Here is a 57671-nt window from a genome sequence, read left to right as displayed (position 1 = left end):
ATTGCTTATTTGTCTCAGTCATATACCCTGTTACATCAAAATTTAGGAAGCAAATATACAATAATTATGACTGCTTTACAAAGCAAAGTGATAGACTATTGTATCTCAAGTCATTACGGGAATCTTTCTTTCCAAATAGCAGGCTTATATTTGTGCTGATAATTATCGACACTTGTGCTGATAATTATCGGCACTTGTGCTGATAATTATCGGCACAAGTGTCGACAGCTATCAGCACTTTCAAAATCCGGCATTTTGCTATGCATTTTATTGCACTCTATTCTTGCATCGCTCCGATTTTGCTTTATATTTGCGTTCTGAAAAACGACAGAAACTATATATGGAGAAATACACGGTTTTATTTTTCTGTATCCTTATACTTTTACTGGTCATTGCTCTATGTAATATTGTGTCCCGCTACCGCTATTATCGCCTTCGTTGTGAAAAGGATATGCAGGAGAAAGAATTGATCCGTCTGAAGTTGCAGAAACAGGAAGAGTTATTGCGTAATCTGATTGCTTCACGAAAAGAACTCTCACAAAGGAATGAAGAATTACGCCGGCAGTTGAAAGAGATCCAGGATCGTCCGGAGAAAGTGACGGACCTGGGGAAAGTGATGGAGATGTTGCATCCCCGTTTGTTGACCCATGACGAAGAAGACCAGTTCCGCCAGAGCTTCAGCGCGCTGCACCCGATGTTCCTGCACCGCCTGCGGCAGGAATGCCCGTCGATCACCAAAGGTGAAGAATTATTCTGTATGCTGTTGGTACTGAACCAGACTAACGAAGAAATCGCGTATACATTGGGCATCAACCGGCCGAGTGTGATCAAAACCCGCTACCGCCTGCGCCGGAAGATCGATTGTCCATCCGAAAAAACGATTGAAACCTGGGTACGCGCATTGGCTTTTGATGAAAAAGAATAAAAGAAACTGTAAATGACTTTGTTATTCCCAAAATTAAGTCCTAAATTTGCTCCGGTTTTTGAAAGAGGTTCATGACAAGGAAGAAATACATAGGCAATCTGGCACTTTTCTCCGGCTTTATGTCGGATCACATGGACTCTTTTCCCTTTTTGTCGGCAGTTTTCTACTGAATGCGTTATTCTTCATTGATTAACGTATTTTTTTTGTCTTGCGGAAAGGACTGAGGAACGTAACATATATATAAAATCTAAAATAGTATCAAAAATTATGTCGAAAAGTGGTATCAAGAAAGTGATAGTCCTCGGCTCCGGCGCACTGAAGATCGGTCAGGCGGGCGAGTTCGACTATTCCGGTTCACAAGCGTTAAAGGCCTTACGTGAAGAAGGCATCAGTACCGTACTCTTAAACCCGAACATCGCCACCATCCAAACATCGGAGGGGGTAGCGGATAAGGTTTATTTCCTGCCGATCACTCCTTACTTCGTGGAAGAGGTGATCAAAAAAGAACAACCCGACGGTATCCTGCTCGCTTTTGGCGGGCAAACGGCTTTGAACTGTGGTACCCAACTCTACACCGACGGCACGCTGGCGAAATACGGGGTGAAGGTATTAGGCACCTCGGTCGAGGCGATCATGAATACGGAAGACCGCGACCTCTTTGTCAAGAAGCTGGATGAGGTAGCGATCAAAACGCCGATCAGCCAGGCGGTAGAGACGATGGACGACGCGCTGGCGGCTGCCCATCGCATTGGCTTCCCGGTGATGATCCGCTCGGCTTACGCCCTGGGTGGCCTGGGCAGTGGCATCTGTGCCGACGAGAAAGAATTGCGCACGCTGGCCGAAAGCGCTTTCGCCTACTCTTCCCAGATCCTGGTCGAAGAGTCGCTGAAAGGCTGGAAAGAGATTGAGTTTGAAGTGATACGCGATAAGAACGACCATTGCTTTACGGTGGTCAGCATGGAGAATGTCGACCCGCTGGGTGTGCATACGGGCGAAAGTATCGTGGTGGCTCCCACCTGCTCCTTGACCGATGAAGAGGTGAAGACCCTGCAGGAGATCTCCACCAAGGCGATCCGCCACCTGGGCATTGTCGGCGAATGTAATATTCAATATGCCTACAACTCGGAAACGGGCGACTACCGCGTGATCGAGGTCAATGCCCGCCTGAGCCGTTCTTCGGCCCTGGCATCGAAAGCGAGCGGTTATCCGTTAGCATTCGTGGCCGCCAAGCTGGCACTGGGCTACGGCCTGGACGAGATCGGCGAGATGGGTACACCCTACTCGGCATACAAAGCACCGGAAGTGGATTATATGATCGTGAAGATCCCGCGCTGGGACCTGACGAAGTTTGTCGGTGTCAGCCGCCAGATCGGCTCGAGCATGAAGTCGGTTGGCGAGATCATGTCGATCGGTAAGAGCTTCGAAGAGATCATCCAGAAAGGCTTGCGTATGATCGGACAGGGGATGCACGGTTTCGTGGGCAATAACGACATCACATTCGACGACCTCGACGAAGAACTGGCGAACCCGACCGACCTGCGCATCTTTGCTATCGCCCGCGCACTGGAAGCCGGTTACTCGATCGACCGCATCTACGAACTGTCGAAGATCAACCATTGGTTCCTGCACAAGCTGAAAAATATTGTCGACTATACCCATGTATTGGCCGGATATACGAAAGTGGAAGACCTGCCCGAAGATATCCTGCGCGAAGCGAAACGCCTTGGGTTCTCCGACTTCCAGATCGCCCGCTACGTGGAAAGTCCCGACGGCAATATGGAAAAAGAAAATATCCGCGTGCGCAACCACCGGAAGAAGCTGGGCGTACTGCCGAGCGTGAAACGGATCAATACGATCGCTTCCGAATTTCCGGAACTGACCAACTACCTCTACCTCACGTACGACGGCAGCGAACACGATATACCTTATTATAAGAACGAAAAGAGCGTGATCATCCTCGGTTCGGGCGCGTACCGTATCGGTTCGTCGGTCGAGTTCGACTGGTGCTCGGTGAATGCCGCGCAGACCGCCCGCAAGCTGGGATACAAATCGATCATGATCAACTATAACCCCGAGACGGTATCGACCGACTACGATATGTGCGACCGCCTCTATTTTGATGAACTCTCATTGGAACGCGTACTGGATGTGATCGACCTGGAAACCCCCAAAGGTGTGGTGGTCTCTATGGGCGGACAGATCCCGAACAACCTGGCGATGAAGCTTTACCGTCAGCAGGTACCTATCCTGGGGACCTCGCCCCTGTCGATCGACCGGGCGGAAAACCGGCACAAATTCTCTGCCATGCTCGATACCTTAAAGATCGACCAACCCCGTTGGGCAGAATTGACCAGCATGGAAGAGATCGATGCGTTCATTGAGAATGTGGGATTCCCGATCCTGATCCGTCCGTCGTACGTATTGTCCGGCGCGGCGATGAATGTGTGTTACACGAAAGATCAGATGATCGAATTCCTCGGACTGGCTGCGAAAGTGTCGAAAGAATACCCGGTGGTCGTTTCCGAGTTCCTTCAGGGAGCGAAAGAGATTGAGTTCGACGCGGTAGCCATGAACGGCGAGATCGTGGAATACGCCATCTCCGAACATATCGAGTTTGCCGGCGTACACTCCGGCGACGCCACCCTGGTGTTCCCTGCACAGAAGATCTACTTCGAGACTGCCCGCCGCATCAAGAAGGTGAGCAAGATGATCGCCAAAGAACTCAACATCAGCGGACCGGTGAATATCCAGTTCCTGGCAAAGAACAACGAAGTGAAGGTGATCGAATGTAACCTGCGTGCTTCGCGCAGCTTCCCGTTTGTCTCCAAAGTGCTTCGCCGCAACTTTATCGAAACGGCAACGCGCATCATGCTCGACGCTCCCTACTCCCAACCGGATAAGAGCGCGTTCGATATCGACTGGATCGGTGTGAAAGCTTCCCAGTTCTCCTTTGCCCGCCTGCATAAGGCCGACCCGATCCTGGGTGTCGACATGAGCTCGACCGGCGAGGTAGGCTGTCTGGGTGATGATTTCGATGAAGCATTGCTCTCTGCCATGATCGCCGTAGGCAATACGATCCCCGAACAAAACGTACTGGTCTCTTCAGGAGAAGCCAAAAGCAAGGTCGACCTGTTGGAACCCAGCCGCCTGCTGGCAGAAAAAGGGTATACGATCTTCGGCACCCAAGGCACAGCCAAGTTCTTGAACGAAAACGGTGTACCGGCAAAAACGGTGAACTGGCCGGACGAACCGGGCGATTGCAACGTCATGGATATGTTCTCGAACCATACGTTCGACCTGGTGGTGAACATCCCCAAAGACCACACCACCCGCGAACTGACCAACGGCTACAAGATCCGCCGGGCCGCCATCGACCACAACGTGCCCCTGATCACCAACGCCCGCCTGGCCAGCGCCTTCATCCAGGCCTTCTGCAACATGAAAGAAACAGAAATCCAAATCAAAAGCTGGCAGGAGTATAAGTAATAAACGGATAGTATCCGATGAATTTAAAAGGATGTACACTTATTTGTGGGCATCCTTTTTTAGTAATATGACGCTTACAATCTGAAAAATCCGGTAGGTGATTTACAACCACCTACCGCATAAATAGAATAACAAAAGTTGTTCAGTTGAATAACTTTTGTTATTTTTGTGTCATGATAAGAGAGGTAATTACTTTTGGTCCTTATTTTGAAGATTTTCTAGAAACAGGCACAGCCCCCCCCACAAAAAGAGATCAACAAGGCATTAAAAATTATGGAGGAGTATTATGAGAGCAAAAAACAATGAAATAAGAAGTTATAGCGCCATACTTGATAAAAAATACGGTGTGCAGGGTTCTCCTTCCCGCTTGGAAGCAGAGCAAAAAGCCTATTCTTTTTATACGGGTCTTTTAATTGAAGAAGCCCGTAAAGAAGCTAAAATGACTCAGGAGGAATTGGCAAAAAAAATAGGGAGTAATAAGTCATATATTTCTAAAGTAGAAAATGGGAAGACAGAACCCAAAGTATCTACTTTCTACCGGATCGCTGCAGCTTTGGGCTTAGCTGTTGATTTAAGGCCGCTACATCCATAAACTTTCTGTATTCTTTTTTCTTCTTTCTATAACTTTCCCTATATTTGCCGGACCAATGTAAAGTTAGACCTAATTTCATGAGTAAGACACTGTTTACGGTACTTCTGGTATGGAGTACTTCTTTTTCGCTTTTTGCGGCCTCCGGTATTAAAGGTAAAGTGATCGACGCTTCTTCGCAGGCGCCGGTCGAGTATGCGCATGTAATCCTCTATTCGGGCGACAAGGTGGTTGCCGAAGTGATGACCGATCTGGAGGGTGGTTTCCAAATGACGCCGCTTACCGTCGGCGAATATACCCTGATGGTGCGTATGCTGGGGTATGATCTGTTCACCCAATCGGTTCTGGTAGAGAATGAACGCGTCAAAGATGCGGGTATCATGCGGCTCCGCCAGCTCGAAGTGGGGCTGGGTGAGGTCGAAGTGGTGGCCAATAAGAAACAGGTGATCTACAAACTGGATAAACGGGTGATCGAGGCCTCTTCGAATATGATGGCCAGCGGTGGCTCGGCAGTGGATATCCTGGAGAATACGCCGTCGATCCGGGTCGATGCCGAGGGGGAGGTGACCTTCCGCGGCAGCAGTGGCTTTGCCGTTTATGTGGATGGCAAGCCCAGTATCTTCTCCGGCACGCAGGCGTTGGAACAAATCCCTTCCGCCCATATCGACAATATCGAGATCATCACCAATCCTTCGGCACGCCATGATACGGAAGGCGCCGTGGGCATCATCAATATCATCACCAAGAAGGATATGCAACAAGGCGTCAGCGGCATGGTAAACCTCAGCGGAAGTACGGCATTGACCCGCACGGTCGATTTCCTGTTGACCAATCAGCAGAAAGCCTCCCGCTGGTTTGTTGGTGGAAGTTATAGCGAACGGCTGCGCGAGAGTGATTTCAACCAGCAAAAGACAACCATCGTAGGTGATGCCTCGACCATATCCCATTCCGACGGACCACGAAAAAGTAATAATTTCAACTACGCATTGAAAGCCGGCTGGCAATATGCCTTGCCGCAAACGACATTCGATGTGGATTTCGAAGGCGGATACGGCGGACGGACGCGCGATGGCGACCTCGACTATTCGGAAGTGCGCCAAGTCGACGGAGAAGCAACGGAGCGGGGCGACTATTTCAGTCGTGATTATTACGATATCCACGAGACTTTCTTTCAGGGGAATGTCGGTATGTTGCATAAATTCAACGACAAAGGCCACCAACTCTCCGCCCGTTTCTATGCCAAGTACGGGGGCGACGCGTTGGAATACTTCCAGAGCGACCTCTTCGATAAGAACAATCAACGCCAACAGGGACACCGGGCCTACGAAGACGAACACCGCTGGACCACCCGGGGTAATCTGGATTATATCTACCCGTATAGTGCAACCGGTAAACTCGAAGCCGGCTACCAATACTTCTCTTACCTGGAAGATGGTGATTACAGCATGGAATTCTGGGATCCGGTGAAGAAAGAGTTCTACTGGAGCGATGAGATCTATAATACGTTTTACTTTATGCACGGCATCAACTCGATCTATGCGATCTGGGGCGATAGTTATAAATCGTTTGAGTTTCAAGCCGGATTGCGGGGCGAACATACCCATCGCGTATTGCGCAGCTCGGTCGAAGGTTCTGACCGGATCTACAATAAGTTCGAACTTTTCCCTTCCGTTCACCTGGGCTATCATTTCCCGAACGAGCATGTATTGATGGCTTCTTATTCGCGTCGGATCACCCGCCCGCAACTCTTTTATATGGAGCCGTATATCACCTACCGCGACTATTATTCGGCGGAGATCGGCAACCCGGATATCCGGGCGGAATACATCAACTCCTACGAATTGAACTACAAAAAGAATATCGGGCAACACAGTGTCTCTGCCTCCGTCTTCCACCGCTCGCGGAAAGATAAGATCGAGCGCCTGCGCGTGCCTTATGTAGCCGGGGTAACGCTCGACTCGATGGCGAACGTGGGAAGCGATTATTCGACAGGGGTGGAACTCAGCCTGCAAGTGCAGGCCGCTCGTTGGTGGAATATCAATGTGAACGGTAGCCTCTACCACTACAAAGTAAAGAACAAACTGCAGAACCTCGGCACCGATGAGAACAGTACGAACTACGAGATCGCATTGAATAACGGTTTCGACGCGGGCAAATACACCCGGATCCAGGTCGATGGTAACTTTGTCGGCCCGTCGGTCACCACCCAAGGACGTACGGATGCTTTCTGGTATATGAACCTGGCGGTTCGTCAGCAATTGTTTAACCGGAAAGTCGCAGCGACCCTCTCCTTCCGGGATGTATTCAATTCCGCCCGTTACGTGAGTAATATCTCGACCTCGAACCTGGAGTCGATCACCAAGATCCGCCCCCAATACCCGTTGATCATGCTCTCGATCAGTTATACCTTCAATAACTTCAAAGCCCGCGCATCACAGGGACACGAAGGACACGATCTTTTCGAAGGGACGAATCATTAAGGGAAGGAAAGCAGAAGTCAGCACAAAGCGATCTTTCCCAAATCGCTTATTTCCAGCTTAGCGCTTAAGCCCATCGCTTTGAGCAATTTTATAACAGTGGAGAACGTTAAGTTTTTACCGTTCTCTATTCTGGATATTTGTGCTTTTTGCACGCCAACCCGTCTGCCTAATTCCTCTTGGGTCAGATTTTGGGATTGCCGGGCTTGCCTGATCGCTTCCCCGATAAGGAACATTTCTATTTCTTCTTCGTATTTATCACGCTTCGGAGTCCCTTTTTCACCAATGAACTCATCTTCTATTTCCTCATGCGTATAAAATTTCATTTTATTCATATCCTTATCTCTTTAGCGTCGGCAGAATACACTACCTTAAATCGTTCTTTTGGTTCCATCTTCTACAAAGTGCAAAGATAGCAAATGTTTCCGTATATAGAAACTTTTGCTGCGGCTTTTCTGTATGGAAAGCTAAATCACAAAGATAATCTTTCTTTCAAGAGTTTGTAGCCGCTCTGGCTGGCACGCAGGCTGGTGCCGTTTTTGAGTTTGATCTGGTAGTTGTCTTTGCCGAAGAGTTCGACGCGGGCGATATATTCCGCGTTGACGATCGAAGAGCGGTGGATACGCACAAAGGTCGGCGGCAGGTGTTGCTCGAAATACTTCATGGTCTGCTCCTTGATATACTGCCCGGTAGGGGTGAAGAGCGTGACATAGTCGCCGCAGGCCTGCAGGCAATAGAGGTCGCCCACAGGCACGATATGGATGCGGCTACCGTCTTTGACGGAGATCCGGTCGATCCGTTCCACCGGTGCGGTCTCCGGTAGCGTATTCTCCCTCTCGGCCCTTTCGCGTTCTTCTTCCAGGACTTCCTGGAATTGCTGCTCTTGTTGTAACCTCCAATACCACTGCAGGAGGATGATCCAGCCCAACAGGCCGAAAATAAAACGCAGCGGCAAGGTGTACAGGAAAGAAGAGGCATCCGCCAGGTCAACTATCGTCATCAGCGTAAAGCTAATGCCCAGGCAAACAAACTGAACGAGCAAAGCCAGGCTCAACTGCACCTGCCACACCCGGATATACGCCAATACAAACCAGCAGTAATAGCCCGATACCGTAAGCAAGCCAATGGAGATCAAGCTATCTATCACCGCCGGAACCATAGGCACCTGCCCGTAATACGTTAGGATAAGCCATTGAAGCAATACCGCAAGAACCAACAATACCGTTCCTGCGATCCGCCGTGTGATCGTCTCTGTAAAGGGATGCTCCGACATACTTAACTTTTAATCTCTACCCCACCAAAACTGACATCGCCCCGGATAAGCAGTTCGTGCTCATAATCAATCTGGTGCGCCACCATCCGTTTGTCCTGAATACCTCCGAAACTATTATCCGTACGAAGGATCACATTCCAATGACCGGGAATATACAATTCGATACTGCCAAAGCTACAATCCAGATCAATTGCCGTCACCGGCTTTTCCAACGCCGTGCGGCGCAGGTCCAAAACCATAGAACCAAAGGAGACATCTATTTGAGCTCCTTGAAAAACAGGATCCAAAACAATATGCTTTGTACCTCCGAAGCTTATATCTACATGGACAAAACCGTCCACTACCGAAGAAGACTCTGTCGCACCATGCGCTAGGTTCTTATGCCCCCATGTATGATTCATCTGGCGTTTAAACAATATCCCTATTCCGATAAGGATCAACAATACGGGCCAATAAGTCCCCAGCCCATAGTCGGAAGGCAACAGAAAATAGCTACCAAACGTGATCATAATCAATCCTCCCATTATATTTCTTTTGATCAACTGGAATAATCCGATATAGACCAATAACATTTGCCAGGAAATGACAAAAGAGAAAACAGAATGATCGACCCAGCCAAAATTACGGGCCAGAAACATTACTCCTACAAAAATAAATGCAAATGAGACCGCGATCGTATTTAACTTACGATAACGATGATGATGTTCGTGAAATGCGTTCATAATTTCGTATCTTTAAATTCTAAGGCAAAGCTACATGATCCGGCCCAACCACCCAACGCGTTAGCGCCTATTAAAGGGAGTTTCCCGACGAATAACGGAAAAACAACGGTGAACTGCCCTGCAATTCTGTTTACAAATATTGTGCAATCACATGATTATTGCTCACATATCTGACAAAATAGACAACTTCTCCCCCCGTTTGATAAATATTGAAAAACACATACCATGATGTGTTCTTATTTCGTCTAAAAACGGCATAAAACAAGCCTTCCCCATACTTATCAAAATATTCAGGAGCGACCTTCTTATGTTTGGTTGGTAAGTTATCCCTGATCTCTTCAAATAACTCCCGGGCATACTGTACTGCATTATATTCAAATCCAAAATACCCTTTGTCATAAAAGAGAGAGGCCAGCTCCAGGAAATAATCGATTACCTCCGGAAGGATAATGACTCTCATTAAGTCTTTATTTGCTTTTTGCTCTTGATAAGTTCTATCATTCCACTTTCAACTCTACAAATCGCTTCATCCATAGATATTGCCAAATGGAAATCTTCAGGTAGATCATCCTGCCTTGTTAGGATGGATGTTTCGGTCTTTGCTCTCTGGATAACTACAGTTTCTGTTCGTGCAGTATCAAGACAATTTTTCATGTTATTACGTAATTCCGCCGAACTTATTACTTTCATAGTGATTACATTTTGCATACATCATAATGTACAAATTTAATAATATTATTTCATTACACCAAGCCATTCTATATACAATTCCCTATTCCCTTCGGTCAGGAAGCAGGTTAGCCAATAGCCTCCGTTCGGGGAGGGGTCGATGGCGGTATGTTTTTCGATGATTTCGCGGTTGAGTTTATGCTCTTGCAGGAATGCCTGATCCTGGGCGATGGCGTAAAGCAGTTGTTTACGTTTTTTCTTATCTAAGAGCTCCGGCCAGAAGCCTTTGGGACGGCGGCTGAAGTGGCTGTAGAAGTCACGGCGCAAGGGCAGCAAGAGGTCGATAGCTTTCGATTGCAGGAAATGATACAGGAAACGGAAAAGGTCTTCCAACTGATAGCCGTGGTACGGATAGTTGTTGGAATGGTAAAAAACGCCCAATTCATCGAAGAATTCGAAGTAGCGCCCGGCGTAATGGTCGGCGAAAACCACAGCCATCGTCTGCCGGAAACGACCACTGTTCCAATATTTATCCAGCATCTGCTCCGCCTGATGGATACGCGCCAACTCGGCAGCGCTGATATCCGCGTTACAGACAATCTCATAAGGCGCCTCCGCCTGATACACATAGCCATACCGGTCGGCATCGCGTCGCAGATTGGTGCCGCGAAGCATTTTCAGGAATCCCAGTTGCACCTCTTTGGCTCCCAATGCAAACACCTCATTAAACGACTGGCGAAAGCGGTCGAACGACTCATACGGCAAGCCGGCAATCAGATCCAGATGTAGATCGATCCGTCCGCCGTCCATGATGCGCCGGATATTCCGGGCCAGTAATTCAAAGTTTTGCTTGCGTCGAACCGCCCGGTTCGTAGGCTCGTAAGTCGACTGGATACCGATCTCAAAACGAAAAAAACCGGTGGGCAGTGCGGTGTTCAGGTAGTCGATCAACGCATCGTGCAACAGATCGGCATAGACCTCGAACTGGCAACTCAGGCCCGTCCGGTGGTTGGCGATCAGGAATTGAAAAACACCCTCCGTATGTTCCCGGTTCAGGTTAAACGTCCGGTCGAGGAACTTGATCTGCCGCGCACCGTGTTCGATCAGGTATTTCAGGTTTTGAAAGATATACGCTTGCGGGAAATAACGCACCCCCTTTTCCAACGAAGAAAGGCAATACTGGCATTGGTAAGGACAGCCGCGCGACGTCTCGAAATAGACCATCCGGTGCGGCCGGTCTATCTCGTCCTCCTCCAATTGAAAAGGCGAAGGCAGGAGTGCCAGCTTTTCAATATCCGCCTGTACGATTGTATGATCGATATGCCCGCGTGAAGAAACACCGCGGATCTCGGTAGAGAGTCCCTCTTGAATGGCTCCCAAGAGTTCGCCCAATACAAACTCCCCTTCCCCACCGATCACATAATCGATCGGCCAGTCCGCCAGAAAAAACTCCGGTTCATACATCACCTCCGGTCCTCCGACGATAAGAATCAGTTCCGGTCGGGCTTCCTTCAGGGCGACAACCAGTTCCCGCGTCTGCCGCACATTCCAGATCGACACGCTGATGCCCACGACATCGCATTCCAGCGCTAACAGCTCTTCCGCGATCCGCTCCGTACGTTCTTTGATTGTATATTCCCGGAACGAGAGATCGAACCGGTCTTTATTGGCCACATACAACCAACGCAAGGCCAGTGAAGTATGGATATATTTCGCATTCAGCGTTGTAAGAATCGTTTTCATCGGACTATCCTCTCTCTTCAATTGCATTTATGGAATCAAAGATAGTGAAAGTCGAATGCAGATCCAAGCTTGCTTGAGATATGCTGAGGCGCATCCTATCTTCTACAAAGATAGTGAAAGTCGAATGCAGATCCAAGCTTGCTTGAGGGTAGTATCAAAAGTCAAATTGAATTATAGGTCCTGACTTTCGGGACCTCCCCGATTTATACTTTTATATTTCGTTGTAAACAACAGGTTTTTATACTCGGTATCCGGCAGATCGAACGCTATCTGTTTTTCCTGTCCGGAATCCAGTTCATAATGCCGTATATCACCCGTTTGTTTTCCATCTATATAATATGTTATCTTTCCGGTATCCGTCAGGTTCCCGTTATTTTTAACAGAGACAAATACGGACTTCTTCTTATGGAGCAAATTCGTTTCTATCCCATCGATCTTTATGTCAAAATCAGCATGAAAAGCGTACGGATAATCAATGGTGCAACCCACACCCTCCCGGGAAGTTTCAAAGCCAACACTATCTTTAATTTTATCCGTAGCTACATAAGACGGGCTCTTTCCTCCAACCATAATCTTAAATTCCCCTTTTTCGACAACCCGGTCCATTTGATCGTTTAATAAAGATAATTGATAGGGTGTCAGGGTAAAATCTACCATTTTCGTTTCTCCCGGCTTCAGATGCAAACGGGTGAAATCTTTTAGTTCCATGACCCGGGTTTTTACGCTGGCATACATATCCGTAACGTACAACTGGGCAACCTCATCACCGGCTACATCACCGGTATTGGTAACCGAAGCCTGGACATGAATACTCCCATCCGACAGAATATCAGTCTGTAGGTTTGAATATTCAAACGTCGTATAACTCAATCCGTAACCAAAAGGGTAGAGCGGATAAAAGGGCATATCTACATATTCATATCTGCGCCCGGATGTTTTGAAGTTATAATATAAAGGAAGCTGGGCGACATCCTGCGGGAAGGTCATCGGCAGTCTTCCGCCCGGATTATATTGGCCAAACAAGACATCGGCAGTGGCATGGCCTCCCTCCTGGCCCGGTAACCAGTTGACCAGAATAGCCTGGCAATGTTCGGAAGCATAACTCAGGTTATACGGACGACCGACCTGCAGAACAAGAACAACCGGTTTGCCCGTTGCACATACAGCCTCAAGAAGTTTCTGCTGGTTGCCCGGCAGGATCAGGGAAGCATAATCTCTGTTCTCGCCTGAGGTCTGCTCGATACCCGTCAAGGCTTCGCTCGAGGAACAGTCGCCCAGAACCAACACCACCACATCCGCGCTACGGGCAGTCTCCATCGCTTTGGCCGGATCATAGCTTGCATCATCATTGATAAATTCGCATCCCTTCTGATAGAGGACCTGCGTGTTCTTTCCTACTGTGGCCTTTATCCCGGAAAGCACAGAAACCAACTGTCCCGGACGTGGCTTCGAAGTATAATCGCCCGGTTGCAGATCATCAGCTCCGGGACCGATCACGGCAATCTTACGCAGATTACCCGACAGCGGTAATACCTTCTCTTTATTCTTCAATAAAACAATCGACTCCGCAGCAGCACGGCGAGCCAACCGACGGTGCTCCGGCGTATTCCAACCCGGATAAACCTTATCCCAATCCAAGGCTTTCGACGGATTATATTCAAATAAACCACCCCGGAACATCGTACGCAACATCGTGCGGCACACATAATCCAGGTTGTCCATATTCAGTTCACCATTTTTTGCGGCTTCGATCACTGCTGGATCATTGTATGTATCGCCACAATTGGTTGCAATTCCCGCCGCAAGCGCCTGATTAGCCGCTTCGATCTTATCAAGCGCCGTATAATGTTTCTTACTGGTCAGATTGGAAATCGCCCCACAATCACTGACAATAAATCCATCAAACCCCCATTCATCCCGTAAAATACCTTTCAATAGTTCCTTACTTTTAGCAACCGGCACCCCCATATAATCCGAATAAGCCATCATAATGGACTGACAATCATAATTACGCATCACATGGCGGAAAGGAACCAGATGCACCTCACGCATCTCTCTTTCGGAAAGGCCGATATCATGTGAGTCACGCCCGCCCAATGGCGCTCCATGCCCCCCGAAATGCTTGGGTGTAGTCCACAGGCCTTTCGATTGATATCCTTTGATCCAGGCGCCTCCGATCAGCGACACCAATACAGGATCTTCCCCGTATGTCTCTTCGCTTCTTCCCCAACGGGCATCCTGGGCCACATCCAATACGGGCGACCAGGCTTGTTTCGCATTCGCGCTGATCGTCTCATCGGCTATTGCCATAGCCACTTCTTCGGTCAGTTCTTTGTTCCAGGAAGCACCCATTCCGATGGATTGGGGAAAAATCGTAGCTCCACTTCCATAAGAGAACCCATGAATAGCCTCTACCTTCATAATAGCCGGCACATTCAAATGCGGGATGCCCGGTATTCCCCAGCCCTCTCTGACCAGTTCCATCTTATCCTCCGGAATCATAATAGCCAATAAACTTTCTACCCGTTCTTCTACAGGAAGTTCCGGATCCATATACGCCAGATTGGTTCGTACTCCCTCTTTCTTATGATCAGCCTTAACCGGAACCACCTCAATATCCTTAATTTTCAATGGAATTGTTATCTGATTACCTTTAAAAACCAGTTTAATATGTGCGCCATATTTCGGAGGGAAAGAAATCGTAAACCGTCCATCTTTCCCTTTAACCGATGTAATAACCGGCTCACCCGGGTTCATCGGATCATAAGTGACAAAAACATTACATATCCCCTTCAACTCCTCCCCGGATATCCCATCCGCAGAAATGAGTAAGCCTTTCACATCCCCAGGTTGCAACAAAGAGAATGTCAGCCACTGGTCGTTCTTTAAATCCTTTTCCGATAAAGACCAAAACGTTTCAGCATTCCCATCAAACACACCTGGAGCCGACTCTATATTAACAGACGCCCCCACAGATACTATTTTACTTTGCTGCGCCTGCGCCGAAAGCCCCAGCAGCAAACAAAAAAAGACTACATTAAAAAGTTTCTTCATAAGTCATACTATTATTATTAACCTCAGCAAAGTACGAATCGGGGGATTAATAAAAGGGAAAAATAGACTTACTACAGGATTAAAAACAACTTAATACCATCATTTTGCGAATAATTCTAATAATATTTCCGTATTTTCGTCACCTGAATTATTAACTACCAGTCCATGAAAACTACAACTGTTGCCCCCCGTGAGTAAATCGGGTGGATTGATCTTTTACGTGTGTTAGCCTGTTCCCTTGTGATCGTATCTCATTCGTGCGATCCGTTTGTTGAAATCCTGATGATCGCGGTATTCTTTCCCGAAATGCCTGGCAAAGTATAGTAAAAGCAGGACATCCTATCTTCGATTTGCAGAAATAAAGATAGTGATTTGTCTGTTTTACCGCGAAAATCTATACATTTATAGCCTTAATCTTGTGGCCGACCATATTCAACCAGTTGGCCGACCATGCTGAGCCAAATGGCTGACCATACTGAGCCAATTGACCGACAATGGTCGGCCACAAGATTAAGGGCGAAAAAAATAAGAGATAGTACGAACTATGAAAATGTATTAGACTATGAAGATTAAGTTTGGGGTTTATCCGAACCCACCCGCTCCGGGAAGTGAAGAAACAGCCACTCAATTGCATGGCAGAGTGATCAGTAAAGGAACCTTCCGATTATCGGATTTATGTGACGACTTGCTTGAATTGGGTGTTAATTCAGCGCAAATCAAAGCGGTATTGGATGCCACCGGCCGGTTTATCCGCCGGTCGCTGACGGATGGTTATCATGTGGAATTGGATGGTATCGGCACCTTTTCCCTTTCGCTGCGTAGCCAGTATATCGAAGAAGAAAAAGTAGAGATTGCAGCAGACGGAGAAGAAACCATAAAAAAAGAGGGCATCACGCGACTAACGGTCGACCGGATCAATTTCAAGACCAACAAACGCCTATTGAAACAGATCAATCAGAATATGTCGCTGATGGAAGTCAGCCCCGACCAGCCCACCCCAGGTATCGTCTACCGCAAGCAACGGCTATTAAAACACCTGCAAAAGAACGGTTTCATCAGCATCCGTAAATACGCCGAGATCACCAATTGCTCCCGTTACCAAAGCAACAAAGACCTGCCTGCTTTCGAACAGGAAGGCCTTATCATCCGCAAAGGCAACAAAACCCATCAGGTGTATGTATTGGCGGAAAGGAACGGAATGGAAGAAATCACGTAGAAATAAGGGCGGGTAGTGGCGATCCACGAAAACACTGGAGTAAACTCAAACAAAGGCTAAAAGCGGAAGGGGGATGAAACCGTGACAAATTGTCACGGTTTGAAGTTTCGTGCTGCTAACGAAAAAAATGGGAAGGAATGAAACGGTTACAAATTGTAACCAGTTGAAAATACGTGCTGCTGCAGAGGCAGCGTAGCAAAAGCCGCAAGGCTACAACTAGAATCCCAATTGGGTCATCCTGTTATCTCATCCCAAAAGGCAACAGACTATTTGCCGTCAGCGGATAAAGATACGGAATTGGAGTAATTGTTTTGAAGAAAATCTGATCATTGAAGACTATGTAGACGATCAATCTAATAAAAGTAAATTTTGTGTCACTTGGTGAAACTTTGTAGTTCAAATACTTCTTTGATCTAACCGCGAAGTTTCGCCAAGTGGCACAAAGTTTTATGATGTTGAGATAGGTGTTTTCGGAAAGCTACTTTCACGGAGAACCGGAATTTTGCAAGCCTTGCGAAAAACTACATTATCATGTCACTATTTTATGTAAATTTGCAATTGAACTGCAAATTTGCATAAAATATGAAAGCGAAATTTATAAAAAGAGAGATCGAGACTGCGGTGAAAGAGGCCGCGAAATATTTTCCGGTGATCACAATAACGGGACCTCGCCAATCTGGAAAAACTACATTAATCAGGCTTCTGTTTGAAAATTTACCCTATTATTCTTTGGAAAATCCGGATATCCGCATTTTTGCAGCCAATGATCCAATGGCTTTTCTGAGTCAGGACACACAGGGAATGGTCCTGGATGAAGTACAAAATGTACCGGAATTACTTTCCTATATTCAGGGAATGGTAGATGAGAATCCGGATAAACGCTTTATCTTATCGGGCAGTTCGCAGTTCTCTATGCTTAAGAGCATTACTCAATCACTTTCCGGCAGAACCGCTATTTTTGAACTGCTTCCTATGTCATATAACGAAGTGAGGGAGCAAGCCGACAAAAAGGCACCGGATGAATTGTTGTTTGATGGTTTTTATCCGGCTATTTACGCTGGGAAAAATATACCGGCGTATCTGTATCCAAATTATGTAAAGACCTATCTTGAAAGAGATGTACGTGATTTATTACAGATAAAAGATATGATGCAGTTTCAAACCTTTCTGCGCTTGTGTGCCGGCAGAGTAGGTAATTTGTTTAATGCTTCTGAATTATCAAACGAAGTGGGCATTTCTGTCAATACGGTAAAATCATGGCTTTCCGTATTGCAGACCTCTTATGTGATCACCATCCTTCCTCCTTACTTTGAAAATACGACGAAACGATTAACCAAAACACCTAAGCTTTATTTCATGGATACCGGATTAGCTTGTTACCTACTGGGCATTGAAAACCCTCAGCAATTATCAAGAGACAGAAAACGGGGCGACTTGTTTGAAAACTTTATTGTTGTCGAAGCGTTGAAACAATGCTATAATAAAGGTAAAGAGAGTAACTTGTTCTTTTATCGCGACAGCAACCAAAATGAGGTTGATTTATTATTAAAACGGGGTAATCACTTTGATGCTATTGAAATCAAATCGGCACAGACATACAATCCTGAATTTGAGAAAGGGCTGAAGGTCATAAATAAAGTCTTTGAAAACAGGATTGAGAATAGGACAATCGTATATGCCGGAGTGTATGAGAATACAGTAAGCGATATAAAATTGATAAATTATAAGAATATGGAGAATTTTTTTTATTGAGAACAAAGATATACAACTTTTTCTTCTTTCTTTCAAACAAAACAAGGAGTTTATCCGTTATCTTTAGACAGGACTACAATGCGTCATTAAATTTTAGGGAAGAAGATGCTACCGGCAAAGAAATGGATGAAATGGATAGTGATGATCTGCCTGATACCCATCGGGCTGGTATTGCTGTTGGCTATTCTGTTGTATATTCCTCCGATTCAGAACTTTGCGGTGAAGAAGGTGGCCGAGGTGGCGGGTGAGGCTTCCGGCATGCAGATCCGGCTGGAACGGATCCGGTTGTCGTTCCCGTTAGACCTGACGGTGAAAGGCATTGAGGTGCAGACGTCTCCGACGGATACCCTGTTGACACTGAGTGAAATAGCCGTGCGGGTGAATCCTTTGCCGCTCTTGCGCAAAATTGTCTCCGTCGAGTCGATTCGCCTCAAAGAGGCATCTATTAATACCGGTTCTTTTGTGGAAGGCATGGAGATCAAAGGGGATATCCATGAATTGTTGGCAACGGCGGATTATATTCACCTGAAAGAGGAATATGCGACACTCAACCGCTTGAATCTCTCCGGTGCCAATATCAGTCTGCGGATCGATTCGCTCGCGCAGGAGCAGGATACGACTTCCGCCCCGATGAACTGGAAGATCCGCCTGGGCGACATTAAATTGCAAGAAATAGGATTATACTTTTCTATGCCCGCCGACTCGATCTGGCTACATACGTTTATCGACAAGGTAGGAGCAAATAACGGCTTGGTCGATCTGGGTATTTCCCGGTATACACTGGCTGAATTTCAAATCGCCAACTCCGATCTCCGGCTGGATAGAAATCCGGAGCAACCCTTGGCAGGCCTCGATCCCAACCATATCGCGATCTCCAAACTGAATACCGATATACGGTCCATCGTGTATCAAGACAAAGAGATAGGAGCCGATATCCGCAATTTCTCCCTGGAGGAGCGGTCGGGACTGGCGATCACCTCCGCATCGGGTGAGCTTCAAAGTGACAGCCTGCGCATCCTTATCCCCGAACTATTTGTTGAGACAGGAGCATCCCAGGCGCGGCTGGCGGCACAAATCCCCTGGAGCCTGACCGACGAGACACCCGCCACGAAAGATTCCCTGCAGGCAAGCCTCTCCCTCGCTTTAGGGAAGTCCGACCTCTTCCGCGTCGCACCGGATTTACCTGCCGATTTACAAACGGCCTGGCCGGAGCAACCCTTTCAATTGATCGCCTGGGCGGAAGGGACACTCGAATCGCTGGAGATCAAACAGGTGATTGCCGAACTGCCCGGTGCCCTGGCTATAAGCGGAGCAGGTAAAGTCGGATATGTGATGGACAGCGTGCGCCGATCGGCGGACATCCAATGGGATGCACTTACGGAAGACTTGAATTTCATTATGGCTTATCTGCCTCAAGAGCAAAGAGAAGCATACTATATCCCCTCCGATATGTACCTGAAGGGGGAAGCCTCCCTACAGAATCAACAGATCCAGGCGGCCATCAATCTGACAGATCAGGAGGCGGAGATCGCACTATCGGCCAACTATCACCTGGCGACGGAAGCTTATCAGGCCGATATGCAGATCCGGCACCTCGAACCGATCCGTTATATGCCGGCCGACTCGATCCTCTGGCTCGATATTACGCTGAAAGCGGAAGGCAAAGGCACCGACTTCTACTCTCCTGCCACCTGGACGGACATCGCGGTTACGGTCGATAGCGTGCAATACCTCAACACCGCGCTTTCCCACCTCACCCTATCGGCCTCATTAAAAGAAAATCAGGCGCATGCGGAGATGAACAGTACGAACCCCAACCTGAAAGCCAACCTGATGGTCGACGGCTCACTGACCCGCGACGAGGTGTCGGGCATGATTATCCTGGATGCCGAGCGGATTGATCTTCGGGGCCTGCAACTGATGGATAGTACGTTCAACACCACCTTCAACCTGTTTGCTGAATTGAAGAGCGACTGGAAAGAGAAAAACCAGATGGACGTTACGATCGGGAACTGGGATATCCAGACCCCCGATATCCGCCTGCGGCGACAGCTACTGACATTGAAAGCCCGCAGCGATGAGGATGCCACCCAGGTATCCCTGCACTCCGGCGACTTGGGCATTAGCCTGACCGGTAACGCGGGACTGAACACGATGATGGAGCAGTTCAATACCGTGGCCAACGCACTGGATCAGCAACTGACGACCGACTCGATGATACATATCGCTGCCCTGCAGCCCGCGCTTCCGGATATGGACCTGACCATCCGGGCCAAACGGGAGAACCCGGTCTACAACCTGTTGCGGCGGAATTATATCAGTTATACAAACCTCGACTTGCATGCCTCCACCTCGCCGGAGGAAGGAATAACAATGGATGCCTCGCTCTATGCCTTTGCGCGCGATACCTTCCTGATCGATACGATCCGGGCGATGGTTCGTCCCGATAGCGCCGGATTGGTGTTCGGTGTCGATGTGATCAAAAACAAATACCGCCAGCAGCTTCCCTTCACCGCCGGGCTCAAAGGGGCGTTACACCACCGGATGGCAGAAGCCGAACTGACTTTCAACAATCAGCATAAGGAGACCGGATTGCGCTTGGGGGTCCGGGCGATCAAAGAGACCGAAGGATATACCTTTAGCCTCTTCCCCGAACGGCCGGTTATCGCTTTCAACACTTTCGATTTGAATGCCGACAACTACGTCCGCTTCCGCAGTATGAACGATATCGAGGCGAATATACGGCTGACCGGTAAGGAAAATGCCTCGTTCTGGGTTCATTCCGCGTCTTCCGACCAGCCTTATCCTGAGGTGATGGTGGAGATCGGACAACTGAACCTGGCGAACCTTTCGAAAGGCTTGAATCTCCTGCCTGATATGCAGGGAATACTGAATGCCAACCTGCGTTACGCACCCGACGAAGAGAGCTTTATGGTGGTCGCCGATGCCAATGTGGATGATCTCTACTACGAGAAAGGGCGGGTAGGGGAGATGATGCTCAACGCGGTCTATCTGCCGTTGGAAAATGCGCAGCATCAGGTCGACGTGCATCTCTATCGCGACCGTTCGGAGATCGGTTCCGCCTATGCGCTCCTGCATACGGGCCGGCAAGCGACTACGATGGACGGGGTATTGAATATCACTGAACTACCATTGCCGATGGTCAATCCGTTTATCCCCGACAATATGGCGAAGATGGAGGGTGCATTGAACGGCGAAGTGGCGATCACCGGCTCGACCGACAAGCCCGTATTGAATGGCTTTATGCAACTCGACAGCAGCGCGCTCTACCTGGGTATGGCGGATACACGCCTGCGCTTCGACAATAAGAAAATCACCGTCGACAAGAGCCTGATCGCTTTCAATAAATACAATATCTATTCGGCGGGCAACAACCCGTTTGTGATCGACGGACATATCGATATCTCCAACCTCTCCCGCATGATGGCCGACCTGAAGATGACCGCCCGGAATATGCTGGTACTGGATGCCAAACGCACGAAAGAGAGCCTGGTGTACGGCCGGTTGTTGATGAATTTCGATACGACAATCAAAGGGCCTTTCACCGGCCTGGTCGTCAGGGGCGACGCCCACCTGTTGGGCGGCACGGATTTGACGTACGTCTTGACCGATTCGCCCTTGAGTGTGCAAGACCGGATGGACGGTCTGGTGACCTTCACCTCGTTCACCGATACGCTCACCCGTGAACGGCGCAGTCAGGGCCCGACAGGCGTTGCCGGAATCGATATGCTGATGGCCTTACATATCGACCCGACCGTGCAGGTGCGCGTCGATCTCACGCCTGACCAGTCTAATTATGTCCGGGTGGAAGGCGGGGGCGACCTGGCTTTCCAGATGAATAAGCAGGGCGATATGGTGTTGAACGGGCGGTATACCTTCTCGGAAGGCATTGTGAAATATTCGTTGCCGGTCGTGCCGCTCAAGGAGTTTAATATCCGCCAGGGAAGCTCCGTGCAATGGGACGGAGAGATCATGAATCCCTTGATCGATGTGGTGGCCACCGAACGGATGCGGGCGACGGTGACGCGCGACGGTAACCAGCGGAAGTCGAACTTCGATGTCGGCATCAGTGTGCAGAACCGGTTGGATAATATGGGGATGGCCTTTATCCTCGAAGCGGTCGACGACCAACGCTCCATGTCCGAACTGGCGGCTCTGGGTGATGACGAGCGGACCCGCTGGGCGGTATTTATGATGATCACCGGTTCCTACATGGGAACGGAAGGCGGCGCAGGCGTCAATGTCGATGCCGTGATCAGCAACTTCCTGATGGGCGAGGTAAACAATATCGCCGGCGATGTACTTAAAGGAGTCGATATCAACCTGGGATTCGATACGTACGAGAGTGAAGGACAGACCCAGCGCGACCTGACTTTCAGCTTCTCCAAACGTTTCTATAACGACCGCATCCGGGTGACGGTAGGCGGCAAGGTGGCGATGGAGAACAACCAGCAGCAAACCGAGTCGTTCCTCGATAACTTCGCCGCGGAATATCTTTTGGATCCCGCCGGTTCCAAGACAGTCAAATTCTTCTACGACCGCAATTACGATATGCTGGAAGGCGAAGTGGTGCAAACCGGTGTCGGCCTGGTCCTGCGCAAAAAGGTTTTACGCCTGCGGGAATTGTTTGATTTCCGGAAAAAGAAAGTCCAACCGATGGAAGAGGAAGCAGTGGAAGAAAAATCAGCGGTAGAAGATGTCAAAGCAGTTGAACCCCATAAAAAGAGTGATGATGAAACAGCAGAATAAGAAAATATCATATATACCAAGCATACTATCTGGGCTCCCCGCCTGGTCCTCCCACCACCCCGCCCTGCGGGCACCCCTCCTCGGGCAGGAGGGGAATTTAGGGGACCGCTGCTTGCAGCGGTGGGGCGGTCGTTCCTATTGGATCCTAACATACAATTATTTACTGGGAAAAGACAACCTCTCCACCCCCGCAAGCGGCGGTCCCCCTCTCCTGTCCAGGAGAGGAGCCAAGATAGGACAACAATCGCAACTTAGATGCTCTATTTGCAATTTTGGGATAAGGAGCATAGCGTTGTATCTTTTCGTCTGCCTCTTCCTCCTTTTCACCTCCTGCTCCACCACCCGGCACCTGCCCGAAGGCGAGATCTTATATACCGGTATTGAAAAGATCGTTGTCGCCGATCCCAACAAGAGCCCGGAAAGCAATGCCGCCATGCAGGAAGTCGAAGCCGCCTTGGACTATGCGCCCAACAACGCCCTGTTCGGCAGCTCCACCACCCGCTTTCCCCTGCCCGTCGGCCTTTGGATCTACAGCGGTTTCCAGAAATACAAAAGCGGCATCGGCAAATGGATATTCGAGAAGTTCGCCGCCCAGCCGGTCCTTCTGACGACTGTCAATCCGGATGTGCGCGTGGCTGTCGCACACAATGTATTGCGCGAGAACGGTTATTTCAACGGACAAAGCAGTTACGAGATCATCCCCGACAAGAAAGATTCCCTGAAGGCCAAGATCAGATACACCATCGAGATGAACCCGGTCTATCGCTACGACAGTATCCGGTATATGCCCATGCGCCATTTCGCCGATACGATTATCCAGGCTAATCTGGATAAGACATTGCTCCGCAAAGGCGATCCGTTCAATGTGGTGCAGATGGAGAACGAACGGCTACGCATCTCTTCCGACCTGCGCAATAACGGTTTCTATTATTACCGGCCCGAGTACCTGAGCTATCGGGCAGACACCCTGATCAGTCCCGGAAAGGTATGGTTGCAGGTCGCCCGCAAGCAAGGTACGCCGCCCAATGCATTGATCCCCTACCGCATCGGGAATATACAGGTATATATCGATGGGTATAACGGCGAAAAGCCTACCGACTCCCTGGTTTATAAAGATATGACAATCTTCTACGAAGGCAAATTGCGGGTCCGCCCGGCGGTCTTATACGAGCGCTTGCGGTTCAAAGCCGACGACCTCTATACCTTGGATGAACAGCAACGCACGCAGACCGGATTGTCGCGCCTCAATGTGTTTCGCTATGCCGAATTTCAATACGCGCCCCGCCCGACTGCGCAGGACAGCCTGCGCCGGAACCGTGATCCAAGAGAACAGGGCCGGGAGCGACTGGGCGCGAACCGCCTCGACAGCCTGCAGCGGAGAAGCAGCCTTTTCCAGCAGAACAATATCCTGGATGTCCAGATCCATACGGTGTACGACCTCCCCTACGACGGTGAGTTCGAGATCAACGCCAGCACAAAAGACAACAATTATGCCGGGCCGGGCGCGATCTTCTCGCTGACGCGGCGCAATGCGTTCAAAGGTGGGGAGACTTTTGGTGTGCAATTGAAAGGAGCGTACGAATGGCAAACCGGTAACCGGGCGAGCGCCAGCGGCTCCAAGGTCAACAGCTATGAACTGGGCCTGAGCTCGACCCTGAATATCCCTTTCCTCCTTTTCCCGGGATATATCTACCGCGACCTGGAGCAGCCTTCGAGTACGACCTTCAAACTGAGCGCCGACCTGTTGAACCGCCCGAAGTATTTCAAGATGCTTTCCTTCAGCGGAAGTATGACCTACGACTTCCGACCGACGCCAATGACCCGTCACCAGATCAGTCCGTTCCGGCTGACATACAATAAACTGAACCCGACAGCCTTCTTTACCGATAGCATCGCCAGTGCGAATCAGGGGCTTTACGAGAGTCTGAAAAGCCAGTTTATCCCCGCGATGAGTTATACCTTTACCTACGATAACGCATCCGTTTCGGATCGGCATAACCTTTCCTGGTCGACTACCCTGACAGAGGCCGGCAACCTGATCGGTGGACTTTCGTCCATCGGCGGCAAAAACTTTGACCAGAAGAACAAACAATTATTCGGTGTGCCCTTTGCACAGTTTATCAAAGGGACGACGGAAGTGCGCTACAACCATCGCATCGACCGCAAGAACCGCCTGGTTGCCAGGGCGATGGCCGGTGTGATCTACAGCTATGGCAACGCCACCGTCTCCCCCTATAGCGAGCAGTTCTATATCGGAGGCGCCAATAGCGTGCGCGCTTTCACCATCCGTTCGATCGGTCCCGGCCGCTTCGATCCGGAGAGAGACCCCGCCGACTGGAAAGAATACCTCAACCCCTACGCCTATATCGACCGGATCGGCGATATCAAGTTCGAAGCCAACCTCGAGTACCGCTTCAATATGGTAGGCGACCTCAACGGCGCCCTCTTTATGGACTGGGGAGGCATCTGGGCCATGCGTGCCGACGACCGCCCCAACACCCGCCTCAAAGCCGGCGAATTCTTTAACGACCTCGCCTTAGGCACCGGTTTCGGTATCCGCTACGACCTGAGTTTCCTATTGCTCCGCCTCGACTTCGGCTTCGGCCTGCACGTCCCGTATGCCACCGACCGGAAAGGCTATTTCAACGTCAACCCCTTCCAAAGCAAATACAACGCCTTCAACTGGCATTTGGCGGTGGGGTATCCGTTTTAGATTATCAGATCCTCTCCGCCATATAGTCAATAATATCCAGGCAGAGGTTGGTGGTGGCTTCGTGCAGATCCAGTTCGGGGTTGAGCTCGACCAGGTCCATGGACTTGATCAGGTTGGTGGCCAGGATACGGTCGACGAAGTCTTTGAATTCATCGGGGGTAAGGCCTTCGGGTACGCGTGTGCCTGTGCCGGGCGCATACGTGGGGTCGATGCTGTCGACATCGATACTGAAATGCACGTTGCGGATCTTGCGGGCTTTGAGCTTGCGGCGGATATCATCGGCGACAAAGGCCATACCTTCGCGGCGGATCACTTCCATCGGATAGATACTGAGGCGTTCGCGGTTGATCAGTTCCAGTTCGCCTTCATCGAGGCTACGCGTACCCACCAGAAAGACATTCTCCGGATGCACCTTATTGCCGGGGGCATAGACATTGACCAGTTCTTCACTACCCATCCCCATCAAAGCGCTGAGCGGCATGCCATGAATATTACCGCTTGGAGAGGTCTCGTTCGTATTGATATCGCCATGGGCGTCGAGCCAGATAATGCCGAAGTCATCGTAACATTTACCTACACCGGACGCGCTTCCCAACCCCAACGAATGATCGCCTCCGACCACCAAAGGGAAAGCCCCCCCACGCAGGGTATCATAGACCAGTTCGGCCAGGTTATTGTTTACCTCCACGATCGCATCCAGGTATTTCATGCTCTTGCTGCGGGCGAATTTATCTTCTTTGCTGACTGTCGGCACATAGAGATTGCCCAGGTCAAACGCCCGATGCCCGTGCCGACGGATAATGTCCATCAATCCTCTTTCGCGTAAATGGTTGGGAGCCTTCTCTACCCCTTCCCGGTCGCACCCCAGGTTCAAGGGGACGCCTATCACGTTTACTTTCATGACTCAAAAGTGTTTCGAATGATCTCAATCGCTTCCAGCATCTGCTCGCGGGTGATGACCAACGGTGGGGTAAAACGGATAATATGATCGTGCGTGGGTTTGGCCAGCAAGCCGTTTTCTTTCAAAGCCAGACAGATATCCCAGGCGGTCTTCCCTCCTTTGGGTTCGGTCACAACGGCGTTCAATAATCCTTTCCCGCGTACCTGTTTGATCATCGGGTGATGCAGTTTTTCCATGGCATCGCGAAACAAGACTCCCATCTCATAGCTGTTCTCCGCCAACTTTTCGTCTTTGACAACCTCGAGAGCGGCAATGGCGACCTTGGCTGCCAACGGATTACCCCCGTACGTCGAGCCATGCTCGCCCGGCTGGATCGTCAACATCACCTCGTCGTCGGCCAGTACGGCGGAAACCGGCAGTACGCCTCCCGACAACGCTTTGCCCAGGATCAGAAGATCCGGACGGACAGCTTCATAATCACAGGCGAACATACGTCCGGTACGACCGATACCCGTTTGAATCTCATCGGCCATAAACAATACCTGATGTTGTTTGCAAAGGTCATAACAACGGCGCAGGTAACCCTCGTCGGGAACAACCACTCCGGCCTCTCCCTGGATCGGTTCCAATAAGAAACCCACCACCTCGGGATCTTTCAAGGCCTCTTCCAAAGCTTCGACATTATTATATGGGATTTTGATGAAGCCCGGCGTATACGGGCCAAAGTCGGCATAAGACGACGGATCGGTACTCATCGAAATGATCGTGACCGTACGGCCGTGGAAGTTCTCACTGCAAACCACGATCTTCGCTTTCTCCGGTGGAATATTCTTCCGGCGATAGCCCCAGCGACGCGCCAACTTCAGGGCTGTTTCCACCGCCTCAGCTCCGGTATTCATCGGCAGCAATTTGTCATAACCGAAAAAGCGGCAGGCAAACTCCATAAACTCACCCAGCGCATCGGAATAAAAGGCCCGCGACACCAGCGTCAATTGATCAGCCTGTCGATGTAAAGCCTCAATAATCTTAGGATGACAATGCCCCTGGCTCAGGGCTGAATAGCCGGAGAGAAAATCGAAATACCGTTTCCCCTCCACATCCCATACAAATACTCCTTCTCCTTTTTCCAATACCACCGGTAGCGGATGGTAATTGTGTGCTCCGAATTTCTCTTCCCGAGCAATGTACTCTTTTGGCATCATAGCGTTATAGATTTAGTAAATTAGCAAAATGTAAGCGTCAGCCGCCATCTACACGGCAAATCTACGAAATCAAGTTGACAAGTTGATATAGAAAAGAATATGTTAAGAAGCAGGTATTACGCCGAGATACGGTCTAAGCCAAAAAAACGATACCCAAATTAAACATCGCACTTTGGTCAACCAAAGCGCAATGTTTTTTCAACCAAAGCGTAATGTTTTGAAAAAGGGGGATTGTGGCGGTGAATACTCCCTCTTAAAGGTAATCAAAGTTTGGGACTTTTTTCATACATTCGCAAATCAGTTATTTATAAATCTAATATGCCATCTGTTATGAAACGTCTGTTATTCCTTTTGGGGTTTTTATGTGTTTCCTCCGTGGGGCTTGCCTGGAGTCAAGAGCGTGATTTCCTGGAGAATCTGTATGACTATATTGAGAATCCTGCTGTTTTCGAATGGAATCAGGAAGAGGGCCGGGCGTATTTTATTCCCGAGAAAAAGCTCTCGCTCAATGGGGACTGGAAATTTTGCTGGAGTGATGTGCCGGAAGGGATACCTGCGGATTTCTACCGGGAGAACTTTAACGACCGCAAATGGGATATGATTACCGTGCCTTCCAATTGGGAGATGCAGGGCTATGGCGATAAGCTTTTCCGCAACGTGAGCGCTCCTTTCAAGGCCAATCCGCCACACGTGCCGCGGGAATATAATCCCAGCGGGGCCTACCGGAAAAGCTTTACGCTCCCGGCCTCGTGGAAGGGTGAGCAGGTCTTCCTGCGTATGGAGAAGGTGGCTTCCGCCTCGTTTGTGTGGATCAACGGGAAAGAAGTAGGGTATAATGAAGGGGCGCAGGAACCGGCCGAGTACAATATCACGTCTTACCTGCGCCCCGGGAAGAACACGATTGCCGTTTTCGTGACGAAGTATTCCGATGGCTATTATCTGGAAGGGCAGGATTATTGGCGACTGGCCGGTATCTTCGACGATGTGTGGTTGTATGCGACTCCCACCGTACGCCTTTTCGACTGGCAGGTGATCACCGATCTGGACGCGACCTATACGGATGCCGAGCTCTCCCTGGCGATAGCGATTAAAAAATATACGGAAGAGACGAAAGCCGGTTCCTCTTTTACCGTCAAAGCCGAGTTGTGGGATAAGGAAAACAAACCGATAGCGCAATTGATCAGCGAACCTTTCGGGCTGGATCAGCCGGGGACTAAAAAGATCAATCTACAGCAGCAGATCGCCAATCCCCTGAAGTGGACCTCCGAGACACCGGATCTTTACCGCTTGAAAATGTATTTACTGACATCCGAAGGGGCGATACAGGACCAGGCTGAGGCACGTATCGGCTTCAAAGAAACGGAGATCCGGGGCGAAGTATTCTACCTGAATGGTGTGCCGTTGAAGGTGCATGCGCAAAACTCCCACATGCAGCATCCCGAACTGGGACATGTGATGAACGAGGCGACGATCCGCAAGGATTTTGAGATACTCAAACAATTCAATTTCAATGCGGTCAGAACTTCTCATTATCCGCCGGTGAATAAATACCTGGAACTGGCCGATGAATATGGTTTGTATGTCATCGACGAGGCCGGTGTGGAGGCGCATGCTTCCGAGTATGTCTCTCAATGGCCGGAGTTTACGGAGATGTATCGCGAGCGTGTCCGCCGCATGGTGTTGCGCGACCGGAATTATGCTTCCGTCCTTTTCTGGAGTGCCGGAAACGAAAGTGGTGAAGGGTTTAATATTACCGAAGTGATACGGGAGGGGAAAAAGTACGATCCGACCCGTTCGTGGATGTATGGCGGCAACGCCTTCGCGCATCCGGCCGAAGAGATTATCGGTCCGCGCTATCCCACACCGATGGAGTTGGAGATGCAGGTCGGTGTCTCGCCCGATCCGAATGAACTGCGGCCTTCCTTTATGGACGAATACCTGTCGGTGGCCGGAAACGGCGGTGGCGGAATGGACGACTACTGGCGAGTGATCTATGCGCATCCCCGCACGATGGGTGGTGCGATCTGGGATTTTGTCAGTACCGGAGTCACCGAACCGATCCGAAGCCTGACCGACAACTCTCCTTCTCACACGCCGGTCCACCTGATGGGCAATGCCCGACTGGTGAAAGAAGGTAAAGAGAAGGTGCTCGACCTGAACGGACACGACCAATGGGTGGAAGTGTACCGGCAAGCGAATACGGAGATCACCACCGAGCAGCTGACCCTGACCTGCCACGTTTATCCCCGCAAGCTGGTGAGCAGTTGCGGTTCTTTTATCACCAAAGGCAGTTACCAGTTCGGCTTGCAACAGCACGGGAAAGACTCTCTCGACTTCTATCTCTATACGGATAAGAAACATCTTTTGCGCATCGCCTTGCCTGCGGACTGGGAGAACAACTGGCATCAGCTTACCGGTATGTACGACGGAAAAGAGATGGCGGTGTATATCGATGGAGAGAAGAAAGGAAGCCTGGCGGCAAAGGGCAAGATCAAGAACTTCCCCTTCCCGGTCAATATCGGAAGGAACGCGGAGATCCACGGGCAGGAGACAAAGGTCTATATCTGCGATGCCAAGCTCGATAGGATAGGGATCTTCACGGAAGCCAGGCATCCCGAAGCGTTTCGTCCGGAGGAGGCGGTCTTATGGCTGGACTTCGAAGAGGAGCGGACGGAAGGATCTTTCTATAGTTACGGTATCGGTGCCCGCACGTATGGCAGCATCTGGCCCGACCGAAATGTGCAGCCCGAGATGTGGCAAATGAAGAAATCGCCTCAACCGCTTGCGGTCTCCCTGATCGACGCGGAAAAAGGCTGGGTGGAAGTATGGAACCGGAACCATTTCCTCGACGCGTCGCATTATGCGACCCGCTGGTTCCTCGAAGCCGACGGCGAGATCCTCCAACAGGGAGAAGTGCAGCTATCCGTACCGCCCCTTACAAAGAAACGAATAAAGATACCTTATACGAAACCTGTTTTGGCACCGGGGAAAGAATACCGGCTCACGGTAAGTTCCGTATTGAAACAAGATGAATGTTGGGCCCCCGCCGGTCATGAGGTGGCATGGGATCAACTGGAATTGCCCTGGTATAAAGAAGAAATGCCCGGAGAGAAATCGACAGGTCAATTATCGTTTCAACAATCGGAGAAGGAGATCGTGGTTTCCGGAGAAGATTTCCGATATCTCTTTTGCAAAGAAAAAGCAAGCTTGTCTTCTCTCGTTTACCGGGGAAAAGAAATGCTTTGCGATCCGTTGAAGTTGAATGTCTGGCGCGCTCCTTTAGCCAATGAGCTGGACGACTGGAACGCCGGCAACGCCCGCAGCCTCAACTGGAAAGAAGGATACGGAAGACATGTAGCAACCGAATTCTATTCGATGGGGCTCGATACCCTGATCCATTGTCCGCTATCCGTTGAAGCCTATGAACTGGATGGGAAAGCCTATATCCAAATTCGGGAGATCAGCCTGTTCGGCAGCAGTACCCGCGAGATGAAAGATCTTTATATCTGGGGAATGCAAAGCAATGGTTTTGAAAGCCTGTACACGTACACCATCACTGCCGACGGCGAGATAAACATCCACCACACCATCCTGCCGCAGGGGAGAATGCCACTCTGGCTGCCGCGTATCGGCATGACGATGACGCTGGATAAAAGCCTGGACCAGGTGCAGTGGTACGGCCGCGGTCCGCAGGAAAACTATCCCGACCGGAAGACCGGATACAAGGTAGGCGTTTACAACTCCTCCGTTCAGGAAATGTATGAACCCTACCTGATCCCGCAAGACTATGGCCTGCGTACCGACAACCGGTGGGTGAAGATGAAAGACAAGGAAGGTCGCGGGTTGCTTTTCAAGGTGAACGAGCTGTTCAACTTCAACGCTTATCCCTATTCCACGGAGAACCTCACCAAAGCAATGTTTACGTATCAGTTGCAGGAGCAGGACGGTATCACGTTCAATCTCGATTATGCCACTTCCGGCGTAGGTTGCACAGCGCGTTCGATCTTCAACGCCTACCGTGTTATGCCACAGGCGTATGAAAGGGAGATTACGATCCTGCCGGTTTCGGAGTAAAACACCGGATGGCACAAGCCTCAGGGAGATTCTCCCAAACAAAGAATATCTTGGTCTATCTTAAAGGTGGAAAGGTCTCTTAACTCTTTTTACCTTGTTTGACATTGATTTTCGGTCTACTTTTGCACGATTTATAGACTACGCACAATGGAAAAACGAAGACCAACACATATCCGGACAGCGATAAAAAAGACGATACCTCTACTGACTATGGCGTTTTGGCTTGCCGGTTTATTTTCTTGTAGCGACGATTCGGGTCGATCCTCCGGGCAACCGGGACGATTGACGCTGGCGTTGCATACCGATACCACTTTCCGGCAAAGTGTTTCGACGAAAGCCGTATCCGATGAGTTTCAAGACTTTTTGGATCCCGCCAACTATGCCGTCAGTATCTTGCAGGAAGAGGGTACACACAAAGACTACGCCACCTACGCGGAGATGCCCGAAGAGATTTTGTTGGAAGCCGGTGCCTATACGCTGAAGGCGCACAAAGGGGAAAACGTAGCCGGAGCATTCCTCAGTCCCTATTTTGAAGGGCAAATGAATTTCGCGATCGAGAGTGAGATGCGCACACCTATTGAAGTTGTTTGCCGGCTGGCGAACACGCGGGTGACGGTGGATTTCGAGGAAGATTTCCTGGAAGCCTACCCCACCTATGCCGTGCATTTCCTGACACCGTATCTGACGGATACGCTTACCGTGGGGCAAAAGGAAGAACGAGCGGCTTATTTCCGTTCGGACGCGGGCGGCACGGAGCTGGAGATCATTCTCGAGCTTCAACGCCTGGACGATCCCAATACCTATTATTATAAACCGTCGGCCATCCCGATCGAACCGCGTCAGAATGTGCATCTGTTGTTCAAGACCGATGGTGAGGCGATCAATGGTATCGGCCTGGTCGTGACGTTGAACAACGACCTGGACGAGGTTATCCTCGATATGGATATTCCTTCTTATTCGTATGAAGAGGTAGACAAGCCGACCTGGGGGAAAGAGAAGTTCGAGCTGATGCTTAGTGATATCACCTACCGCACGCTGCAGAAAGCCGACGAGCACTATTACCTGGACTATATCGTGCCGGCTTCCGTAGCCAGTGCGATCTTGCAGGTCGGCTGCAAAGCCAATGGCGAGACGGTGACCGAGGAATATGATCTGGCCCAGCCGGAAGGAGCCGCTGCCGCGCAGGCGATGGGTATCCGTTTCACCGACCAGGCGAATGACAAAGAACATAACACCCTTGCGGGCATCAAAAACGGACGCATCCATTTCACCCGGGCACTGGCTTCACTGCCGCCTTCGAAGCAGGAAGTGGAATATACGTACAGCTTATATATCATCGATGCCTTACCGATCAATCCGAACTCCTCGGATACGACAACGCTCACGGTGAAGCCCAATGCCGTAGGCCCTTCTCGTTTGACCGCCACCAATCTCCAGGATTATACGGTGATGGAGAAGAAGGGACTGTCGCAGGATATCGAAGTCGCGTTCGATACGGATGCCGGAATACAAAAGGCAACGCTTGAAATCTATCGCGATGGCGAACAGATCGGAAACTATTCCCTCGGCTCAGACGAACTGCCGGAAGGTATTGTCTTTGAAGATGATCAATTAAAGTTCGGCAAATCGTTCACCCAACACCTCGAAGCCGGAGGTTTTGGCCTGAATGCGGACTATACGTTTGCCATACAGGCGACCGACCAGGTCGATGAAGCATTCCAGGATAGCCCGATGCGCTTCTCCGTCGCGGTGACTCCGTTTGTTGAGATCGTCATCCCCGCCCCGGAAGTCTGGGCATGGAAAGCGCGCGCCATTGTCGAGGTACACGGATTGACGGAAGGAAACCAATCGGAGATCGCACTGGCGCTGTCGGAAGACAATATAACCTTTGCCGATCAGACGGATTATACGGTCAGCGATGGCAAAGCCTATCTACCGGTTAATAACCTGACGCCCGGCAAGACATACTATCTCAAAGCGATATCCGGCAGTACAGCGGTGACCGAATCGTTTACCACGGAAGAGAACGCGCAGGTGATGTACGGAGATATGAATACCTGGTACTTGAGTAATACAAAATGTACGTTCCTTGGGATTGCCTCTAAATATATTCCTTTCCCTATCCTGAACAGTACGGCGGATATCAGCTACTGGAAAACCAATAATAGTGTAACGGCAGGAGCGCCTTTCTCCGATTTATCCGCTGCAAATCTTCCCAAAGGGTGTTTCCCGACTGTGGTCTATGAAAACCGGGATGAGACAAATCAATTCGCAGCGGTTATCCGATCGATCGATACCAGTGTTGCAAATGGAAGAGCAAGAGGTGAGTTAGTCTATGAGAAGAATCATAATTCCCGTCCTTCCAGTGTTTCCTTTGAATATGTCTATAGCGCTTTCGGTGATGAGACCTTTATCTCGGATGTCCTTGTCTATGCGGGAGATGAAGTTATCGGCACGGGATCACGTCCTGTTTCGGCCGGTGCAGCAACAGACTATACGTTATGTACGCTGCCTATCACGTACACAGAAACGGCTTTGAAAGCAACGGCAATCAAGATCTTCTTTGCCTCCTCTGATAAAGAATCTGATTTTGGCACCACCGCCGGACAGAAAATCAGCGTTCCCAAAGCAAGTGCCACAGCGGCTGCGGCTGCATACCCGGGAACGTTTGAGAATCTGAGCAATGTCAATGCCGGCAGCACGCTCAAAATTGATAATGTCACATTAAACTACGCGGAATAATGAAAATAAATAAACAAACAATCACGCGCTGCCTCTGCCTGATCCTGGCCGGGTTCTGCCTTTCTTCCTGTGGGGCGGACTCCGACGAAGCGTTCACCTTCTCGGGTCCCGACAAAGGCGGACTGCGCCTGCAACTGCCGGCGCTCGATCCTTCCGAGCCGATCGTGATCAGCAAAGCGGCCGACTTCACCCTGATCGATCCGGCAGATTTCGTGATCGAGATCTATAAAAAGGGGGAAGACAACTACTACAAACGGTTTGAAACCTTTACCGATATGCAGGCCGAAGGCACACCGCTGGAACTGCCTGTTGGCGAGTATACGGTCAAAGCGTTCTCGTGCGATCCGGATCCGGTGATGGACATGCCTTATTTCTGCGGATCGACGGACCTGCGGATCGAAGCCCATTCGATCAGTCAGGCAACAGTCGAATGCCGGTATGAAAGTCTGGGGGTAGAGATCATATTGACCGATGCTTTCCGCAATTTCTTCGCCGACATCTATCAGATCACCGTCGAGCAGGATACCGGTATCTCCGCCGTCCTGATAAAGCATAGCCCCAGCCGGATCTATTTCACCAACGACTGCCTGTACCTGAAAGTGACGATCGAATGTACGCCGAAGAACGGCGATGCCTCTACTGCCCGCGTCTATTATTTCAACCGGGAGGGAGAAGATCCGGACTTCAATGGCGATGGCCCATTCAAGGGAGAGTATTTCATGATCACGATCGACACCGAAAAGATCGTTGGCAAATCGCTTTAATTCAAACAAGTACGACAGATGAAAAAACGTTCTATACTGACTATACTCCTCGCGGGAACTTTGTTCTTCAATACCTCCTGCGAGATGGAAAAAGAGCTGAGAGGCAAAACCGAAACACCCGGTTCGGCGCAGATGACAGGTGCGCAGGGAGCTCTTCAGCTCACGCTCAATCCCTTGCGGGAAGCGCCTGTGACCCTGAAGTCGGGAGCAGCGGAGGAGGCGGAACAGCTATCGCCCGATGATTTTACCATCTCCATCTACGATGCGAGCGGAACGCGGGTGCATTACTTCAACAGTTACCGGGAGATGCTGGCGCAAGGCACTGTACTGATGCTGGATGAGGGCACGTACACCGTGAAAGCCGCGTTGGGAGAGCTGCAAGAGGCGGCATTCGACGCACCGTATTACGAAGGCACAGGCACGATCACCGTCAATGCGAAGGAGATCTCTACCGTGACCATGGATTGTGGGCTGGCCAATAAAAAGATCTCGATAGCGGTATCCGAAGATTTCCTGAAGAACTTCTGGCCCAATTATACCATTATCCTGACCAACGGCCGGGGCATCCTCACGCAGAAACACCAGGACACGCGTACCGCCTACTTCAAGGAAAGCCAGCAACTGGACTTTATCATCCATGTGACCACGGCGGAAGGAAAGTCGTTGACCTATTCGACCAACTTGTATTCCAATGATTTATTGAATGAACACAATAATATATTGGTGAATCTGGATATCCTCGAAAGCCTCGAACCGCAGGAACCGACAAACCCGGATAATCCGGATAACCCGGATAACCCGGACAATCCCGATCCAAACCCCGATCCCGACCCGGAAGAGACCGAAGGGACTGCGGTCCCGACCATCAAAGTGGATGTCTCGCTGATCGAACGGGAATATGTGATCGAAATTCCTTCCGACTTTATCGAACCCGAAGAAGGGGGAAGTGATAACCCGGGTGGAAACGAGAATAACGCGCCTTCGATCAGTGGTAACGGACTGTCGGCACCCATCAGCATGACGGTAGACGAAGCCAGAAGTGGGGCTACAGTCAAGCTGAATATCAATAGTCCGAACGGATTGAAGAACTTATATATCCAGATCACCTCTTCGGCGGGCGACTTTATCGAAGCCCTGGAAGCGATGGAATTGGATAAGCCATTCGATATGATGAACCTGACGGCCACACAGGAAGAGATGCTGGCGGCAGTCAACCTGTCGAAACCCCAGGATGCGTATTCCAACGTGTTCGACATCAGCGATTTTGTGCCGATGATCGCGGTGTTCGGCAGTGGGTCATACAACTTCAAACTGACCGTAGTGGATCAGGAAGGACAATCCGTAACAAAAACATTAACGATTAAACTGACGTAGGGAAAGATGAAAAGAAACGCGCTATATGGGTTGGTGTTGTTCCTGTTGGCCATCGTCTGCAGTTGCGACGACGAACAGAACGGACAATGCCCGACAGGAACGATTCTATTGGGTGTGGAGAAGAATGAGACCTTGTACACCAAAGCCGGTGTTCCGGTGACCAACGAAGTCTTGTCGGTCTCCTTTCTAAACGAAGACGGCGAGGAAGTCAAATATTTCGAGAACTACAGGGAGGATGTCGAAGGCGAACGCATCACGCTTCTGGCCGGGGTCTACACGGTGGTCGTCTCTTCCGTAAGCGACGAGGTAAGCCAATGGGATACGCCTTTTTATTACGGCGAGGAAGAGGTGAATATCCTCTCCGGACAGACCACCAACGCTTCGGTCGAATGTCGGATTGCCAATACGAAGGTATCGGTGGAGTTCTCGGAAGCGGTCGAGCAGTATTTCAGCGCGTATGAAGCGGTGGTGCAAGGGAAATCCGGCTCATTGACCTTCGGGAAAGAGGAAAAACGCGCCGGGTTCTATTTTACGGACAAATTATCGGTCGACCTGAACCTGACCAACAAAACGAACGGGCTTAAGTTCCAGTTCAATAAACTGTTTCAAGACATCCGCCCGCGCTATCACTACGTCCTGAAATTCGCTCTGCAACCCGAAGGTGAAGGCGAAAAGAATGCCGGCGGGGATATAGAGGTGACGATCAACGAGCAGATCGAGTCGGAGGTGGAATGTACGATCCTGATTCCCGGATACACCTCGGCGGCGGATAGACCGAAAAAGCCGGAAGTGGAAGTCGTTACCCAGGTGAACGGAGGAGAGATTTCGAACCATACATCGCTCGACATACGCAAAGACAATGATGTGATCGATACGCATCAGGTGATCATCACAACGCAGTCCGGACTGAGAGCACTCTATTTCAAGCTATCCGAGTCGTTCACCCGGGAGGGCCTTCCGGCGATCTTCGACGGGCTCAAGTCCGGCGATCTATTCAATAGCCTGTTGATCAACGGCACGGAAGAGCAGGTCTCTACCGACGAATACGTCTACACCTTGGATCTGGCCGAGATGGCGCGCGAATACCTGCAACCGGAAGAAGAGTCTGAACGGGACTATACCATCACGCTGGCGATCCTGGATAATTATCAGCAAGAGGTAACACTCGATCTGCAGTATACGATCAAGCCCAACCTGCCGTTGCTGGCGTTCGAGCCCAAAGAATACAACAAATGGGCTACGTTTGCCGTGTTGGAAGGGTTCTGTAGCCCGGAAGGAACGGATGTGTCTTTCCAATATGGCCTGGCCGATGAAGACGAAAAGAACTGGCAAACCGTGATTCCGCAATCCGACGGACAAGGCAACTGGAAAGCTTTGATCAACGGATTGGAACCGCTGACCGACTACGCGTTCCGCACCATGGCAACGATCGACGGAAGCGAGCAGGCAAGTAGTCCGGTGGCATTCACTACGGCAGGTACGCCGGTCGTGCCCAACCTGAATTTTGACGACTGGGAACAGAGTGGCAAGAGCTGGTATCTCGGTGGCAAAGGGAATTTCTGGGATTCGGGCAATTACGGAGCGAACTCCGTGAGTGCCGTGAACCCGACAGCACCGGAATACGATCAGATTGTCGGCGGAACGGCTGCCGCCAAACTGGAATCCAAATATGTCGTGATCGCCTTTGCGGCCGGAAATATCTATACGGGCTCCTTTGGCCGTGTGGAAGGCGTTGGCGCTTCCCTGAATTTTGGGAAACCATATACCGGAAGGCCAACCAAGTTGTCCGGATATTATATGTATCAGCCCAAACTGATCGACAAGGCGAAAGCACCGTACGAAGCGCTGGAAGGGGAACAGGATATGTGTAGTATCTATATTGCTTTGACCGATTGGGATGAACCATTCCAGGCCAATACCACTACGGGAACATTTGTCGATTTCTCTTCCGACAAGATCCTGGCGTATGGCGAACTCGACGTCTCCCAATGCAGTCCGGCAGAGGCCATGACGGCATACGAACCGTTTGAGATCGATATCGTGTACCGCGACGTGACCCGCATACCCAAGTACGTACTGATCGTCGCTTCGGCCAGCCGCTACGGTGACTATTTTACCGGTGGCGTAGGCAGCACGTTATACCTCGATGAGTTCGAACTGCATTTCGACTACAACGCGGCTTCATTCACTGAAATAGATGATTTTGAATAAGTAAACAACTATAAATGAGAAAAACAACAATCTTAGCCGCCCTCCTATTGGGCTGTTGCCTGATGAGCGTTTCGGCGGCTCCGAGAGAGAAAATAGACAGAGGAATCGAGCAAAAAACATTTATACCCAAAGGACAATGGATGGCGGGCGCTTCATTCTCTTATCTGGAATATGAAGCGGATAATTACCAATGGATCGTACTGGAAGACCTCGATCTGGTGGGCTATTCCTTTAAGGTATCCCCGACGGTAGCCTATTTTATCCGGGATAATATCGCTGTCGGAGGGCGTGTGGGCTACTCCCGTACACTCACGGATCTGGGCAAGCTCTCTTTATCCCTGGGGGACGACCTCAATATCGATATCGACGAATTGCACATGAAGAACCATAGCTTCCTCACCACTGCTTTTGTGCGTACCTACCTCAATCTGGGTAATAGCAAACGGTTCGGACTGTTCAATGAGATGAGTGTGACCTACAGCTATGGCCAAGGAAACTCAACCAATCAATTGCGGGATGAACCCAAAGCGGTGCACGAGACGAAGAACGCGTTGAACTTCGGAGTGACGCCCGGCCTGGTGTGCTTTATCAACGACTATATCGCCGTCGAAGCGTCGGTCGATGTGTTGGGATTGGACTTCAAATGGAACAAACAGACGATCAATCAGGTGGAGGAAGCCTCGTGGCGCAGCAGTGGGGCGAACTTCAAGATCAACCTGTTCTCGATCAACCTGGGCATGGCGTTTTATTTTTAACGGAAGAGTATGATGAAGAATAAAACAGGCCTATTATTTTTATCTCTTTCCTGCTTGTTGCTGGGGAGTTGCATCGAGAACGATCTTCCTTATCCCGTTATTCAAGGGGTGATACAGGAGCTGGAGACCGATGGATTTCAATCGGCGACCTTCAATAAGGAGACGATGGAGGTAGCCGTGTTGGTTGATGATACGGTCGACTTGAGAAACCTCAGGATCACGCGTATGGAGGTAAACAGCGGGGCATTGATCCTGCCCGACAGCAATGCTTGCCTGGATTACCGGAGTTTCCCGGATTCGACTTTCCGGTCGCTCAATGAGCTCCCGCTTTCGGCCAATACCCGGGTGGACTTCACCCAGGATGCTTTTTTTACCCTGCGCATCTATCAGGATTATCGCTGGCGCGTGAGCGTGACACATAATATCAAACGGCAGTTCCAGATCCTGGATGCCAGTGGGAAAGCCATCCAGGTGGGGCAACCCATTGTGGATGAGGCCAACAAACGGATTATCGTTTACGTGCAGAAAGGCACGGACCTGTCTAATCTGATCGTTGGGAAGATGCAGATCGGTAGCTCTATCGCCACAACGGTTCCGGAGCCACAGACGATCAGTGATTTCCGGTCGCCGCAGTTCTTCGAAGTCACGGCTTTCGATCAGACGGAAAGATGGGAGATTGTCGTTACCCACTCCTCCGGTTCGGGACTGACACTCTCCGCCTGGGCACGCCGGGCGTATATCGTAGGCGATGGCAATGAGAATACATCCATCAATATTCAATACCGCCGCAAAGGAGAAGAGCTTTGGGATCAGGTCTATAGCGATGAGATTACGTACGAAGAGGGGCGTTTCACCGCCACGCTGCGCCATTTGCAGCCTTCTACCGTCTATGAATATCAAGCGACCATCGGAGGCGAGACCTACAACCTGGCGGAATTCACCACCGAAGAGGCGCCTCAACTCCCTAACGCAGGCTTTGAAGAATGGTCGAAACCGGATAAGGTATGGCTGGTCTACAAGGAGGGTGATGAGATGTTCTGGGACTCGGGCAACTGGGGCTCGGCTACGCTGAATAAGAATGTAACGAACTACGACGAAGCGATCTACCACGGGGGACGCCGCTCGGCGAAATTGCAATCGGAATATATCGTGATCCGCTTTGCCGCGGGCAACCTCTTTGCCGGCGAATATATCGAGACAGACGGGACCAACGGGATTATCGACTTCGGACGCCCGTTCGCCGCCCGCCCGACAGCGCTCAAAGGCTGGTTCCGATACAAGAGCACGCCCATCACCCGCGACGCACCCGAAGAGAATATCGCGGATGCCCAGAAAGGAATGCCCGACCAGGCAACGATTTGGGTAGCTTTGGGCGATTGGGACGCGCCGGTCCGCGTGAAAACGAAGAAGTCCGAACGCCAGCTGTTCGATGTCAACGACGAACATATCATCGCCTACCAGGAAATCAACGTGGCGGAAACCGTTTCCGACTGGACGGAATTCAAGCTGAAACTGGAGTACCGCTCCTTCACGCGCACACCGAAATACCTACTGATCGTCGCTTCCGCCAGCAAATACGGCGATTACTTTATCGGTGGCGAAGGCAGTACGCTCTGGCTGGATGATTTCGAACTGGTCTACGAATAAATGGCCACTTTTTCACAGCCCAATAGCCTCCGTACAGCGTTTTTCGTTTTTTTACTTACATCATACAGGATTTTTTATATCGCTATATATCAGCCGAGTAATAAAATCCGAAAGCCAAGAAACCCCTAAAAGTCCTGTATGATGTAAGTAAAAAAACGAAAAACTGTTTTGGGTGATAGGTTTACCACTGTTGGTCGTTTGCATTTGTTAACACTCATCATTTGACGCCAAAAGCGGTCTTCTTTACCGAAAAGGCCGGCAGGGTTTTCCAAAAGGCCGTCGGAGTTTTCCAAAAGGCCGGCAGCCTTTTTCAAAAAGCTGCCGGCCTTTCTTTCAGCCCCACAGGTTTTGCTTTACGCTTCGCTAAGCGACCTTCGGTTCGGAATGATCTGTGGTAGGGATGTCTTTTGTGGGTGCCCTAATGCCTTAGAAGCCCCAGCTTTCCCGATCGAGGTTGCGGTAGTTGATGGCTTCGGCGATATGGGAGGTTTCGATGTTCTCCGCTTCCGCCAGGTCGGCGATGGTGCGGGAGACTTTCAGGATCCGGTCGTAGGCACGGGCGGAGAGGTTGAGCCGCTCCATGGCGCTCTTCAATCGGGCCAGGCCGGCGGCATCGGGCACGGCGTAGGTATGCAGCTGTTTGCTGTTCATCTGCGCGTTGCAATAGATGCCTTTGTATTTGCGGAAGCGTTTCTCCTGGATCAGACGGGCACGGATAACACGCTCGCGCACCACTCGGCTTTCTTCCGAAGGCTGGCGCTCGGAGATCTTCTCGAAAGGAACGGGAACGATCTCGATATGCAGGTCGATACGGTCGAGCAAAGGCCCGGAAATACGGTTCATATACTTTTGCACGGCGCCGGGTGAGCACAGGCAGGGGCGGTCGGGATGATTATAATAGCCACAAGGGCAAGGGTTCATCGAGGCGATCAGCATAAAGCCGGCCGGATAGTCTACCGTAAAGCGGGCGCGGGAGACATTGATCCGCCGGTCTTCCAAAGGTTGCCGCATCACTTCTAAAACAGACCTATTGAATTCCGGAAGCTCATCTAAGAAGAGCACGCCGTTATGCGCCAGACTGATCTCGCCGGGCTGCGGAAAAGCGCCACCGCCTACCATCGCCACATTCGAGATCGTATGATGGGGCGAGCGAAACGGACGTTGCACCATCAGCGCTACCGCACTTCCTAACTTACCGGCTACCGAATGAATCTTCGTCGTCTCCAACGATTCCTCCAGGGAGAAAGGCGGGAGAATAGAAGGTAATCGTTTGGCCAACATGGACTTCCCACTTCCGGGCGGACCGATCATCAAGAGGTTATGCCCACCGGCGGCGGCGACCTCCAACGCCCGCTTCACATTCTCCTGTCCTTTGACTTCCGAGAAGTCGCATTCGAAAAACTGTTGCCGGTTGTAAAACTCCTCCCGGATATCTACGCGGACAGGCTCCAGCGTTTTCTTCTCGTCGATGAATTCGATGACATCCTTCAAGCTGTCCACCCCATAGACTTCCAGCTCGTTCACCACCGCCGCCTCATTCGCATTCTCACGCGGCAGGATAATGCCTTTGAACCCTTCTTCTTTGGCTTGCAAAGCGATGGGAAGCACGCCTTTTACCGGCTTCAGACTGCCGTCGAGCGACAGTTCGCCCATGATCATAAACTGTTCCAGCCGGGCAGCCGCGATCTGCTCGGTAGCGGCAAGGATACCGATCGCCAGCGGAAGGTCATACGAAGCCCCTTCCTTGCGGATATCCGCCGGAGCCATATTGATCACAATGCGATTGCGGGGAATTTTATAATGACACACCTGAAGCGCCGAGATAATGCGCTCATGACTCTCTTTGACGGCCGCATCGGCCAGTCCGACCAGAAGAAACTGAATCCCTTTGGAGCAATTCACTTCGATGGTTACCTTGATTGCGGAGATGCCCTGCACGGTGGCAGCGTAAACTTTGACTAACATAGCTAAGATCAATTACGAATTAAAAATTACGAATTACGAATTAAAACATTGACGAGGAATGTCTACATAGAATTATCAATTCGTAATTCGTAATTGATAATTCGTAATTGTTTTACTCCTCTTCCTCTTCCGTAAAGAGCTTTTGCAATGTCTGCTTGATTTCCATCCCACTTTCCGTTTTCAGGATGATCCGTCCTTCTTCGTCGATGAGGAAGCAACGGGGTAAAGCGCTGACATTATACAAATCAAGCATCATAGTTGCCTGCCCTGCCGAGTCGGTGACCAGATTCCACTGAATCGTATCTTTCTCCAATACGCTTCGCAGTTCCCGCTGGTCGGAATCCAAGCTGATCAACAAGACATCTACCTGGTCTCTTGAATATTGTGTAATAACCTGATCGAGGTAAAGATCTTCCGTCTGGCACATATCACACCAGGGAGCCGTAAAGGCAAGCAGCAGGTATTTGTCCGGGAAAGAATCCAGATTCATCGTTTTGCCTTTGATATTTTTCAATGAGAAACCGGGCGCTTCCGCACCCAGGGCTGTTCTTTTCGCACGGATACTGAATTGTTCCAGTTCGCGGGTCAGATAGAAATTCTTCAATTGCGGGTCCAGCATGGCCAACAGTTCATCCATCCGCCGGGTATCCTCCGCTTCCGTGAAAAACATATCGATTAATACAACCGAAGCTTCTTCGTCGGGATGCTCTTTGATATAATCCATCACCTGCTCGTCCAACTGGATGCTGATGTTCGAGATCAACGAAGCAATCTCTGTTTCTTCCAAAGAATTATGGTTCTTCTGATTGAGCTGCGCGGTGAGGTCGGTATATTCTTTCAATAAAGACGACATCTTCTTCTTCACCGCCGAAAGCTGTTCATTGATCCGGTTGCCTTTCAGTTGTATCAATAAAGGATATTGCGCGTCTCCATTAATGCTGATCTTATCGCCCGGTTTCAGATAGGCTGTTACCCAGCGGCTTTTGTTTTCAAAGTAGATCGTGACACTGTTAAAACCTTCTGTCTTCTGTTCGATCACAAATTGTCCGGGTTTCGTACACGCAACGGTATCGACAAGATTATAGTCTTCTTTTTCAAAGACGGCATAGACAACGGAATCCTTCAGGTTGGAAAGTTTACCTTCCACCCGGTACACATAGTTTTTGTCGCAGGACGACAAACACAGGATCATTCCGATTAATAATGCCAGTTTGGTTTTCATTTACTTATTGTATACTTTGCCCAACATAACTATAGGGAGGTAAAGATAATAAGATATTTTAAAATACCTTTAATTTTCTTTCATATTTAACACTAAATTTCTTTTTAGGCCCATTGTAGAACCCCAAAAATAAACTCCCGGTAGTTTGTCGACAAACTACTAATATTTTGTGCGCAAACTACCGGTATTTTGTTCACAAACTACCGGTAGTTTAAAAGGCAACTATTCCGAACCACAAAGTGCCTCCAAATAACACGAAGTAAAAAGGATTTTTCTTATCCTTATCCCATCCTGACTTAAATTAATTAACTATGGAGCTCACATTTGTACAATCTAAGATTTATGAGATCCGCAATCAGCGGGTGATGTTGGACTTTATGTTCCAACTGACAAAAACTGAATGGAATGAACTGGTCGCAATTTGCGACCAGTTACCGATAAACCGCAAGCAAAGCGATAAACCCCGAAACCCAATAGGTTTTGTACCGCCAAAGGAATAATCGAACCACAACGAACACGACGGACACAACGCTGTGGAGGTTTTTCTCTTTCGACGTCGTGTATTTGGTGTGTCATATTCAATGTATCCCTATAAGACAATGCGTTGCGCCTATTTCTCCTTCACCCGATCGTCCTTCGCAATGGATCAGATATTCTCCTTTGTCATCGGAGGTGAAGAAGCTGAATTCGGCTTTACCGTCGGCATTGATTGTTACATTGGGCTGCCAGTAGAGGGTGTTACGGTGATCCGGTTCGATATATTCCTGGACTCCCGGGCTGTAGTCCGGCGAATAGAACTCTTTGGCTTGATTGTATCCGGCGAATTTGTAGGTGAGCGTCTTGGTTGGGGTACTGTAAACCATGCCTTCCCAGCTATGTGTATGGAACACGATCGCACCACCCCAGGGAGCGCTGTCGTAGATCATGGCAGCGGCGGGGTCTAAGACTTCCACCCGTTCGATCAGTGCCGGATGCATCATCTTCATTTCCTCATACGAGCTTTTGTTTCCATCGAGTATATAGATAGGATCCACGGCGCCTGACACGACACGTCCTTCTATCACCACCTTCATCGCTCCGGTACCAGTCACCCGCACTACGCCATTGACCACCCGCACACCCGGCACATGTTGTAAAATCGCCAGCGCGCCTAAATAGCCTTCTCCCCCGGCTCCAAAGGCAGCATACGATTGGGTTTTCTTCGTCTCGTAGCTGGTGTGTACGAACGCCTGATCGTGTAGTACGACATGGTATCGGTTGTAGCTTTTCAATTTTTTGACTTTTCCTACGACACTCACCTCTCCCAGTTCATGTATCCGCTCATCGATCCCCTGGCTTTGCTCATAGGATAAGACAGCGTTTGCCGAATCTTGCTGCTTCTCTTTGTCCGGCAAGCCTCCATAGTTGTAATAATCCGGCTTGGCCCGTGCCAGTTCTTTGGCCGAGACATCCAATGCCCGGCGTTTATACATCGCCGAAATGATCACTTCCGCCGTATCCACGAAGTCATAGTTGGTAAAGGTAAAGTCGCCCCCTTCGGCCGGTTGGAACGACTCGATATCATTCAATTCATCATGACGAAAGACTGCCGTCACTTCAATATCTTCAATCTTCTGCTTTTCATTTTCCAGGTGTACCTTCCCCGAGAAAGTCAATCCCTGCTCGACATAGTGGGTTATCTCCGGATATTTCTTCTCCATCACCTGATCCCAGGAATACCGACGCCAACCCTGTGTTAACAATAACAGATCCATATTAGGGATGGCGACACTGTCCGGAGCCGTAAAATAAGAATACGGATTCTCTATCTTCCCTCTCAGCTCATGAGAGAGGAAAAAATGACTGTAGTAGTTATCACGTCCACGGATATCGTCTAAGTGAGCCTTCACCACCGCCACCGAGAAGTTTCCGGCATTGAGTAGGCCACTCTCTGCGGCTCCCAACTCTACGGTCACCTTCTCGCGTCGGCCATATTCCATACGGTCCGTCTTGATTTCGAGAGGCAGTTGTTCCGGAAAACCAATCATGCACAACCTTTCGGCAAAAGCATGATAACGCTCATCATACAGGGTGATAACAAATACCCCCTTGGGCAGCTTGTCGTGAGGAATATCGACGACAGACATGGCCGAGCTGATATCCACCCGGGCATTGAACCAGGTCGATCCGTTCTGATGGACGGTCAGGTATAAAGGAGTGTTTGTCTGGCTGACATCCAGGTTATGCCGCAGGGTGACGCGCAGGCGGTCATTGCGGTGGGTCACACCCATGGCCAGTCCGACAGGCATCGCTTCAGGCAGCTCCGCCCGGATCCCCACTTCATCTAATACGGCGGTGTATTTCTTGCCTTTCTCGGCAACAAAGGCAAAAGTTCCATGCCCCAGGTGCTGGGTCTGAAAACGCCGGATCTCCTTACCTTCTTCATCGATCACTACCCCCGTAGCACTCAAGCCCCGCCCTTGCCGGTCGTTGACCTTAAAGGCCACCTTGGAAGGAATGCCTGCCACCAGGTTTCCACCCTCGGGAAAAAGAGTAAACTGAATCGCCGGACTGAGCGAGATGGGGAATGCCTGCGACCCCTCGGGACTCTCGAGTACAAAGAAAGGCGTCCCGTCTAAAACAACCTCTTCGGATAATTCGATCTCGAGCAGGACCTCCCCTTTCTCATCCAACGGCAGCGGATAAGGATCCGAGTCCACCTTGTTGATGCGCAAGCGGTAGGTCAGTTCGCCCTGGGGGATCTCCCTGAACTGGAGTATGGCCGTAAGGGTATGGCCGGAGAGGGAGATATCGGTATCTACCTGAAACAGATCCGATAGCTTGGAAACGACTTCTATCTCCCGGGTGAAAAACTCCTCCGTACCATAGTTGCGCATCCATTGGGTATAGGCGCGCAGCTGGTATTTGCCGGAAGATAAGGTGTCGGGCAGTACGATTGAGCCGTGGGCAGTACCTTCCTCCAGTTTCCACTGGCTCTCGCATACGCGATGACTCAACCCATCGGAAAGATCCACATAAAGCACTCCGCTCTCGATCGGATTCGTTGCGTCGGTCGACTGATAGGCCTTAAACCACATCGTTTCCCCGGCCACATACTGTGTCCGGTCCTGATGCACATACACTTTCTCACGGGGAGCATTGTACTGGAATTCATGTAAGCGCTTGGCTACCGTATGGAAAAGCGTGTCACTTTCCGTTTGAGCGCTTCCCACAAAAGGTAACAGCATCCATAATAGACTCGTATAGGTTAACTTTTTTATCATAATTTCATAGATTTGATTATAGTTTACATCCGAACTATCGGTAAAGATAGTCTTTTCCCAATACAATTTACCTTCTTTCTTGATTTTCAAGAATATAGTAGAGTATGCTATTCAGCATACTCTACCGCTCATTTATAAATAAGGAGTACAAATAAATATGGGACTATCTATTTGTATAGGGTTGGGCAAGCCCATTATTCTACTTCAAATTCTCCCAACAGATACCGCCGGCCAAGCGACAGGACGATGATATATTCTCCTTCTTCCAAGGCGGGCAGATCGATGGTTTCACCGGCGGTGAAGGTATGGGGCTGTTGGTAAACAACATGGCCTTGTCTGTCGGTTATGATTACATTCAGATCGGCAAGTGCATCCGGCGAACAAACGGATACAACCGTTCCGTTAATACTGGCAATCGGACGAGCCGGGGCGGTGGATATACTTCGACGGGTAAAATCATCTTCATCCCATGGTCCTGTGGTTGGGATATAATCAGCCATAACATAAAAAAGCGGAAATAATAAAAAAGCCATTAAAAAGAAAATACGTTTCATAATGAAATTAGGTTTAAAATTTTCACAAGGTTAGTTTTGTTTCTTTTAAGACACAAAAAAAGCATCCCAAAAAACTTTACACAAATTTCACACTCATAAAAATACGCTAATTTTTAGCCGTTTAACACAATACAATTCTTCTTTCCTGGTATTATCTCTAATTTATTTTCTTTATTTCCTGGTCAAATATTTTGGCTTTTTCTTCTTTTCCAAATAGCCTTTTGGCCAATCGGGCTCTGGTATTAGACACATTTGATTCTTTCATATCCAATATGATTGCAACTGATTTGGGAGGGATATTGGCCTTGGAAAAATAACAAATGAAGATGTTTCTTTCTTCTAATCCGGGGGTTAGTCTTTTGATCCATTTTAGAAACCCTGGATGATAAGTATCTATCAGATGTGTAAATTCGAGGATCTCTTCTTTTGTTATTTTTTTGTTCATTGGATCATATAGTTTTTGGTAGAGAGGTGAGATGATGATTTGCTCATCTAAGTCTAAAACATCTCCTTGTTCTTCCAATAATAACTCCCAACGTAGTCGTTGCTCTTCCCATTCTTTTTTACGTATTTGCATCCGATATATATAGAATAAAAATACTAAAGCCAGAAGTAGAACCGCACTACCAAGCAATATCCTTTTTTGTTTTTCTCCAGCGTGTATCAGTTTCATTTGTTTGATTTCATTCTCTTTTTTCTCGTAATCATATAATTTCTGCAAATGCAGTAACTTCTCCGCATAGACATTGTCCCTAATGGAATCCCGTAGGATCTCATATTGGGTCTGATGTAACGTATAGTTTTTCAGATCTTGCTTTTCTCGTGCCATTTGATAAAGATGGTAGTGCGCTGTTGCACGAAGGCGTACCTGAGGGGCTTCAAGGCATTCCTTTAAATACAAATTTGCCAAATCCGGTTGATTCGTATGGGCAAAATACTGTCCCACCACTAAACTGGATTGTAAAGTAAGCTTGTGTCCGGATAATTTCTGAATCTCCTGCACACAGGCAAAAGCCGAATCATATTCCGCCTGATTGATATATAAAGGAATAATTTCGTTTAATAAAAGAACCTGTTGCTTAGGCAGGGTAGCATAAGACAACGCTTTTTTATAATAGGACAACGCACTATCCGGTTTATTCAACATATCGTAAACACGTCCCAAATTCCGTGTGGCAAATCGTAGATTTACGTTATCATTGAGTACGGTCAGATCTTTCTCCGTCTCCAATAAATAAGGCAAAGCTTCTTCTGGCAATTCCTGATAGAGATATAATATACCGATATTGCTATTGATCCGGGCCAGGTAGGGAGCGTTTTGGATCCGTATCGCTTTTTCCCGGGCTTTCAGGTAATAATCCTGTGCCCGGAGGGCATCGCCTAAGGTATGGGTTACTCGGCCCCAATAATAATAGGAAAGCATCTGCCGGTGGGGATCCTCTTTTTGGGCGTAATAATCGACGGCCTGCCGGATAATGGAGTCGTTTGCAGGTTTCTCTTTGATTTTATCCATGGCCTGGGTGATCAATAGGTTCCACTCGGCACGTTGGGCGGTACTAAAAACGGCAACGGAATCCGCGTTTTTTAAGAGGGTATAAGCTTTCTGGGGCACACTGTCCAGTGCGGCCTCGGCTTCCTGTAATAACCGGGTAGTGGCCGGATCCTCCCGACAGGAGGAGAAACAGAAGCCACAGAGCACTAATAAACAGACGATTAGTAAAGATTGATATCTTTTGAATTTCATAAATTATATTTGCTTAAGGTTAAGACATTCTGCACTCGAATGTTCCGGTAGTTACAAAGAAAAACATTTTAATTGACGCCCCGGTATAAACCGCAACTATTTTTTCAGAACCACGAAGTTTCACGAAGGGACACAAAGATTTAAGTTTTGTGACTATCCAAGAAATATATTAGAAACAAAAAAAGCGTTGTGCCCTTCGTGTTCGTGGTGGTTCAAAATCCGGGAAATAGCAATTTGTCACCCTATAGGTAGTATTTCGTCGTACTACCTATAGTATGGCGCCGTACTATAGGTAGTATGAGCGCGCACTATATATAGGAACACTTTTTAACATGTCATATCGTCACCGATAATAAAAAAAGCGCAGAGCCGAAGCCCTGCGCTTTTCTATTTGATCGTTATACTAACGAATCGGATTCGTCAAATTACAATTTCGGACCGGCGTTAACCAGCGATTTACCCAGGTCGTTACCCGTGAACTTCGAGAAGTTCTTGATGAAACGGCCAGCCAAATCTTCCGCTTTAGTTGTCCACTGTGCAGCATCTGCATACGTATCGCGCGGATCCAGGATGTTCGGATCTACGCCCGGCAATGCGGTCGGAACCACGAAATCGAAGTAAGGAATAGTCTTCGTCGGTGCTTTGTCGATAGAACCGTCCAGGATGGCATCGATGATACCGCGTGTATCCTTGATAGAGATACGTTTGCCTGTTCCGTTCCAACCGGTGTTCACCAAGTAAGCCTTAGCGCCTGATTTCTGCATTTTCTTCACCAGTTCTTCACCGTATTTGGTCGGGTGCAATGACAAGAAAGCCGCACCGAAGCAAGCAGAGAAAGTAGGAGTCGGTTCCGTAATACCCCGTTCTGTACCGGCTAATTTAGCGGTGAAACCAGAAAGGAAGTAGTACTGAGTTTGTTCCGGGCTCAGGATAGATACCGGAGGCAATACGCCGAACGCGTCAGCCGACAGGAAGATTACTTTTTCAGCAGGACCTGCCTTAGACACCGGTTTCACGATGTTGGTGATATGATCGATCGGATAAGAAACACGCGTGTTTTCTGTGACCGATTTGTCGTTGAAGTCGATTTTACCGTTTGCGTCAACGGTTACGTTTTCCAACAATGCATCTTTACGGATAGCGTTGAAAATGTCCGGCTCGCTGTCTTTGTCCAGGTTGATAACTTTTGCATAGCAACCGCCTTCGAAGTTGAATACGCCTTCGTCGTCCCAGCCGTGTTCGTCGTCACCGATCAACAGACGTTTCGGGTCGGTTGACAAGGTAGTCTTACCTGTTCCTGACAGACCGAAGAATACAGCCGTATTCTTGCCTTCCATATCCGTGTTGGCAGAGCAGTGCATAGAAGCCATACCTTGCAGCGGCAACAGATAGTTCATGTAAGAGAACATCCCTTTCTTCATTTCACCACCGTACCAAGTGTTCAGGATTACCTGGATCTTTTCAGTCAGGTTGAATACTACAGCTGTTTCAGAGTTCAAGCCCAGTTCTTTGTAGTTTTCAACTTTGGCTTTCGAAGCGTTCATGATCACGAAATCCGGTTCACCGAAGTTAGCCAGTTCAGCTTCTGTCGGACGGATGAACATATTCTTTACGAAATGTGCCTGCCATGCTACTTCCATGATGAAGCGCAGTTTCAAGCGGCTGTTTTCGTTGGCACCGCAGAATGCGTCAACCACGAACAGACGTTTGCCTGAAAGTTGCTTGGTAGCCAGGTCTTTTACGGCAGCCCAACATTTGGCGTCTACCGGTTTATTGTCGTTTTTGTACTCTTCAGAAGTCCACCATACAGTATCCTTGCTTGTTTCGTCCATTACGAAGAATTTGTCTTTCGGTGAACGGCCGGTGTACACACCTGTCATCACGTTCACAGCACCTAATTCGGTAGTCTGACCTTTTTCAAAACCTTCCAAACCCGGTTTTGTTTCTTCTTCGAACAACTGATCATAAGACGGATTGTACACAATGTCAGTCACACCGGTAATACCGTACTTGCTTAAATCTAAATTAGCCATTTTGTTTAATAATTTAAAATGTTTGGTTGTTTATATTACTACTTATCTCACTCCTTTACAAAAAATTACAGGGAAAAAGCCCTGTACAGATGGTTCGCCCGAACTTTGCCTTGTAAACCGGATACAAAAGTAATCTTTTTTCTCACAGTAGAAGCCGTATTAAGGAAATTTTTCAGTATTGCTAACGATTTTCCATGCTATTAACATTTTGACCCGACAAATTGCTCACTTGACTTTGCAATTCAGGGATAAATTAACGATTTGAAACCCTCCACAGCCCCCTTTTTCAAACTACCGGTAGTTTGTGCACAAACTACTAATATTTTGTCGACGAAATACCGGTATTTTGTGAGCAAACTACCGGTACTTTTTGAAGGAGATATTAATGACTTATTTTCAGTGACTTATAAAACTGCGTTATGCATTGCTTCGGAGGCGTTGGCTTCTAAAGAATACAGGTTAATTTATAGTCAAGACGACCAAGTCATAAACCAATGCGTGACTTTTTCACTGTAAGTTTTGGAGATGGGGATATCGGGGACTTTTTCGATGCCCAGCTCGAGATAGATGCCGTCTTTCTCGCGGCGGAGGACTTTGACCTGGTCGAAGTTGACCATATACGAACGGTGGCAACGGAAGACATGGGTATCGCTCAATTGCTCTTCCATCGTTTTCAATGAATTACGGAGCATAAACTTGGCCAGTTGCCCTTTGTTCAGGTACCAGACACACACATAATTATCGGCCGACTCCAGGTAGAGCAGGTGATCGGCTTTGACCGATAGGCGCAATTCGTTCTTTTCGTCGTAGAACGAGACTGCTCCCTGCTTGCGGAGCGCGTCGGATTTCCCTTCTTCCAACTGCCGGAGCTGCTGTTCCTTCTCCTGGTACGCGAAGATCAGGTGAAGCACGAAATAAGGGATCAGCAACACCAGGCTGGTATTCACCGCCGACTCCTTAAAGGCCGCCAGGTATTCGCGTTCGGGGTTGAGCGATAAAGTATAAAGGGTATAAAACAAAGACATAAAAAAGATCTCCAATAAGATCCAGAGCGCATAGGTGCCCACGCTGATCTGATGCGTCTTACCCCGGTGATAGAGTATGATCCGGCTGATCACCACCACCCATACACCGGTCAGGATCACCAGGCTGGAGAAGACAAAAAACTTAAATTCCGAAACCGTGTACCAGCTTGGCGAGTTAAACGGCTTATAGATATTGATAAACACCAAAGCAAAAAAGGCAGTCCACAGAATCAGCTTCAGGCTATTCTGCTTACTGTAGAAATAGGAAGGGATATTCAGCTTAAAGAAGTCCATATCGCTTTGTTTCCTACAAACGTAGTAAAATATAGTTGAAAGTTGAGAGTTGAAAGTTGAAAATTAAACTATAGTTCCCACTTTCAACTCTCAACTCTCAACTTTCAACTCTCAACTTTCAACTTTCAACTAAATTTCACCCCTTATATCCGCATTTCACCCCGCAATCGGACTTTCTACCCCTCAAGGCCTCTCTCAGGACCATTCTTTTGCAAAAACAGAAAAACTATCTTTTGTTTGTAATCAAAAGACTGCATACCATGGATCTTTTCCGTAGAAATCAGGAGTTAAATCAATTGTTCTCTTACAACCAAAAGGCGGTAGTTGAAGAGAACCGGTTGGAGATTATACCTTTCCGGTTCGCGCAGGTTATGGGTTCCTCTGAGATCAACGCCTTACAAAAAGAACTGGCAACGACGGATTTCTGTCACCTGACCGACGATCATATCGAAGAGAACAAATCTTTTGTCTATACCTGTTTCGTCCCTTCTTCGCAAGAGCGATACAAAGAAGCGATCATCCTGTTGCATGGATTGAACGAACGCAGTTGGAACAAATACCTTACCTGGGCCGAATACCTGGCGAAAGAGACTAATCGTCCGGTGATCCTTTTCCCCATTGCTTTCCATATGAACCGCTCGCCCGGCTTATGGTCGAACCCGCGCCAGATACTGCCCTGGGTCGCCAAAAGGAAAGAAGCGTTCAATAACAACGCTAACCTCACGTTTGCCAACCTGGCCCTGAGCTGGAGGATCTCGCATACCCCCTTGCGTTTTTATGCTTCCGGGCGGGAGTCGGTATTCAACCTTTGTCAGTTGGTACAAGAGATACACAACGGTGAGCATCCGTTGTTTTTCCCCGGAGCATCGGTCAATCTGTTCGCGTATTCGATCGGCGCCTTGCTCTCGCAGGTATTGCTTCTGGCTAATCCCGACGAACTGTTTAGCCACACCCGCCTTTTCATGTTCTGCGGCGGTTCGATCTTTTCCGAGATGAACGGCAATGCCCGGGATATCATGGATAAAGAGTCGTACGAACGGATGACCTCTTTCTACCTGAACGACTTCTTACACCAAAACAACCTGCCGCATCGTTCCCCGGGCGACCGGTTGGAGAAAGCCTTCAAAGCGATGATCCGTCCGGACTTTATGCGGGAAGAGCGCGAATCGTTCTTCCGGCAGGCCTGTCACCGGATCAAAGCCATCTCATTGAAAAAAGATATCGTCGTGCCCACGGCAGGCATCATCAAAGCCTTAGGCAAAACCTCCGGGAAGATATTGGAAGAACTTGATTTTGCTTTTCCCTACAGCCACCAGACTCCTTTTCCGATGCATCATCCGGCAGTGGATAAAGAAGAGGTGAATAAGGCTTTTGAGTCGGTATTGGGGAAGGCGGCTTTATTCTTAGGTAGTAATAAGCCGTAAGCCTTTACCCCGCCAGGGGTAAAATGTTGATAACCCCGGGTGCAACCCGGGGTTATCCATATTAAAGCCCTTTCGGGCTTATCCCTTACAATAACTTAGTGAATATGATAAGCCCTCTTAAAGCCATTCCTGGACTTTAAAGACAAATTCCATCCAGACCCAATAGCGTATGGCTTTGCCGGCAAACATGGAAAGGGCAACAATCCATACGTTCGCGCGCAGGAAGCCCAATGCTACGGCAATAAAATCGCCTACTCCGGGTAGGAACACAAAAAAGGCCGTCCAGGATCCTTTCTGCTGCACCCATTGCTGCACCCGGTCGATCTTCGTCCGGTCCATCTTCAGGTATTTCTCGATCCATTCGATCTTGCCCAGCATGCCCAGCCAGTAGCAGGTCATCCCACCCAGGAAGTTACCCGCCGTCGCCGCGATCATACAGGGCCAATAGGAAGCGCCCGCCAACAAGACCCCGGTCAGTACGACTTCACTGCTGAACGGCAGGATCGTCGCCGCCAGAAAAGCCGCGATAAACACACCGATATAGCCATACTCGATCAGATACTCCATAACTGTACAAACAAGAGGATAGGATAAAACACGATCGTCAATAAAAACAAGCCGAAGGTATACCGGTTGCGCCGCGACGTAAAGAGATGCGCATACAGGATCGCGGCCGGCATACTGGCCAAATGCACGAATTCGCCCGAGGAGTTCTCGTAGACACAGAAGAGAACCAACGCCCAGACAAAAAACAACATCAAGAAAGAAAGAAACTGCCGCGAGCGCAGACTGTCTTCATGTTCATGGGTCCGGATATTGGCAAAAGCAATGACCACCAGGATCACGGTATAGATCAATGATAACCAGTCGGCCCATCTCCCTTCCAGATCGAAATGCGTAAAACCAAAGTCCGAAAGCGAAACCAAAGAGGTCGTAAACAAAGAAAAATCCATCTCCCACACGGCCCAGCCCAGGACAAACCAATATACGGTCAGTACGCCCAATACAGAGGATATGAATGTCTTGGGCGTAAGCGAACGGAAATTATACATGCCGATCCAGAACAACGGAAGGAACCACAATATATGCACCCAGAAAAGGCTACCGAAAGCAATCAGTAAAGCCGTTTTGAAGGTGCGCACCATAGAAAACGGATCATGATAAGAGGTAAACAACTGGTAGATAGCCAGCAACATACAAAAGACACCGATCGAAGTCGCTTTCAGCGGAAAAAAGTTCGGGTTCGTACTCGACAACAAGGCAAACAATAATAAAGGAAGAAAAGTCTTTTCCCGGATCAATACCAAGGCATAATTGAAGCGATAGAGCAGATAGCCTGCTCCGCCCATCAGGACAAACCCCAGGATATAGGCAAACAATTTATCCGGAAAAAGCCCGCAGAGCCGATCCCAAAAAAGAGTACCACTCGATTCTTCCGCAACCGGGTACCCCAGAGAAACAGCATATCCGGCTATCCAACAAACCAGGCAAATCGCAATCAGGTAAGTAAAAACAGCCGGATGATCGTATGTTCTTTTTCTTTGTCGCTCCATCTTTGTGAAAAAATTATGAATTATGAATTATGAATTATGAGAAAAGGAGATAACCCAGTTCTCATAATTCATAATTCATAATTGTTTGACCTATAGGTCAAAGCCTATATCCGTGCGGAAATATTTCTTGTCAAACCGGATCTGGTTGGCGGCTTTAAAGGAATGGAGTAAAGCCTCTTCTTTGTCTTTTCCGTACGAGCTGACAGCGATCACGCGGCCGCCACTTGTCAGGATCTTCCCGTCGGATTCTTTCGTCCCGGCGTGAAAAACAATAGTTGCCGGATCCACCTCATCCAGTCCCGTAATCACTTTATCTTTCTCGTACGCTTCGGGATAGCCGCCACTCACCAGCATAACCGTCACAGCGGCACGGGGGTCTTCCTCCAGTGTCTTTTCTTTCAGATTGCCCTGCGCCACCCCTTCCAACAGGTCGACCAGGTCGCTCTGGATACGCAGCATCACCACTTCCGTCTCCGGATCGCCCATGCGGCAATTGTATTCAATCACCATCGGTTCCCCTTTGACGGAGATAAGGCCCAGAAATATAAATCCTTTATAATCGATATGTTCCGCTTTCAGCCCGTCAACCGTAGGGCGAACAATACGCTCCTCTACCTTTTGCATGAAAAGGCTGTCGGCAAACGAAACCGGGGAGACCGCGCCCATGCCTCCGGTATTCAATCCGGTATTCCCTTCGCCAATGCGTTTATAATCCTTGGCATACGGCAGGATCTTATAGTCGTTGCCATCGGTGACCACAAAGACGGAGCACTCGATACCATCCAGAAATTCTTCGATCACCACCGTCCGGCTGGCCTCTCCGAACATGCCGTCCAGCATCCCGCTCAATTCCTTTTTGGCCTCTTCCAGGCTATCGATGATCAACACACCTTTTCCGGCTGCCAGCCCATCCGCTTTCAACACATAAGGGGCATTCAGTTCTTCCAGAAAGGCATAACCCTCGGCCAGGTTTTCAGCCGTGATGCTTTTATATCTTGCCGTCGGAATATCATGCCGTTGCATAAAAGCTTTGGCAAAGTCTTTACTGCCTTCCAACTCTGCGCCTGCCTTACTCGGGCCGATCACCGGAATAGCCGCAAGCGCGGGGTCCTGTTTGAAGAAGTCATACACCCCTTTGACCAATGGATCCTCCGGTCCGACCACCACCATCGTGATGGCATGATCCAGGACAAAAGCTTTGATCGCTTCAAAATCGTCCGCTTTCATCGGTACATTGATGCCTACGGATCCCGTTCCGGCATTACCGGGTGCGATATATAACCGGTCCGTTTTCGGACTTTGTTTCATCTTCCACGCCAACGCGTGTTCTCTCCCTCCGGAGCCAAGCAGTAAAATATTCATCTTTTTATTGTTTAATGTTTAATGATTAACCGTTTGTACCAACCAGGCTTCCTCCTGAAATTAACAATTAATCATTAATAATTAGTACTGATGCGTTAAAAATTTGAATTAAATAAATCCAATTGCTCTTTGACATTTTGTTTTGAATTGACTTGAAATTCGGTAAGCAGTTC

The 57671-nt window shown here is 49.2% G+C and carries 36 protein-coding genes (1 of these 36 running past the window's edge); 16 read left to right on the top strand and 20 right to left on the bottom strand.

The window, feature by feature from the left end:
* Window positions 1-22, bottom strand: the 5' end (the start) of a protein-coding gene (locus M2133_RS12295; protein ID WP_277466442.1) for a DUF1599 domain-containing protein. 530 nt of this gene lie to the left of the window's left edge; 22 of the gene's 552 nt are visible here — the first part of the coding sequence; its start codon is at window positions 20-22; the stop codon falls past the left edge of the window.
* 429 nt (window positions 23-451) lie between these two features.
* On the opposite strand from M2133_RS12295, the gene M2133_RS12290 reads away from it, so the two are divergent.
* From M2133_RS12290 to M2133_RS12275, 4 genes are all read left to right on the top strand, one after another.
* Window positions 452-925, top strand: coding sequence for a hypothetical protein (locus tag M2133_RS12290; RefSeq protein ID WP_277466441.1), 474 nt, complete (start codon window positions 452-454; stop codon window positions 923-925).
* Window positions 926-1192: 267 nt separating this feature from the next.
* Entirely contained in the window at window positions 1193-4411 is a 3219-nt protein-coding gene (gene carB / locus M2133_RS12285) for a carbamoyl-phosphate synthase (glutamine-hydrolyzing) large subunit (protein ID WP_277466440.1), read from the top strand.
* 286 nt (window positions 4412-4697) lie between these two features.
* Entirely contained in the window at window positions 4698-5003 is a 306-nt protein-coding gene (locus M2133_RS12280) for a helix-turn-helix transcriptional regulator (protein WP_277466439.1), read from the top strand.
* A gap of 77 nt (window positions 5004-5080) precedes the next feature.
* Window positions 5081-7480, top strand: coding sequence for a TonB-dependent receptor (locus tag M2133_RS12275; protein ID WP_277466438.1), 2400 nt, complete (start codon window positions 5081-5083; stop codon window positions 7478-7480).
* Window positions 7481-7497: 17 nt separating this feature from the next.
* Here M2133_RS12275 and M2133_RS12270 read toward each other — a convergent pair whose 3' ends face one another.
* The 7 genes from M2133_RS12270 to M2133_RS12240 form a co-directional block, all read right to left on the bottom strand.
* Entirely contained in the window at window positions 7498-7812 is a 315-nt protein-coding gene (locus M2133_RS12270) for a helix-turn-helix transcriptional regulator (protein WP_277466437.1), read from the bottom strand.
* Between the two features lie 137 nt (window positions 7813-7949).
* Window positions 7950-8750 (bottom strand): LytTR family DNA-binding domain-containing protein, encoded by an 801-nt coding sequence (locus M2133_RS12265; RefSeq protein WP_277466436.1) that lies wholly within the window; start codon window positions 8748-8750, stop codon window positions 7950-7952.
* A 2-nt stretch (window positions 8751-8752) separates the two neighbouring features.
* Complete coding sequence (locus tag M2133_RS12260; RefSeq protein WP_277466435.1) at window positions 8753-9472, bottom strand: DUF5668 domain-containing protein; 720 nt, start codon at window positions 9470-9472, stop codon at window positions 8753-8755.
* Between the two features lie 130 nt (window positions 9473-9602).
* Window positions 9603-9932 carry a hypothetical protein gene (locus tag M2133_RS12255; protein WP_277466434.1) on the bottom strand — a complete coding sequence of 110 codons (330 nt, stop codon included), beginning with the start codon at window positions 9930-9932 and terminating at the stop codon, window positions 9603-9605.
* Window positions 9932-10162: a hypothetical protein gene (locus tag M2133_RS12250; RefSeq protein ID WP_277466433.1), complete on the bottom strand. Its 231-nt coding sequence runs from the start codon at window positions 10160-10162 to the stop codon at window positions 9932-9934. The genes M2133_RS12255 and M2133_RS12250 overlap by 1 nt, the downstream gene beginning before the upstream one ends.
* Before the next feature lie 45 nt (window positions 10163-10207).
* A complete protein-coding gene (locus M2133_RS12245; protein WP_277466432.1) occupies window positions 10208-11884 on the bottom strand; it encodes a B12-binding domain-containing radical SAM protein in 1677 nt (558 codons plus the stop codon).
* A gap of 171 nt (window positions 11885-12055) precedes the next feature.
* Window positions 12056-14938, bottom strand: a complete 2883-nt coding sequence (locus tag M2133_RS12240; RefSeq protein WP_277466431.1) for a glycoside hydrolase family 3 C-terminal domain-containing protein — start codon at window positions 14936-14938, stop codon at window positions 12056-12058.
* Between the two features lie 562 nt (window positions 14939-15500).
* On the opposite strand from M2133_RS12240, the gene M2133_RS12235 reads away from it, so the two are divergent.
* The 4 genes from M2133_RS12235 (at window position 15501) to M2133_RS12220 (ending at window position 25389) form a co-directional block, all read left to right on the top strand.
* The gene (locus M2133_RS12235; RefSeq protein ID WP_277466430.1) at window positions 15501-16154 is read left to right on the top strand and encodes a hypothetical protein; all 654 of its coding nucleotides are present in this window, start codon (window positions 15501-15503) and stop codon (window positions 16152-16154) included.
* A gap of 582 nt (window positions 16155-16736) precedes the next feature.
* Window positions 16737-17906: an ATP-binding protein gene (locus M2133_RS12230; protein WP_277466429.1), complete on the top strand. Its 1170-nt coding sequence runs from the start codon at window positions 16737-16739 to the stop codon at window positions 17904-17906.
* A 126-nt stretch (window positions 17907-18032) separates the two neighbouring features.
* Window positions 18033-22676, top strand: a complete 4644-nt coding sequence (locus M2133_RS12225) for a translocation/assembly module TamB domain-containing protein (RefSeq protein WP_277466428.1) — start codon at window positions 18033-18035, stop codon at window positions 22674-22676.
* Window positions 22677-22968: 292 nt separating this feature from the next.
* The gene (locus M2133_RS12220) at window positions 22969-25389 is read left to right on the top strand and encodes a BamA/TamA family outer membrane protein (protein ID WP_277466427.1); all 2421 of its coding nucleotides are present in this window, start codon (window positions 22969-22971) and stop codon (window positions 25387-25389) included.
* A 4-nt stretch (window positions 25390-25393) separates the two neighbouring features.
* Here the strand turns inward: M2133_RS12220 and rocF are convergent, their stop codons facing one another.
* Window positions 25394-26290 carry an arginase gene (gene rocF / locus M2133_RS12215; RefSeq protein WP_277466426.1) on the bottom strand — a complete coding sequence of 299 codons (897 nt, stop codon included), beginning with the start codon at window positions 26288-26290 and terminating at the stop codon, window positions 25394-25396.
* Window positions 26287-27492 (bottom strand): ornithine--oxo-acid transaminase, encoded by a 1206-nt coding sequence (rocD, locus tag M2133_RS12210; RefSeq protein WP_277466425.1) that lies wholly within the window; start codon window positions 27490-27492, stop codon window positions 26287-26289. Before rocD ends, rocF begins: the two co-directional genes overlap by 4 nt.
* 330 nt (window positions 27493-27822) lie before the next feature.
* Between rocD and M2133_RS12205 the strand changes: the two genes are divergently transcribed.
* From M2133_RS12205 to M2133_RS12175, 7 genes are all read left to right on the top strand, one after another.
* Window positions 27823-31566, top strand: coding sequence for a glycoside hydrolase family 2 TIM barrel-domain containing protein (locus tag M2133_RS12205; RefSeq protein WP_277466424.1), 3744 nt, complete (start codon window positions 27823-27825; stop codon window positions 31564-31566).
* Window positions 31567-31713: 147 nt separating this feature from the next.
* Entirely contained in the window at window positions 31714-34308 is a 2595-nt protein-coding gene (locus M2133_RS12200) for a DUF4493 domain-containing protein (protein ID WP_277466423.1), read from the top strand.
* Window positions 34308-35072, top strand: coding sequence for a DUF4493 domain-containing protein (locus M2133_RS12195; protein ID WP_277466422.1), 765 nt, complete (start codon window positions 34308-34310; stop codon window positions 35070-35072). The genes M2133_RS12200 and M2133_RS12195 overlap by 1 nt, the downstream gene beginning before the upstream one ends.
* A gap of 18 nt (window positions 35073-35090) precedes the next feature.
* Window positions 35091-36446: a DUF4493 domain-containing protein gene (locus tag M2133_RS12190; protein WP_277466421.1), complete on the top strand. Its 1356-nt coding sequence runs from the start codon at window positions 35091-35093 to the stop codon at window positions 36444-36446.
* 6 nt (window positions 36447-36452) lie between these two features.
* Window positions 36453-38657, top strand: coding sequence for a PCMD domain-containing protein (locus M2133_RS12185; protein ID WP_277466420.1), 2205 nt, complete (start codon window positions 36453-36455; stop codon window positions 38655-38657).
* 14 nt (window positions 38658-38671) lie between these two features.
* On the top strand, window positions 38672-39412 hold the full coding sequence (locus tag M2133_RS12180) for a hypothetical protein (RefSeq protein WP_277466419.1): 741 nt from the start codon (window positions 38672-38674) through the stop codon (window positions 39410-39412).
* Between the two features lie 9 nt (window positions 39413-39421).
* Window positions 39422-41059 carry a PCMD domain-containing protein gene (locus tag M2133_RS12175; RefSeq protein ID WP_277466418.1) on the top strand — a complete coding sequence of 546 codons (1638 nt, stop codon included), beginning with the start codon at window positions 39422-39424 and terminating at the stop codon, window positions 41057-41059.
* Between the two features lie 426 nt (window positions 41060-41485).
* On the opposite strand, the gene M2133_RS12170 is transcribed toward M2133_RS12175, so the two are convergent.
* From M2133_RS12170 to M2133_RS12135, 7 genes are all read right to left on the bottom strand, one after another.
* On the bottom strand, window positions 41486-43024 hold the full coding sequence (locus M2133_RS12170; protein WP_277466417.1) for a YifB family Mg chelatase-like AAA ATPase: 1539 nt from the start codon (window positions 43022-43024) through the stop codon (window positions 41486-41488).
* Between the two features lie 112 nt (window positions 43025-43136).
* Window positions 43137-44246, bottom strand: coding sequence for a TlpA disulfide reductase family protein (locus M2133_RS12165; protein ID WP_277466416.1), 1110 nt, complete (start codon window positions 44244-44246; stop codon window positions 43137-43139).
* A 578-nt stretch (window positions 44247-44824) separates the two neighbouring features.
* On the bottom strand, window positions 44825-47509 hold the full coding sequence (locus M2133_RS12155) for a TonB-dependent receptor plug domain-containing protein (RefSeq protein WP_277466415.1): 2685 nt from the start codon (window positions 47507-47509) through the stop codon (window positions 44825-44827).
* Between the two features lie 194 nt (window positions 47510-47703).
* Window positions 47704-48009, bottom strand: a complete 306-nt coding sequence (locus M2133_RS12150) for a DUF3244 domain-containing protein (RefSeq protein WP_277466414.1) — start codon at window positions 48007-48009, stop codon at window positions 47704-47706.
* A gap of 211 nt (window positions 48010-48220) precedes the next feature.
* Entirely contained in the window at window positions 48221-49807 is a 1587-nt protein-coding gene (locus tag M2133_RS12145) for a tetratricopeptide repeat protein (RefSeq protein ID WP_277466413.1), read from the bottom strand.
* Between the two features lie 425 nt (window positions 49808-50232).
* Window positions 50233-51840, bottom strand: a complete 1608-nt coding sequence (gene pckA, locus M2133_RS12140) for a phosphoenolpyruvate carboxykinase (ATP) (protein WP_277466412.1) — start codon at window positions 51838-51840, stop codon at window positions 50233-50235.
* A gap of 470 nt (window positions 51841-52310) precedes the next feature.
* The gene (locus tag M2133_RS12135; protein ID WP_277466411.1) at window positions 52311-53159 is read right to left on the bottom strand and encodes a LytTR family DNA-binding domain-containing protein; all 849 of its coding nucleotides are present in this window, start codon (window positions 53157-53159) and stop codon (window positions 52311-52313) included.
* Between the two features lie 260 nt (window positions 53160-53419).
* Between M2133_RS12135 and M2133_RS12130 the strand changes: the two genes are divergently transcribed.
* On the top strand, window positions 53420-54583 hold the full coding sequence (locus M2133_RS12130) for a DUF6051 family protein (RefSeq protein ID WP_277466410.1): 1164 nt from the start codon (window positions 53420-53422) through the stop codon (window positions 54581-54583).
* A 117-nt stretch (window positions 54584-54700) separates the two neighbouring features.
* Here M2133_RS12130 and M2133_RS12125 read toward each other — a convergent pair whose 3' ends face one another.
* The 3 genes from M2133_RS12125 to purD form a co-directional block, all read right to left on the bottom strand.
* The gene (locus tag M2133_RS12125) at window positions 54701-55150 is read right to left on the bottom strand and encodes a VTT domain-containing protein (protein ID WP_277466409.1); all 450 of its coding nucleotides are present in this window, start codon (window positions 55148-55150) and stop codon (window positions 54701-54703) included.
* Window positions 55138-56136: a hypothetical protein gene (locus M2133_RS12120; protein WP_277466408.1), complete on the bottom strand. Its 999-nt coding sequence runs from the start codon at window positions 56134-56136 to the stop codon at window positions 55138-55140. Before M2133_RS12120 ends, M2133_RS12125 begins: the two co-directional genes overlap by 13 nt.
* 90 nt (window positions 56137-56226) lie before the next feature.
* Complete coding sequence (gene purD, locus M2133_RS12115) at window positions 56227-57498, bottom strand: phosphoribosylamine--glycine ligase (protein WP_277466407.1); 1272 nt, start codon at window positions 57496-57498, stop codon at window positions 56227-56229.
* Between the last annotated feature and the right edge of the window lie 173 nt (window positions 57499-57671).

The organism is Parabacteroides sp. PF5-6 (assembly GCF_029504695.1).
Taxonomy (GTDB): domain Bacteria; phylum Bacteroidota; class Bacteroidia; order Bacteroidales; family Tannerellaceae; genus QVMG01.
Note: the sequence above shows the minus strand (reverse complement) of the source record. Positions and strands in the feature narration are given on the sequence as shown.

Bases quoted from the DNA above. Each gene is read 5' to 3' on its own strand.
- M2133_RS12290 (WP_277466441.1), top strand. From the start codon at position 452: ATGCAGGAGAAAGAATTGATCCGTCTGAAGTTGCAGAAACAGGAAGAG.
- carB (WP_277466440.1), top strand. From the start codon at position 1,193: ATGTCGAAAAGTGGTATCAAGAAAGTGATAGTCCTCGGCTCCGGCGCA.
- M2133_RS12280 (WP_277466439.1), top strand. From the start codon at position 4,698: ATGAGAGCAAAAAACAATGAAATAAGAAGTTATAGCGCCATACTTGAT.
- M2133_RS12275 (WP_277466438.1), top strand. From the start codon at position 5,081: ATGAGTAAGACACTGTTTACGGTACTTCTGGTATGGAGTACTTCTTTT.
- M2133_RS12270 (WP_277466437.1), bottom strand. From the start codon at position 7,812: ATGAATAAAATGAAATTTTATACGCATGAGGAAATAGAAGATGAGTTC.
- M2133_RS12265 (WP_277466436.1), bottom strand. From the start codon at position 8,750: ATGTCGGAGCATCCCTTTACAGAGACGATCACACGGCGGATCGCAGGA.
- M2133_RS12260 (WP_277466435.1), bottom strand. From the start codon at position 9,472: ATGAACGCATTTCACGAACATCATCATCGTTATCGTAAGTTAAATACG.
- M2133_RS12255 (WP_277466434.1), bottom strand. From the start codon at position 9,932: ATGAGAGTCATTATCCTTCCGGAGGTAATCGATTATTTCCTGGAGCTG.
- M2133_RS12250 (WP_277466433.1), bottom strand. From the start codon at position 10,162: ATGAAAGTAATAAGTTCGGCGGAATTACGTAATAACATGAAAAATTGT.
- M2133_RS12245 (WP_277466432.1), bottom strand. From the start codon at position 11,884: ATGAAAACGATTCTTACAACGCTGAATGCGAAATATATCCATACTTCA.
- M2133_RS12240 (WP_277466431.1), bottom strand. From the start codon at position 14,938: ATGAAGAAACTTTTTAATGTAGTCTTTTTTTGTTTGCTGCTGGGGCTT.
- M2133_RS12235 (WP_277466430.1), top strand. From the start codon at position 15,501: ATGAAGATTAAGTTTGGGGTTTATCCGAACCCACCCGCTCCGGGAAGT.
- M2133_RS12230 (WP_277466429.1), top strand. From the start codon at position 16,737: ATGAAAGCGAAATTTATAAAAAGAGAGATCGAGACTGCGGTGAAAGAG.
- M2133_RS12225 (WP_277466428.1), top strand. From the start codon at position 18,033: ATGAAATGGATAGTGATGATCTGCCTGATACCCATCGGGCTGGTATTG.
- rocF (WP_277466426.1), bottom strand. From the start codon at position 26,290: ATGAAAGTAAACGTGATAGGCGTCCCCTTGAACCTGGGGTGCGACCGG.
- rocD (WP_277466425.1), bottom strand. From the start codon at position 27,492: ATGATGCCAAAAGAGTACATTGCTCGGGAAGAGAAATTCGGAGCACAC.
- M2133_RS12205 (WP_277466424.1), top strand. From the start codon at position 27,823: ATGAAACGTCTGTTATTCCTTTTGGGGTTTTTATGTGTTTCCTCCGTG.
- M2133_RS12200 (WP_277466423.1), top strand. From the start codon at position 31,714: ATGGAAAAACGAAGACCAACACATATCCGGACAGCGATAAAAAAGACG.
- M2133_RS12195 (WP_277466422.1), top strand. From the start codon at position 34,308: ATGAAAATAAATAAACAAACAATCACGCGCTGCCTCTGCCTGATCCTG.
- M2133_RS12190 (WP_277466421.1), top strand. From the start codon at position 35,091: ATGAAAAAACGTTCTATACTGACTATACTCCTCGCGGGAACTTTGTTC.
- M2133_RS12185 (WP_277466420.1), top strand. From the start codon at position 36,453: ATGAAAAGAAACGCGCTATATGGGTTGGTGTTGTTCCTGTTGGCCATC.
- M2133_RS12180 (WP_277466419.1), top strand. From the start codon at position 38,672: ATGAGAAAAACAACAATCTTAGCCGCCCTCCTATTGGGCTGTTGCCTG.
- M2133_RS12175 (WP_277466418.1), top strand. From the start codon at position 39,422: ATGATGAAGAATAAAACAGGCCTATTATTTTTATCTCTTTCCTGCTTG.
- M2133_RS12170 (WP_277466417.1), bottom strand. From the start codon at position 43,024: ATGTTAGTCAAAGTTTACGCTGCCACCGTGCAGGGCATCTCCGCAATC.
- M2133_RS12165 (WP_277466416.1), bottom strand. From the start codon at position 44,246: ATGAAAACCAAACTGGCATTATTAATCGGAATGATCCTGTGTTTGTCG.
- M2133_RS12155 (WP_277466415.1), bottom strand. From the start codon at position 47,509: ATGATAAAAAAGTTAACCTATACGAGTCTATTATGGATGCTGTTACCT.
- M2133_RS12150 (WP_277466414.1), bottom strand. From the start codon at position 48,009: ATGGCTGATTATATCCCAACCACAGGACCATGGGATGAAGATGATTTT.
- M2133_RS12145 (WP_277466413.1), bottom strand. From the start codon at position 49,807: ATGAAATTCAAAAGATATCAATCTTTACTAATCGTCTGTTTATTAGTG.
- pckA (WP_277466412.1), bottom strand. From the start codon at position 51,840: ATGGCTAATTTAGATTTAAGCAAGTACGGTATTACCGGTGTGACTGAC.
- M2133_RS12135 (WP_277466411.1), bottom strand. From the start codon at position 53,159: ATGGACTTCTTTAAGCTGAATATCCCTTCCTATTTCTACAGTAAGCAG.
- M2133_RS12130 (WP_277466410.1), top strand. From the start codon at position 53,420: ATGGATCTTTTCCGTAGAAATCAGGAGTTAAATCAATTGTTCTCTTAC.
- M2133_RS12125 (WP_277466409.1), bottom strand. From the start codon at position 55,150: ATGGAGTATCTGATCGAGTATGGCTATATCGGTGTGTTTATCGCGGCT.
- M2133_RS12120 (WP_277466408.1), bottom strand. From the start codon at position 56,136: ATGGAGCGACAAAGAAAAAGAACATACGATCATCCGGCTGTTTTTACT.
- purD (WP_277466407.1), bottom strand. From the start codon at position 57,498: ATGAATATTTTACTGCTTGGCTCCGGAGGGAGAGAACACGCGTTGGCG.